Genomic DNA, 57671 nt, shown 5'->3' with positions numbered 1-57671 from the left:
GAGGTCTTCTCGGCGCTCCTGGGCGCCGGTCGAGAGCGCAGTCTTGTCGTGGTCTGAGGCGATCATCACGACAAGCATGGCCACGTGTGGGACGTCGTTGACGACGTCGAGGATCGCACGGAGGAAGGCGATGTCCTGGGCAGTCAGATCGGGCTTGGCAGCGCCGTCGAGGCCGTTGCCGACGTAGTCCATGATTTCGTCGACGATGATCAGAACTGGCCGATTGACGGCGCGGATGGCCTCGCCGATCTTGTGCTTGTCGCTCCAGTAGGGCTGATAGCGCTCGTAGAGCGAGTAGTCCTTGCTGAAGAGGCGCCAGAGAAATCGTTCATAGAGGCTGACGGCAGGGCCGTCAAATTCTTGGACACCCGCCCCTGGCGTCATGTTGTCGCAGGGCATCACGACGACATGTGGTCGGCCGAGCTCGACTGGCAGGTTTCGCCCGATCTTCGCCTTTGCTCGGGCGGCAACTCCTCTGCCGAGCTCGGTGTTGAGCAGGGCTTCAGGGTTGGCGGCGAGATGGTAAGCGCCAATGCATGCGTGTGACTTACCGCCACCCATACCTTGGTCGAGGCGAGTGACAGCACGCGCCTTGAGGTAGTCGCTCCCGCTGCCGATTCGGACGGCAATCTCGGCGAGCAGGTCAGTAAGTCGCTCGGTCGGGTGCGTAATCTCGCCGTAGTAGGTCGCATCGGCGTACGGCGGTTTGTCGCTACCGACTCCATGAACGGCCCGGAACAGTGACATTTGCACATCGTCGATCTGACCTGAGGCGTTGAGGATCTCTTGGCGGACCTTCAGTGCCTTCCACCACGGCGTGACGGACGTCGTCATGGCATTCTCCTCCAGTTGTCTCGGCCTCTGACAGACCATCCGCGGCCGGTGCTCTGGCGATTCATCACAAGAGCCTCAGCTGGTTATCGTCGTTCTTCTGTCGTTCGCGCTGCTGGGCGCCTGCTGTTGTAGCTGTCTCGGCCGCGGCCGAGATGCCACTACGTGTACGCAGCACTCGGGTGAAGGCGATCGAATCGGGATCGTTGTCGGGAAGCCGGTCGGCGAGGAACTGCACCGCGGCCCATAGGTAGGTATCCTCCGCCGACCGCTCCGAGGAAGCGAGGACTCCGCCCATGGCGTTGAGCCCGTCCTCGGATGCCGCGGCAAGCGCGAGCGCCACATCGATCACCGCGGAATCGCCAGTGATCTTGCCGTCGAACTGCTGCGAGGTTGTAAACCGAACTCCCTTATCCGCATCACGCACGAGGTCACGGACGGCTGCCAGGTCGAGGGACGAGGCCAGGGCCTGCCACCTCAGTTCCGACTTTGCCTGAGGCTGCCGACCATAAAGGCGGACCCACCACAGACCGAATCGGGTACGGGCGTCGAAGGTCTCGAGAGGCTGGTGGCTGATTTCGACGGCCATCGCTTCCTGCACCGCGGCGCGGGCAAGCGGCAGGAAGGTATGAATGTCAACGATCTCGCCCTTGGCATCCAGGACCTCGCTGTAGCGGCCGACGACCTCCATCGCTGGTCCTGCCGCGGCCATTAGCATGTCAGCGGGGGCCAGGCCCCACCGCTCCCAGTCGGGGTAGCGCTCCTTGACGACATCCTTGATTTCGACTTCGACTGCGCCCTTTCGGCCCGGAGGCCGACCTTCGGGCGCCGGCCGGCAGGCCATGGTCAGAGTCGTCACAATGTTGGTAAACCCGACCTTGCCTCCCGGCTCGGTTTTGGCCGGCCAGGCGCCGGTTAGAACGAGGCCGGCGTCGCGGATCGCGGTGAGTAGACGCTGCCAGACCTCTGGTTCACCGTGGCCGAAGACGATGGTCACTACCCCGTCAGCCTTTACGACGCGCTGTGCCTCGCGGAACGCCTGAGTGATCAGCTTGTCGTAGTGCTGGCGGTTGCGGTGATCGTTGTTGCTAGTGCCGCCCTTCTTGACGATGATCTCGTCCTGCTTTTCCTGCACCCCGAACTCATGGGCCGTCATGCCGAGCTCTGGCCAGGACTCAGACAGCGCGCGCTTTATCCAGACATAGAACAAGTCGCTGGCGTCGCTGTAGTCGATCATGGCGTCGTACGGTGGATCGGTGACAACGGCGGAGATGCTTCGATCCCGGAACGGAAGGCTCGTCGCGGAGCCCCGTACAACCTCGGCGTGCTGCGCGGTAGGCGGAGGCATGGTCGATTGCAACGAGCTGAAGGTGCCTGCGGCGACTGAGCGCCAGCTGCCTGGTCCATCAGCTAGGCCGACCTCGAAATAGTCGAAAGAGAAGTTGAGGCTCGACTCCGTCGCGAAGACATCGTTGACCTTATTTAGCTTCGGGTCGAGGGTGCAGCCGCGAGTGGCACGTCGGATCTTGCGGGCCAACGCCGCTGCCGCGTAGCCAGTTAGCGCTCTTACGTAGTCGTCGCTGTTGCCTCGCTTGGCCAGCTCGGAGCCGATGTCTCGGATCGCTCGGGCGAGCGCGACGAAAGAGAGGGACTGCCGAGCGTTCATCATGTCGCCGTACGTGCGGGCACCGTAAACAGTCGCCTGAATGGTCCAGGTGTTCCCGGTGGGGATCCGCTCGTCAGGCACGGCCGGCAGGAACGGGCCGAACCCCGGCTGCTCTCGGACAGCTGCACTTGCGGCTTCGATCGCGGTCACTTCCTCCGGCTCCAGCGCCCGGTAAGACTTGCCTACGTCAGGGTCGATGTCAGCGGCAAGGAGCGGGGCGTCGCCTCCCAGGCCCTCCTCAAGGATCCTCATCTGGGTTTGTCGGTCATGGGCGTGGCCGCAGAATGAACACACGGCAAGTCGCCCGTTGCTGTCGTACTTGCTTCGCCCTGGTGGCACCTGTCGCGTGGGAGCTCGCCGGGGCGCTCCGTCGTGAACTACGACATCCCAAGTTCCCGTCGCCACGTCGGCGTCGATGTAGTACGACTGCCCCGGGTCGTGGAAAGTGACCTTGGTTGTCCGATTCTTGCGGGTGCTCGGCTTGCGGAGATCCAGCTGACCGATGAGTGGGAAGTGACGGGAGCACTCCTGACAGGGGATCGTCACTGCCCACAAAGTGCCCCACGCATCGCGGCCGTTGATCGCCGGATAGTAGGAGCTCATCGCGTGCCGGTGGCGTACCTCGACCTCGTCGATGATCCGCTCGACGTCTCTCACCAGCCGTGGCGCGGTGTCGACGAGTGCTTCACTGGCCTCCCCGTACGGCAGCTCAGGCTCGTCGTCCCAGCCACGGGACGGGTAGTCAGCAAGTAGTCGTGAGGCCAAAACCGCGACAGGGCTGTAGTCGATCGCCTGTGCGGGAAGGCCGAGGCGCGCCGTCTCCAGCGGGATCATCCCACGTCCGGAAAAAGGGTCAAGGGTGCTGACACCTTCCGGTGAGCTCCTCAGGATCTCAGCACGGAGCGCGGCAGCCTTCTCGTACCGACCGGTCATCGCTTCCCGGACCAGCTGCTGCAGCCGAGCTTGCTCGGAGACATCGTCAGGCCACGGGAGGAGCGAACAGATCGTCGCCGCCTTCGCCTGGGCAGTCGGCCGCTTGGCGAACCAGGTCATGATTCCAACCTCGGCGTTGCCGCTGCCCCATCCGGACTTGCTGTTCGCCGAAACCTCGGCACAAGGGAACCATCGTTCGATCATGCGGGTCATACGTTGCTCCCGGGTGCATTCTTGAGGCTGCTACCAGGGACGCGGAAGATCGCGTCGCCGGTCATGTCGGCGGCGAACAAAGTCGCAGGATCTTCGTAGGCGCCGAACAGTCGGCCCTTACCGTCGGCGCATGCGTCGACAACGTAGAGCCAGTAGTCCTTGCGGTGTTGGGTTGCGATAAGGACTTCGTTGCCTGTCATCCGGATGCCATCACTTGCTGCGCTGCCGAGCACCCCCTTCACCTCGACGTGGCGAGCCTGGCTATTGCGACGAGCGTCGAGGTCGTAGCCGCGCCCCTCGGTGTGAACATCTTCCACGGTCCAGCCGTCGTCCTGCAGTAACTGTTGGACGTGCTTCATCGAGACCATCTCGGCGTCAATCTCAGCCTGAACGCTGGGGTCAGCGGCGGCAAGGACACGCAGTCGACCGACGAGCTTCGGTTCGGTGAGCTGGACATCAACGAGCCGCTCAAGTTCTCCCAGCCGCTCGGTGGTCTGTTTCTGAAGCCGTTTCCGGAGAGCGAGCCGCGTCTCGCGGTCTTTGATGCTGTCCGTAAGGCTGAGCGGCAGGTTGGTGAGATCCTTGCGGGCTTGGGCGAACCAGTCGGTCCGAACACTGCGGTGCTGTTCAACTGTCTCCTGGGCAACCGTGACGGCAGCTTGGCCGGCTTTGTCCTGTCGGGCGGGGTGGGGCGAGGTGCCGGGCAGGGTGGTCGGCACGAGGTTGGCGAGAGTTTCCCAGCGCACGGCGCGGGCGTTGCCGCTGTCGTCGACCTTGATCAGGGTGGCCCAAATGCTTGCGCGCTTCCCGTCGCTCTCAGTCAAGGTGGCCTCGAAGGCGTACAGGTCGTACGGGGTGAGGCTGGTTGGGTCCTCGGCAGCGCCGGATTGGTAGACATCTTCGGCAAGAGCGTGGTCGGCGAGGTTGATGAGGTCGGTAAAGCCAGGCTCGCCAGGGCCGAGGGTGATGGTGTCACCTACGTCGATGCTCTCGGCCGCCTCACGCAGAGCGTCGCCGCTCGTCGCAATGTGGACCTCGTGACCGCCACCCAAGCTAGCTGGGAGGCTGCCGCTGCTAAGGGCGAGCCGCCGGAACCCTGGGCCTGCGGCGGTGGGTTCGGCGCGCAGAAGGTTGGCGGCAGCAAGCCGGTCAAGATACGCCTCGACAATAGCTGGGTTAATACGTGCGAATAGGTCGCGCTGCAACAAGGTGAGCGCGGCAACCGCGTCGACCTGGCTCGCTAATCTGCGTTCAGTGTCGCGGACCTGGCGAGCGACCCGGGTGATCTCATTAGATTGGATTGCCTTCGCCGCATCAATTGCGGCTTGCTTCTTGGTCTCATCGTTACCGTAGAGGTCCGACAGCCATTTATCGTAATCAACGCCGGTAATTTCGGCGACTGCCGACAAGCTGTCGAACATCTGCCCACGCAGTTCGTTTGCGGCGGTGACGAAATTGTCAAGTAAGCGCAGCAGAGTTTCGCCTTCGCGGGTATCCGTGGCAACGAGATTGAACAGGAAGACATCGCGATCCTGGCCGACACGGTGAATGCGGCCCATGCGCTGCTCAAGCCGGACGAGCGACCATGGAATGTCGTAGTTGACCAAGACGTGCGCGGCCTGCAGGTCGATCCCTTCATTGCCGGCGTCGGTCGTGACAATAACCTGGAATTCACCACGCATGAAGGCTCTGCGAACCTCGTCCCGGTCAGCTTTGCTCTGGCGACCGGAGTAGAGCCGAGCGGTGTAACCCTGCGCCTGCAGTCGCCGGGCAATCCATTCTGCCGAGTCGGCATATTCGGTAAAGATGACGCCTTGCTCAGTGTTACCGGGAAGGATGCCGTGCTTGCCGAGACAGTCTTCGGTGAGTCGCTTCCACTTCGATGGCTGTCCGCTCGGGTCGTTCACCGAGGCGTCGATCTGGTCGACGAGCGCCTTGATGCCAGCCCGCTCGGCTCGACTCGCCGTGGACGCGGCATTGACGACCTTAGCCTCCTCAATCTCGCTTTCGTCTCCCTGGTCTTCTCGGTCGGCCACCAGGGCAGCCTCGGCCTCACTCATCTGTCCCATGTGGGCATACCTGCGTCGCAGCGTCTCCGCGAGAGCGTGAAGGCTCGACGCCGCACGTTTGCCGTAGACCATGCGAGCGAGAGGCTGTGCAGTGACCGGAAAGTACTGGTCGACCATGTCGAGTGCGGCCTGGTAATAGCCGTACTCGACCTGAGACAGCGGAACACTGTGATTGTGGGCTGTGCGACCTTTGAACAGGCGCGTCTGCCCGTCATAGTCGACTAGGTCCTCCTTCATGCGCCGAAGGAAGTGGATTGGCCCCGGGCGTAGTGCGCTCAGCTCAATATTTGGGTCTGTGCCGGGATCGGGGTAGATGGCAGGGTCGACCAGATGCAGCAGGTGCCGGAACAGCCATTCCTTGCCGCGGTGCGGTGTCGCGGTCATCAGCAGCGCGCGCGGGGTGTTCTTTGCCAGCAGACGACCGACCTGATGAAAGCCTGCTGCGGTCGGAGTCAGCCGGTGCGCCTCGTCAAAGACCACCAGGTCCCACCCAGCCCTGTCCGGACGGATGGCCTCTTGGACCGCGGGATTGACCGCGGCCAACTCAAGGCTGACGACCCAGAGATCGTTACTGTTGAGGGCGTTCTCTCGCACGGTGGCCGATGTGAGCTGGCGGAGCCCGCCTCCCAGGAGTCGCTGGAAGTCGTCGACCCACTTGGTCGCCAGGTTTGCCGGGCAGACGATGATCGCCCGCTTGATCAAACCAAGCCTTTGCATCTCGCGCAGGTAGAGACCAGCCATGATGGTCTTGCCTGTCCCTGGCTCGTCTGCCAGTAGGAATCGGAGCAGCGGCTGCGGCAGCATCGCGCCGTACACGGCCGTGGTCTGGTGCGCATATGGTTTGAGCGGAGTCGACGCCATCGCGCTGGACTCCGCGTTGGTTGCCGCAGCATCCATCCATCGCGTCCACATGCCCGCCAGAACCCGGGCAGAATCAGCTCTGCCATCGCTGACAAGCGCGCGCACTGTGGTCGTGTCCCCAGCAGCCAGGTTAACCTCGTGGCGCTTCTCTTCGTCGTCAACAAGGATCAGATCGAAAGACCCCAGCCGTTCACCAGGTATCACGAACCGAACTGTGGCGAAATCGGGAACGCCGGTCGCTGATACGCGGACCCGTTGCCCCTTCTCAAACATCGCTCGCCCCCCTTTCATGACGCGGGCGTCAATCTACTCCCGAGCCGTGCTGAGTGATGACCTGCCAATCTGACACCTCGCCCGGTACCCGAGCCTGAGAGTCTCCTAGCCCCCCAGGCTGGTGCCATTACAGTGCGTAGCAGTACACCTTACTAAGACCGTCCGGTAGCTTGAACCAACCCGGGCAAAGTTGCAGCGTCAAGCTTCATACTGCCCATCGCCTGGTGCCTGAGCCGCATCAGCCCGCTCAACCGGCAGCAAGGCAGGCCCGACGACCACCCTGTGGGAGGTCAGTGGCGACAACGGGCTGTCTGTCACAAAGTTTCATGCCGAGACCTCAGGTAGATGCCAACGCTCCAGTCTGTCGGCCTAGATCAGCCAACGGGGATCCAGCAAGAGCTTGCGCTGGGCGACCTTCGATAGAGGTGGCTTCGCGCCGGGTGTCTTCAGATTCTCCGCGCCGCTGGAGACTGTGATGATCGTGCGTGGCAGGATCAGCCGCATCTCCCGCAGGTTGTCGAAGTCGATGGTCTGGACCATAGCCGTCGGGGAGATCCGCTCTAGGGAGCAGAGATCTGAGCCTTCAATGAATGACGGGGCTCGGGTCCAGTCAGCATCGCAGTAGTCGAGTTTCGCCGGTAGCGGCTGCTCGAGCCTTTCGATCGAGACAGTGACGATACCGATGCCGTAGGACGTCTGCATCCTTGCCTTGGCGCCTGACTGCTGGGCAGCAATACCCTTGGCAGGGAAGTTCGGATGGCGGATCTTCTTGCCGCTCGGGTAAGCCACGCCGATGCCGATCGTCTCGACAGACTGCGGGAGGGGCGTCGCGCTGCCTTTCGGAGGTAGACCGAGCTCTCGCAGAACAGTCGTCAGCTGTTGCTGCACTGGCAGACGGGTCGGGGCGGTGGGCTGGGTCGGAGCGGGAGCCGGAGTCGCGATGATCGGGGTGCTGCTCGTCGGTGCGGGCGAGGAGTTCGACGAGCCATTACAGGCGCTCATCCCGAGGATGGTAGATGCGGCGAGAAGAGCCCCAAGGTACCGATGCTGGCCATCGAACATAGCCACCTGTAGTCGCATAGGGCCATTCTGTCGCAAGCTCGCTCCACCTTGGACGATCGTTGCGACATGTCCGAAGCAACGCGACCTGGACGACGTCACTCGCTGGAAGCGCTCGGTTTGAGCATTGCGACACAGGACGAGATTGTGTGGGCTAGAAGTCCTCCGAGGTGAAGTCGCCGTGCAGCGTATCCCAGATCGCGCCATGCAGGTTGGGGTCGTCATTCAGCGTCTGCTCAGCCGGCAACTCGGTGCTTTCGGGATCCTCTGCAGGTTGGCTCATGGTCCATTGCAGCATTCACCCGATGGGCAGACGATCCCGGTACACCCAGCGATCGTGTCAGTAGGTTGAAGACGCTGCCATCAGCCCGTCCGCTTCGTCGAGCGGCTGCGTGACAACGCCCGCAGGTGCTGCCCCCTCTGTTCGGGACGTATTTAGCTAGAGAGAACCCGTCCCTGCGGTGTAGCAAAGCTCAACCACATGTGCCGTGTCAGATTTGTGACGAGTCACCGTTGGAAGCGACGACGACCCTGTTACGGCCTGCGGCCTTGGCTGTGTACTGTGCCTCGTCGGCGGCCTTCACCAGCAACTGCAGGGTATCCGCGGCATCGGGGAACGTCGCGACGCCGACCGAGCAGGTGAGATTGTCAATCACCCTGTTATGGCCGCCTTTGCTGTGCACCGTGACGCGCAGGCCAGCGATACGGCGCCGGATGCGTTCGGCGATTTCTGCGGCGTCGGCAGGTTTGGTGCTGGGCAGTAGGACGGCGAACTCCTCGCCACCAAGGCGGCCGACAAGGTCGTCGGAACGTGTGTCTTGCTGGAGTTCCGCGGCGACAGCCTTCAGGACCTGGTCGCCAGCGTCGTGGCCGTGAGAGTCGTTGATGGGCTTGAAGTAGTCCAGGTCGACGTACAGAACGCTGAGCATGGAGTTGGTGCTGGTGGCTCGCTCGAGCTCCTTGCCCGCCATCTCGTGCCAGAAGGTCGCGTTAGCAAGACCCGTCTTGGGGTCGGTGCGGGCCGCGGTTTGAAACTGGCCCGCCAACAGGCCGTAATGGAGCCCGAGGACGGGGACGAGCAGAAGCGGACTCATCCAAGGCTGAGCCACCAGCAAGACCGCGGTTGCTGCGCCCAGGCCTAGTGAACCCAGGCCGATGAAGTGGTCGGTGAGCCGGCCGACCATCTCGCGGGCCGTCGTTTCCGGGCTGGACAGCAGCACGGCTCCGATGACGAGTCCATAGTTGACGAACCAGTACGCCAGCCCGGCGAGCACGAGCACGGCCAGCCCGGCAGGGCCGTAGGGCACGCCTGGGTAACCCCCGGGAGACAGTGCCTGCAGCACGAGGGCCGCGGCCCCCGAACCAAGAACGACGGTCGCCGTGGTGAACACGAGTCGGTAAGCCCGAACCCGGTTCAGGCGCAGCCAGGAGTGCAGATAGGTCGTCACGATCAGCCCGAACGCCAGCGGAGGCGGTAAGAGCAGCACCGCGGCGAAAGTCCACGCACCTTTCAAATTCACGTAGGGCAGGCCTTCGGCAGCGAGCTCGCGCAGCCGCTCGATCCCCCGGGCCGCCTCGATGTGAACCGCGGAGCCCACAACCAGGATCGCGAATCGGATCAGATCCGTCGAATCGATTGGGTCGACGGAGGCCGCGATCGCCGGAGCGACCAAGGCGAGGAAGTCGACTGCCAGGACGTAGCCGAGCAGGACGGGCGGGATCGTCCACAGTTCCCAGTTGCGCAGCGCGCGCGACCGGTCCGGGCGGCGACGGCCGGGCCGCCGATGCCGGATACTGATCATGGAGTAACCCCCGCCTCACGTAGGTCCCACTGCCAGGGTAAGCGTCACGTCACCGAATGTCACCGTCACCTGGCGATGCGGAGAGCCCCCTTGGGAGGAGGTGTCTGCTATGCGCAACGGCGAGTGGCACTGACATCCCCCATTTCCGATCCCGTGAACTGCCCATCAGGCCGGCGTGTGCGCACGCTGTGCCCGGGTGAACCCTGTGGCTGCACCGGCCGCGGCGATCACTCCGAGCACGCCGGCCGCCGCAACCACATGGGTGGGCCGCCACCGGTCCGCTGCCATCCCTGCCAGCAGGATCCCGACACCCTGCGCCACGATCATCACGGTGCGGGCCAGGCCGAACGCCTGGCCCCGCTGCCCGTCAGGGATGACCTGCACGAACATCACGTTCGCTTGCAGCTGATAGGCCGAAGACATTCCAGACACGAACCACAACAGCACCGTCACCACGAGATCTGGCTGAAAGGCACAGCCGATCAGGGGAGCGCAGGCTCCGATGGCCATCGGCCGGATCAGCCGGACCCGCAGCTCCGGATCCTGCCGGGTCAGCAGCAGCATCCCTGTCACCGTGCCGGCAGGGTTGGCCGCCAACAGGACCCCGACTGCCACCGCACCGGTGACCGGACCGTCGGGCAGGGCAGCGGCGTACGGCGCGGCGAGGCCCTCGACGGTGATGTAGAAACCCATCAGCGAGGCCAGCGCCACCAGGTATCGCAGACGCCGGTCTACCCACACCAGCCGGGCGCCGGCCGCGATCTGGGTCAGCCAGGAAGGGCGCTGCGCCGGGTCGCCGTCGATGGGGTGGTCACGGATCCCGAACCCGACCAGTGCTGCCGAGACCGCGAAGGTGGCCGCGTCGACCAGCAACGTCCGATGCGCCCCGAGTGCGGCGACGAGGGCGCCACCGGCAACGAAGCCGGCGACCTGAGCGAACTGCGAAGTCATGTTCGACACCGCGCTCGACTTCACGTACTGCTCGCCGGTCAGGATCGACGGCAGCAATGCGGCCCGCGCTGCCTGGAACGGCGCGGCGAACAACTGGACCACGACCAGCAGTACGCACAGCAGCCACAATGGCAGGCCGGGAATCGCCATCACCGCGACCAGCGCCATCCGGGCCAGGTCGCACACCACCATCACCCGGCGCCGCGAGAACCGGTCCGCCAGCCCCGACAGCAAAGGCCCTGCCAGCAGGTCTGGCAAGAAGGTCAGGGCGTAGGTCAGCGCCGACAGGCCGGCCGACCCGGTCCGATCAAACACGAGCACCGCGAGCGCCACCCGGGCGAGCTGATCGCCGGCCACGGAGGCCAGCTGCGCGAACCACAACGCACGGAACTCCGCGACCGCGAACACGTCGCGGTAGGTCGCCTTCGGCTGAGCTGGATCCTGACCGGGCTGCGGGGCGGGCCGGCGAGTCACCGTTTCAAACTACCCACAAATCAGGGCAGGCGCGATCGAGGGCCCGTCAGCGACCGACAGGAGTGCCGTTGACTGAGCAGGTTCAAGGCGCGCGCCAACGATCGGTAGCAATCCGGCATTCTTCGAGACCGCGTGTGTCCGCGCCGTCCCAGCCCGGTGAGCGCCTCCTCGTCAGTGTCTTCCGTCGCCCCTGCCGTCGTCGTGACAATCACCCACAAAGCGCGGAGTCGCGCGACTTCCGGTGCGACCTCGCGCCGTGAGCATCGAGTACCGCCAGCTTCAACCATCAATCCAACCCCTCCCCTGCCTCGTCTATCGTTACGGGTGCGGAGATGTTTCACCATCAGCACTGCACGAACCGGCAATGACTCACCGGTCGCGGACAGACGGCTCACAGCCTTGATGCTCCGGCGGCGGTACGGGCCTAGCAGAGAGACCGATCGGCGGATCAAGAACCTGTCCCTACACTGCGTCAGTCAACAGAGAACAGCGGGTGAGCAACTGCTGATATGTTGTTTGGCTCAGCGCCACTGGAGGGCAGCACGGGTGGACTCTAGCGATCTCCTTGCCGGACTCGATGCCATCGACTGGCCGACCCTCAGCCCGTCGCCGTATATGGGCGATGCGATCGCCCACGAGTTGCGTGCGGCGTGTGGCCCGGACTCCTACGGGCGCGAGGACGCCATGAGCCAGCTACTGCAGTTGCTCTGCGGCCGCTGCCTCCGTGATCCAGCCGTTTGGACAGCGGTGCCGTTTCTCGTCCGGCTCGCCCTGGCCGGACAGCACAATGTCCGCGCCGATGCGCTGGGAATCTTGTCGGACCTGGCCTACGGTTGCGAGCGCGGATCCAACGTGCCTACGGGGATCAACCCGGACACGCGATTCGACGAGCTCATCCAAGGTGATGATTGGTCGCTCTGCCGTGACGCCGTTCTCAAATCAGCGACAGAACTCAGTCAGCTGCTACAAGACCCAGATCCTGGCATCCGCGAGAAAACTGTCGTTCTACTGTGCCGACTACCCGAGATCGGCCAATCCAGCACGGCTCGACTCGTCACGCTGCTCACGACCGAACACGACAGAAAAGTCGTCGCTACGGCGCTCGAAGCGCTCAGCTTGCTCGCCCCCGCACGATCTGTCGAATTGCTGACCCGCTACCTCGGCACAGAAGACTGGCTCGTGCGCTGGGCCGCCGCGACTGCCCTGGCACGCATCGGCACGGCGGGCGACAACAAGACCGCTGTCCCACCACAGTTCGACGATGTGCTGATGGATCAGTTGTTTGCTGAGCTTGTGGCCTTCGCTGCGACGGACCACGTCACGGTATTCATGGACCACCATCGTGACGGTCGCTTGTACACCGACACCGCGCGGCTGCTGCTCCGTTTCGCCGACCGCCAATCCGTCGACACCATCGTGACGGCTATTGCTGACTGTCTGCAGAACTACTATCTCCCCGCACTCGACGACCTCGCGGGCGACGCGGTCATGTTCGCCTTCCAGGTCGCTCCTGAGTCAGGATCCGGACCTGCTTTTGCAGATCTCTCGCCCGCACAGCAGCGCCTGATCACCGCGCTGGCTGACCATCACCTTGCCGCGACGGTCCGGCAGTACCCGCAGCAATGGTTGACGCAAGCCCTCGCTCTGGCCCAGCTCCCGCCGCCTGGCAACGCTCTTCGCCGGTATGCGGGTCTTCCGCCCCTAGAGGTTCCACCAATCCGACCGCCGGATCGGCCGACTGGCCCGACCCTCTAACCTCCGGGCCAGGGCTCCTCACTGAGCTGGCCGGGCCCAAACGCTCAGGAATCTCGGCGCCCCGCTCCATTCCCAAGCAACATGGGGCAAGCGGTGTGGTGATATCTCCAGGCGCGCCCTCGCTACGCAAGGTGAGCTCTCACGATGATCAGCCCGGCCAACAATCCGGTCCAGCAGTTTCGACGCTATGCCTCGCTGGCCGGCCACCACGTCGGATCGTCGAGCAGACTCTCACTCTTCTGTAAACGGTGCAGCGCATCCAGCGCCGTTCCCATGCGACTCGAGTGGGCGCCGGCCGGGTCAGACGCAATCTGCGACAGAGTGTCGAGCGCTTCGCTCAGCAGGATCTGCATTAACGCGATGCTCGCGCAACTCTCCGCCTTGTCCTTCAACCGCAGAAGCCAGTCATAGTCGTAGTCCCAGATCAGCGAGCCTCCCGCGCCATGTCCACGCGCCAGATCGTCGACGTCGCGGTACGTGCGACGAGGTGTCCGTACCCGTGCCACCTCGTGGCGCGCAAGCTCGAGACACTCCAGGACTGCGGCCGCCGGCGCCAATGATCTGGGCTGGTGAGCGCACTTCACGATCCCGGACGCGTAGTGGTCCAGTAGCGCCCTTTCCCAGGGGCCTGCCGCCCACCTGTGCCGTAGCTTGTCCGCCCATGTCGACACCGCGGCCAGGTCGACGAGCTCGTGCTGTACGACGTACTGAACAGCCACCAGCTCGGCGTCAACCTCGTCAAGGCTGAGCAGCGGCGCCGTGGCGGTTGGCATGCTCGGTTGGCTCATTCAGTCAGCTCCCGATCGCAGTTCTCGCCAGCCGTTTGGCCGGCGAATGTGCTCAGTGGTCATACTCGCCGAGTGGGCGGCCCACGGCCTGCCGAACCGTGTCGTCCTCACTGCTGGGCGGCGGAGGCCTACGACGGCGATTGATCTCTCCAGATTCCATGCATCGTCACCTCGTACTCCTCGAACGGCTCCATCCCTGCCGCTGCACGCCGAGCTGCCAAACCGTCACGGTCCTCGATCGGCCGCGGCCCCAAGCCCTGGCCATTGTCGACAAACTGGGTCCCGTACAGCTGCGGCCGGCCGCTGTTGACCCTTACCCGGTCCTCGAGATAGGCGAGGTACTTCGCCTCGGCTTCGCCCACCTCGACGGCGGCTGCCATTAGTCGATGAAACATGCGCTGCTGCTCCGGCTGCATGTCCGCATGCTGCGCCAGCAACCAAGCATTCGTGGCGGCTTCCTCGCCAACTTCCGACAGCCGCGGCCAGCCCTGGGTCGTCACGAGCTCGACGAGCCAGCCAGTGTTGTCGGCATCCACCTTGCCAACAACCTCCCACAGCTCCGTGCGCGGGTTGTCTGACCAGCCCGCTACCGCGGTGCGGGCTTCTTGGTCCAACGCGGCTCGCCGCTTCAGCTCCGCCTCGAGCTCGCTACTCTCCATCATTGCGGGGCCCCTTCGCGTTCCATTCAACGAACCCGTCGCCTCGCGCACTGACCCGCACCGTCCCACCGGTCCGCAGGATCGCCGGCTGCTCCAGCTGCACCGCGCCGCCCTTCGCCGCAGCCACACTCCGAACCACCTCAGCCACGAGCTCCGGAGAATCCTTGTGCACGAGGTGTCCTGCGAAGTGCGGTACGACGAGATGACCAGACCAGCGCCGTGCCAGCTGGAGCTGGTGGCGGTGCCACCAATGGTCCAGCTCGATCAGTGACAGTGGCCGGTACTTCTCCGGCTCCTTCACGGGCAGCCAGCGCCAGATCGCCGAACCGATCACCACTGTCTCGACCTGGTGCTGTGGGCCTGGTTCGAAGTTGGCCAGCGTTGCCGGATAGGAGATACGCCATGCCTCGCCGTCCCTGCCGTCGACCAGAACCGGCTTGTCGTCGTCCAGTGCGGTGTGCAGCAGCGGGTCGCTGGCATCGACCAGCACTTGACCACTGACCTGGTCCGGCCATAACCGGGAGAACGCGTCCACGATCAGCCCGCCGATTGAATGCCCTACCAGCACCCACGGTCCCGGAACGCTCACGGCTGTTAGCAAGGCAAGCAGTTGCTCGGCGCCCCATTGAATCGGCAACGCCTCCCCTGCCGCGGTCACCTCATCGACGGGCCCGCTGCTACCGCAGCCGGCCCGGTCATACACGAACGTCGACAGTCCGTCCGGAAGGCGGTCGATCACCTCATCCCATTCCTCACCCGACCCGCCCAGACCCGATACGAACACGATGCACGGTGCATCGCCCGGCACGTACCGGTACGCCAGCTGAATGCCGTTGACGAGGTAGCTTTCGTGCAGCTCGGTCATGCAGATCCTTCAGGTAAACGGGTTCGGACGCTCGCCACGTGTCAGCCTGGCACGCGCGGCGCCGACTCGCCTGTCAACAGCGGTGTGTCAACGAACGCGGGCACGCGAAGGAGCCAGCTCGATTTCGTTCAGCTTCGACCAGGTGTAGACGCCGGCCGTTGCGTCCTGGTCGACCGCCAGTAGTTCGACCTGGTCGACTGTGAACCGCACCGGATCGCGGTCAAAGTTCAGCGCGTTGAGCTCGCCGATCAACGGGTCTGAATCGCCGTCCGCGAGCCCGTAGCCAAGACTCGCATGCGGCCGCTGCAGTGCGCCGCCGTCATGCAACGCCTGCGGACCGAGAATCTTCTCGGCAGCGGCTCGGGTGTGCCGAACCAGCTCGGTGAAGGCGGGCACTATGCCGGAGCTACGCAGGCCGAGACTGTGTACGCCGATGACCGGAGGCCCCAGGGTGAGCTCGAACGTCGGCAGATTCTCGAGCTCGGCTCGCAGTGCCGCGCCAAGGGCCGCAATGTCGGCCGCAGAAACGTCGTCTGCGTGGGCCTCCAGCAACTGGACCGTCACGTGCAGGAATTCGCGGGGTTGCACCGAGATCAGCCCGGTGTGACGGCGCATCATCGCGTGATAGTCGTCGACGTACTGCCTGACCTGCTCCGGCGCGACGACGTATACGTGAAGCTTGCCACGTTTTGACATCCACTTGGCTGGCTTCGTATCGAAAAACCGCTTCATTCAACCACTCCGTTCGTCATGGCCCAGAGGCACTGAGCCCGGCCACAAGCCTTGTGTGCTGGTCTACGGTCGGCAGGTCCAGGGTTGCCGCCAACGCCAAGGCAGTTTGGTGGGTCGTTGCTCTGTCACCCTAGTGAGCGAACTTCGCGTGAATGAATTGGTTGCCGACCTACTGCCAGATCCCCATGAAGGTCGCTCAGGTCTGTGGTCCCGCGGGTCGAGGAGCTGACGGAGGCATAAGGCCGCTTGTAAGCTGCAGCGGCCGCTGACGGCCGAGGCTTCATGGTTTAAGCAAGCCGTCGAGAAGCTCCAGTGAGACCTCCAGCGCATCTGCGATCCGTGGCTTGGCCCACAACGAGGGAGTCGTATCACCGGACTCCCATCGGGCAACAGTTGACCGTTGGACGCCGACATCTCTGGCCAGGCCCTCTTGGGTTTTGCAGATCTCCCGACGCCGGCGTACGAGCGCATACCGCCGCGACGGAGCGACCGGGTTCTGGGCGTTCTCAACGAAAGCAGCGGCTGGAATTCGTTGCGCCATGGAATCCTGCTTAACGCCTGCCAGAACGACGACTATCGGAGCGGCGCGGTCATCTTCTTCCCCGTTCTGTAGTACGGCCCTGACGGGATCGCCGCCTTGGAGTAGACGCTCGAGGTCGCGCCTTTGAACGGTGATGGCTCGGATTGCCACAGGTCCTCCTCGAAGAGCGGGTGCCTATGTCACCAGGATCCGGCAACGGCCTTCAGGGAAGTACCCCACGATGGGGTACTTCCGGCTCGTTCGGCCCTTGACAGGCCTCATTTCTCCGTCAAGTCCGATCCGAACCATGCCGACAGCGCCCGCACTTCTTCGCCAGCCCTGCGGTGGTGACCGACCAGGACACGCACTGCCTCGCGTGCCATCGGGTGGTAGCGGGTCTGCTGCGGAGCGACTGCGCGAGCTTGTTGCAGAGAGAGTAAGGCGGCGTCGCGATCGTCTATGGCAATGAAGGCCCTGGCCGCGTCAATAAGGTGGTGGCCTCGGCGGGTACGAGGCATCGACGCCGGGAGATGGAGTGCTCGAGCGCGTGCTGCCGCAACGTCGACGTGCCTCAGCTCAATCTGTGCAGCAATGTCGTGCACGGCCGTGTTCACCACTCCGAAGGTCAGGTGATAGTGAACATGATCAACACCGTTCGGCACGCGCTCTGCCATCCGGCGAGCTTCTTCGAGGTAGTAGGTCGTGGCGTTTTCATCGCGGGCACGAGAGGCCTGTGTGACCTGCCTCAGCCGGATGCTGCCTAGCAGGGTGACCGCAGCGGTCGACGGGTTGGCGCCGACGGACTCCCACAGCTGGCCGTAGGACTGCTCCAAGAGGCGTATCCCAGTGCTGTAGTCCTTGGCAATCTGGAACCCGTTGGCGCGCGTCCATTGCGCTAGGCCGATCGAAAGTGGATCCTCGGCCAGCGAGGCTGCCCAGTGAAGTCGCTCCTCCAGAATCGAGGCGAGATCCAGGTAGCCAAGGCGTGAGGCAAGGGTGTAGGCCATGTAGTAGCAGGAGGCAAGGAGACGGGCCGCATGACCTTTTGATTTGCCATCTAGCTGGTGCACGCAGGCCGTGAGCTCCTCGAGGAGCGTGGGAAGCAGTTCTCCCAATGCGGTGTACCGGGCAGCAGCTCGGTACACCGTGGCCTGGTCGACGTCGCGCGCGATGGTTTCGAGGGGCCTAGGCGCTGGCCGCCACTCGGGTGGGAGGTCGTAGGCTCGGGCGATTCCGCGGATGGCAGCGATCGGTGCGTGGACACGGGCGTCAGCTCGTTCACTGCCTCGGTAGGGCTGGCCTGTCAATTCCTCAACGGTGAGGGACAGGGTCCGCGCCGCAGTGTTCAAGAAGCCGTAGGTCGGTAGGCGTTCGCCTTGCTCGACCTTGCGGATCGCGCCGAGTGAAAGATGTGCATGGTCGGCAAACTCGCGCTGGGTGTACCCCGCGAGCTTGCGGTACGCCGCGATGCGTGACCCGACAGTCTCGTCGCTGCTGCTGGTCATCGGGCTTCTCCTCCCCTCGCGCCGAAGGATCGGCGGTCCGTCCTGTGTATCAGTGTCCTGCGCCAACCCAGTCGTTGATTCGCTGGATCACATCGGCCTGCCATGCCAGGGTCTGCGGCTGCCGGTAAGCCTTGTCGCCCGCGACAGAGAAGCCGTGACCGGCGCCTTTCACCACCATGAGCTCCGACCGCGCATTGAGTTCCTTGATCGCGTCGTAAGACGGGCCGATCGGCACCTGCTTATCGGCATCGCCATGGATCAGCAGCGTCGGAGCAATGACGTCCCCAAGCGCAGTGTGCGGTTGAAGCCAGAACACCTCGTTGAGGAAAGCACGCCCATGACGAAACGATGTCGAGTACTGCAAGAAACCAGTACTGGACAGCAAGTCGGTGTGCTCGTCGTCGAGGTGATCGTCGACCCAGTACGGGCGTCCGTCGATGGTGCGCGACTTGTAGTCGATGCGAGGGCACAACATCACCAGGCGCTCCACCTCTGCCTGGCGCTTGGCCGCGTAGTACGCACAGATGCCGCCGGCGAACGACTGCCCGACCAGCGATGTTCTCGCGGCGCCCGTCTCGGCGCGCAATACCTCGAAGCCCGCCCGGATGTCGTTCAGCAGGCCGGCGAGCGTCACGTCCTCCTGAGTACCGTCCGACTCTCCGTGCCCACGCAGGTCGAATCGAAGTGACGCGAACCCAGCGGTAGCCAGCCCATCGGCGATCCGATCAAAGAAGCCGGACTCGTGCCGAGTTACCCCACGACCATGAACCAGAAGAACGCCGACCTGCGGACCCACGTCAGGGACGACGACGTCGCCGACCAGCCGCAAGCCATCGAGCGAGCGGAACTCCACACGAGATTGCGTGGACATGGCGATCTCCTCATCGACCTGAACTTCGACGAGGCCAGTCTGCCCCACAGCCGCCGATCGTGGGGCAGAGTCCACGTTCGGCTCGGTCGTGCTCCGCGGATGCGACAGGGATGCGGCCACGGTGCGCTGTTGCATCGAGTGATCCCTGGCTTCGATGAGAGATGACAATTGTTCCCCTCATCGAGAGGCACAGCTATGACGGAACCGATCGCAGTCCTGGACAACACTGAGAGCGATCTGGACCGGCTGACAGCCGACCTGTTCGACCTCGACGTCCGCACGCTGAAAGTCCCCATGGCCTGCAGTAACAACACCGATGACGGTTGCTCGGCAAGCTGCCCGAGTGTGGGCTGCACGGGCACCTGCAAGAACTGCAAGATCTAGGGCCCTGGCGATGAAGCGCGAGCGCACATTCGCCCTGCACGCCGATTTCCCGGTCTTGGCGCGCACACCACTGCTTCCGAGCGCCCCAGACCCTCTTGCCTTGGGGCTGTCTGGCTCGCTGTTGGAGGCGATGCGATTTGCCTCGCGCTCCCTCGCCGCGGTCACCGACGACGACCTGAACACCGACAAGCGGCTTGCCACCACAGTGCATGCCTACGAGCGTCGTGCTCGAACGCGAGCGACACCGCGGGGCGCGTTTGCCGGCGTCCAGGTCGCCCAGGTGACCGACGGAGATGCCCGATTCAGTGTCGGGAGGAGCCATCGTGCCCGCAGCAACCCGGCAGCTGCCTGGCTGCAGGACATCGCCAACCAGCTCCTTGATGTCCCCGAAGTGCTCGACGTCGCGCAGTTCGCGTACAACGACCTCGCCGCGCGCCGCGGCGACCGGTACGAGCACGAATGGGTGGTCGGGTCGCTGAAACCCGAGCGAATCACGCTCCGCGCAACCCCGGCCGTCGAGCTGATCTTGGAGACGTGCCGCACGCCTGCCAGCCTGGCGCAGGTCAGCGCCGCCATCAGTGCCCGCTGGTCAGCCGTTCCGGATGAAACCGTACGAGGCACCGTGCAGAAGCTCGTCCGGACCGGGCTGCTGCTAACAGACCTGTTGCCGGATGACGTTGCGCACGATCCACTCGTACACCTCCTGGAGCGGACTCCCGCATCACACAAGCTGGTCGGGCCGCTGGTCGAGCTGCGGGATCTTCTCGGCGAGGCGGACAAATACCCGCCGGGCACGCACGAGCGCCTCGCGGCACTGGCCGAAGCCCGCGTGATCTGCGACGATCTCGCACCCTGCGAGAGCCCGATCACGGTCGATGTCGCCATCGATGCAGAAATCCAGGTCCCACGCTCGCTCCTGGCTGAGGCCGCCGCCACGGCCAGCCTGCTGTGGAGCATCACCCCCGCATCCGCGGTTCTGGCCGGCTATCACTCCCGGTTCGTCGAGCGGTACGGGGTCCAGCGGCGGATCGCCCTCCAGGAAGTCATCGACCCCGTGACCGGCCTGGGCAACCCAGACGACGACCGCGCTCCCGACCAAGCCGCAGATCCGACCCGCGCACGAATTCTCGCCGATCTGATCGCCGATGCGGCCTCCCGGAACAGCACGGAGGTCAATCTCAACGACGAGGCCGTCGCTGCACTGCGGGTCACTGGTGAGCGTGTGCCACCGAGCAGCGCCGAGATCTACGTTCAGGTCCTCTCCGAGTCGACGAGCCACCTGGCCGACGGCCACTTCATGCTGGCTGCCTACCTGGGCAGCACCGTCGACGCGGGCTCGACTCTTGGCCGGTTCTCATCGCTCCTGCAACTGTCGACTCCTCCAGTAGACCCCAACGTGCCGCTGCATGCCGAGGTTGTGGTCCGGCCCCGTCTGGCGACTCTAGCCACCGTGGCATTGCCATCCAGGTTCGCGGCACAGCGGATCTGCGTGGGCACGGTTCCCGGTGCGGGTGATCTGACTCTGTTCGACCTGGAGCTAGCTTCCGACGGGCACCGCCTCACGCTGTGGTCGCGGAGCCTCGAGCAGGAGATCAGGCCCGCTCTGTTCTCCCGCATCGGCACTGCCTACATCAGTCCGGCCGTCCGTCTGCTCCAGGATCTCGCAAACAGTGGTGCCCACCCTTGGCACACCTGGACTTGGGGACCACTCGGTGAGGCACCCTTCGTGCCTCAAGTTCGGTGGCGGAATACGATCCTGGCGCCGGCGCGGTGGCGCCTACCCCACCGGCTCATCGCGGCAATGAGCCACAAGGACGTCTGGGAATCGGAGCTCGCCCATTGGCGTACGACGGCCGTTCCGGCGCCGCCGCGCTTCGTGGTGACGCAGAACGCCGACCAGCGTCTCTTGCTCGACTTGGACGATGCCCGCGACAGCGAGCTCTTGCGCCGCTACGTCCGTCGCGGCGAGGACAGAGTCACCGCCCTGCCCGGCGGGACGGACGCAGTCCAAGCTGTCGCAGAAGGTCCAGACGGGCACCACATGCTCGAGCTCGTCGTCCCGCTCCAAGGGGCCAATAGCCATCCGGTCGGGCGTGAGAAGCTGCCCGCGCGCGGCACGCCACCGACCCTGCATCTACCGGGAGGCAGATGGCTGTCCCTCACGATCCCGTCGCCGACAATCCATCACGACGATCTACTCGAACACATCGGCCACCTGGCTGACAGGTTAGGCGGCGAAATCGACCACTGGTTCTGGCTGCGCTACGACAATCCCTCTCACGGACCGCACCTTCGTGTCCGATTCACCGGCGAACCCTCAGTGCTGAGCACAGCGGTACTACCTGCCATCTCGGGGCGCTACGCCCTGTGGATGTCACGAGGTTTGGTCGGACGCCTGATCATCGAGCCCTACGAGCCGGAGGCCGACCGCTACGGCGGGGCGGCGGCGATCGAGGTTGCCGAGAAGGTCTTTGCGGCCGACAGCGAACTCGCACTACGTCTCCTCGCCGACAGGCCGGACGACGACGGCCGGCTCGTGTTCGCTGCGCTCTCGGCCGTCGGAATCGCCCGCAACTTGACCGATCAGCCCACCACCGCCGTCGGTCGACCTCGACTGGACCGTGGCCAGCGACGACGGGTCAACAATCTCTATGCAGCCGCGTTGTCCGGGCCAGTCGCCCTGCTACCCGCACCTGTCGTGGAGCTATGGGACCGGCGCGAGGCCATGCTGGAGGTCTATCGCAGTACGGTGCCGCGCGGACGACGTGTTGACTGTGCTTCGTCGATGATTCATATGCACGCCAACCGGCTGGGCCTCGGCCGGGACCAGGAGCACGTTGCTCGTGCGCTAGCGGCCGAGCTTCTCGCCCGCGAGAGCCGATGAACACCGCACAGGCTGCTTTGGCCATCGCCGAACGACTCCTGGACCCGCAACGAGTCGCGGCGGCCGCTCCAACGCACGCAATCGCAACGCTCGCCGACGGGCTACCAGGGACCGCGCTGCTCCATGCACGCCTGTCCACAATCGATCCGGTCTTCGCCGACGCAGCCCGAGCCCACTGGACCGCGGCCGCTCAGCAAGCCCGCCCCGGCGCCTTCCAAGGCGCCGGGGTCTACGGGGCGACAGGAGGGCTCACCGCATCGCTGGTCCTCGGCTCCGCCTACCTGCCCGACCCTAAGATCATCGCGAAAACCACCGACCGATCCATCAGCTGGCTGTCGGCCCGGGCAATCGAGGTCGCTACCCAGTACGTGAACCTCGTTCAGACAGGCAACTCGGAGACGTCGTGGTACACCTACGACGCGATCTCAGGCCTGGCCGGCATCGGCCGGATCCTCCTAGCCGCCTCGGTCGACGGCAGCCCGTCAGCCGAACCAGGGCTCGTTGCCGCACTGACGGCCATGACCACCATGCTGACCGATCGAGGACGGCCCCAGCCCGGATGGTGGGTGCCGACCGAAAAGCACCCCTCGATCGCCGCCGCTCGCCTGGACCACACCGGGGCCGCAGACACAGGCCTAGCCCACGGTGTCGCCGGTCCCCTGGCGTTCCTGTCACTGGCTCACTCCGCCGGCCGCACCATCACAGGACAGCTGACAGCGATCCGAGACGCAGCCAACTGGCTCGAGCGATGGCGAACAGACGATGGTGGCTGGCCAGGCCACGTCTCGGGCAGCGAACTCACCGATGGTGCCAACGTCACCAGCCAGCACGGCCGACGTACGGCATGGTGTTACGGCACACCCGGAATCGTCCGCAGCCTGATCCACGCAGCAAGCGCGCTCAGCGATCCCGTACTGGCCGAAACGGCCCTTGCCGACCTCGGACGCCTAGACCAGGCGTACACGGGCTGGGATGCCGAAGGGCCGACACTGTGCCACGGACACGCCGGGGTCCTGCGCTGTGCGACTGGCATAGACAATGTCGTGGCTGAGCATGCAGCGGCCAAAGTCGAAAAATCGATCGAATGTGACCGGCCGTTCCTCGTGGCCCATGTCCAGCACGGCACCAGGCGTGACAACCCAGGCTTCCTGACCGGCGCAGCCGGAGTCGCCTTGGCTCTCAGTGAGCTGGCCGAGATCCCTTCGCCACCGGTCAGAACAACCTGGGATGCGCTGTTGCTCGTCGCCTGAGTTCTGCGTGCTACACCTCGACGGATACCGGGGCCGGGCTCGCAGTCACGACAAATACATGGGCCAACTTGTCTACGACCAACAGGGCGGCGTCCTCGGCCGGAAGCGGCATCGAGGACAGCGGCCGGGCCTCGACCATCACCTCTACCCCACCTGCGGTCTGCTCCTGCCACGCCCGCACCCTGCCCACGAGAAGCTGCGCCAAGTCGGCACCGTCAGGCCCAAAACCGCACGCACCAACCTGCAGCATCGGCATCTGATCAGTCCCGCCGACCTGCCGTGAACACAAGTACGCCAGCGAAGCACCCGAGTAGACACCCCACGCACCCCACGGATCCTTGGCCCGAGGAATCCGTTCCGCCTTCACAGCCTCTGCATTGACGAATACCCTGCAGAATCCCGGCAACGTCGCCAGCCAGAAATCCTGCTCCGGCGTCCACGCCCACGGCTCCACGACATCCGACCAGACCAGCGCCAGCTCACCATCCAGCGCCTGCAGCAACGACGGATTCACAGGCTGCCCATCATCAATCCGCAGCGTCAGATCCGGCCCGGGGCCCAGTGGGACATTCTTCTCCGGGATCGCGCCGATGCCCTTCATCGGGATGAACCCATCCTCAACGACCGACACACTCCGCAGCCCCACCACAGCCCGCTCAAACGCCACCACCCGCGTCAGGCCACGCAGACGCAACGGCAGCACCAACCGTCCATCGGGCGCGAGCTGCTCGACCCATGGCCCGGCTACATCCCAGGCTCCGGCCGTCACCAAGATCCGATCGAACGGAGCGTCCTCGGCGGCACCCAGCGTCCCGTCGCCAGTCAAGACTCGTACGTTGTTTGCTCCGTACGCGTCCAGGTGCGACCGCGCGGCATCCGCGACCTCAGCGTCGTACTCGATCGTCGTGACCGACCCGGACTGCCCCACCAGATGTGCCAGGAGGGCAGCGTTGTACCCCGTCCCCGCACCGATCTCGAGAACCCGTTGCCCCTGACACACCTCGGCCTGCTCCAGCATGCCCGCAACGGTGCCCGGCGCGGACGCCGAACTCGTCGCCACACCCTGCCGGTCCCGGTGCGTAACGACGGCGCCCAGCCCGTACGCATCCGACAGAGGCGCGTTCGGCACAAACACATGCCGCGGTACCGCCAACATCGCATCCGCAACGGAGTCGACCAATGGTCGACCCCGCATCGTCGCTAGACGGTCAAGCATCCCAGCCCGCAGTGCCAATTCCTCGTCACGTGTGTCGTCCACCCGCCGAGGTTATGGCCGGGGTCGCTCAACATTCCAGCGAGACGCGCCTCAGCGCGCGGGTGCTACGAAGATGCGACCTTGGACCTGAACGGCCCAGCTGATCCGCCACGACAGCACGGACGCTCTATCTGATCCGGGCCATGGTCAGGGAAGGGGACAGGCGAATTTCGGTCGCCGGTGATGAAGCGATTTCTTTGCACGAGGTGATCTGCGAAATGCAGCACCCTGAGGTGACCGGACCACAGCGTGCTCATCGTACGAAGACGATCTCTCGGAATTGGTCGCGAATCCTCATGAGGGGCTCGCGGTCGCGGGTGTAGTACAGCTTGTTGGTCAGCAGTGTTGCCCACCGGCCGAGCGAGGGCGAGATCCACATTGCTGTACCGGTGAAGCCGTAGTGCACCCACAAATCGTGTTCCGGGGCGCTGCCGGGTGCCGGCTGCCAGAAGAGACCACGCGGCGGAGTGAGGTCGCGGGTCTGGATCGACAGGGACGCGGTCACCCACCCGGCGCCGAAGCCGCCGATCGGGGTACTGGTTGCCTGCAACATGTATTGCAGGAATCGTCCCAGGTCCGCGGCGGTCGAGAAAGTACCTGCGATGCCGCAGACGCTGAGCAACCGTGCGGAGTAGTCGTGGGGCGTTCCCTTGATCCGGACGTCGGCATCTGCGTCGAACTCGGTCGGTGCACAACGTGCCGCGATGTCGGGCGGAAGTGGCCCGAACCGTGTGGAGTTCATACCGAGCGGACCCCAGACCCGGTCCGTTACGAGACGATCGAGTGGTTGCCCCGACAGGTATTCGGCGAGGTAACCGAGGATCAACGCGGCGCGGTCGGTGTACTCGACCGCTTCGGCCGGCGGCCTCTGCAGTGCCTCGGCCAAGACGCCGGCCCTGATTCCCGCAGGATCGGTGCCGTACAGGTTTTTCAGGTTTGCCCGCAGCGGAAGCCCGGCTGTGTGGGTCAGGAGCTGGTGGGCGGTCACCTGCCCCAGCGGGTGCCCTGCGACCTCGGGCCAGAACCCGTCAAGCCGCTGGTCGAGCCGCAGCTCTCCTGCCGTGACCTGCGCACCGATAGACGCCCACACCGCGAGAACTTTCGTCAGGCTGGCTACGTCGAAGACCGTGTCAGGCAGCATCGGGTCGTCCGGTTGCGCGGGATCCAGTACGCCGACCACTCCTGCGCCCTGGACGCCGTCCAGGTCACCTACGCTCCAGACCGCACCCGGGTAGGCCTGGTCGCGGTAGCCGGCCTCGAGAAGCTCCTCGACGCGGTCAGTGCTGAACATGCAGGTGTCCTATCCGCAGTGGGTGGTCGCACGCAATCACCCTAATGATTGACACAGCTTCACTTGCTATGGCCTCACCGGCCGAGAAGACCCTGTTCCTAGCTGGGCCCGGAGGCGCGCGTGATCCGTTGAACAAGCCGCCACAACGCGCGAAGACCCAGCAAACGGAGAACAACAGCTCGCTGCTGTCGCGCCCACCTGCGGTCCATTGCACGTACCTCTGCCAAGGCCGCGGCCCGGCTCTCGGCCTGGCACATGGCCCAGTAGCCGTCGGGGTCTTCGGCAGCTGCAATGGCGCGCTCCGCACCGGTCATTTGCTTCCGGTTCACCTTGCCCTCTGATCCCTGATCTGGCCTGGTCATGTGCCGCCGGAACTGGTGAGCTGGCGACCGAGCTCAGCGAGTGCTGCAGCTGTGCGAGACAACGGATACTTGGCGGCATTCGCCCGGCCGCGCTCGCGTAGCTCGGCGCGCAACGCCGCCGACGCCTTGAAGCGGTCGATCGCTTTGGTCACCGCGGCCGCGTCGGTGAAGTCCGTGGCGAGCGCGGAATCACCGAGCGCATCGATCAGCCCAGCGACGGGCTGGTAGATGACTGGCAGCCCGCACGCCTGTGCCTCGAGCGCGACCAGACCCATCGCCTCCAAGGTGGTCGACGGCATCAGCAGTACGTCGTAGTCGGCGAAGATCTCCCACAGCCGGCGGCGGTCGAGCCAGCCGAGATAGCCGAACGGGACCCCGGCTCTGTCCAGTGCCGGCGCGAGCGCGTCGAACTCACCTTCTGGTGCGGCGATGCTGAGGTGAATGCCACGGGCCCCTGCCAGGACGCGAATGAGGTTGTCCCCGCCTTTCTCGCTCGTGAGCCGCCCGGCGTACAGGAGCCGCAGTTCGTCGACGGGTCGCTGCGTGGGCGGTGGGGTCTGGGTGTGGAGGTGGTCAGGGATGCCCCAGGGAATCTGGTGGATCTTCGCCGAGTCGGTGCCGGGCGCCAGGCCCACGAGCCGGTCAGCCATCGCCGCGGTCGGTACGACGATCGCGCTCGCGTGCTGCGCCGTGTCGCGGAGCACCTGCAGCTGGTCGGGATGGGTCTGGGCGAACAACAGATCGGTGCCGTGCACCAAGGCGATCTGGGGATGGTCAGGCAGCACCGCGCGGAGTGCCGGCGTGGCGCCGAAGGCCAGGTGCTGCAGGTGGAGGATGTCGATCTTGCCCGGGTCGATCCGCTCGGCCAGACCCTGTCGCAGCCGGTCGACGTACTGCCGAAACTCAGGCCCTTCGAGGCACTTGCCTGCCACGGTCAGCAGCCCCAGGCCGGGTACCCGCGGGCTGTCTGTGCCGGGGTCGAGCATGAAGGCCTCGGCGCGGATCAGCGGTGAGGGGCCGGTGTAGAGATCGAGGAACAGCTCGACGCTGCCACCTGGGCTACCGGCGGGCAGATCGAGGCAGGTCGCGACGTACGGTGCCGGATCGGTCATGGCAGATGTCATCGGCTGGTACCGATCTCTTCGTAGAGGCGGGAGATGTCGATGCCGCTGGTGGCGGCATACTTCAGCCCGTGGCGCTGGTAGCTGGCGACCGGCCCGAAGGTCCGCAGAAAGACGAGCTTTCCGAACGTCATGCCTGCATAGACCTTGACGGGTTTGGCGACCCGAATCTCCAGCGTCCACTGGATGCCGTGGCCGAGATGGCCCAGTGGCGCTGAGACGTGCACCCAGATGCCGAGGGCACCAATCGTGCGGTCGCCGTTGAGGAACTGGGCGTAGTGCTCGGAACTCGTCTTCTCGAGAGTGTGGCCGAGGTAGAGGACGCCAGGCTCCAGGACGTAGCCGTCGCCGGGGATGGCGATCTCCTCGTCGACGGCGGTCGGTGCGGCCGCGTCGAGATCGCCGCTGCAGATCCACAAGGTGTCGCCGAGGCGCCAGTCGTATGCGTTCGGCGATAACCTGGCCGGGTCGAACGGATCGATGAAGATTTCGCCTGCGGCGGCAGCTTCGGCGATGGCCTGACCGGTGAGGATCATGAGACCACCACCGGGCGGTTTTCCCACCATGACCGCGAGGCCTGCGGCCCTGTGGCGGTTTGGTACTTGCCGCTGTAGAGGTCGACCGCGCCGGCGGCGACGAAGAACATGATCTGGGCGATCTTCATCCCGGGGTAGACGCGCAGTGGCCGGATTGGGCTCAGCATCAAGGTCCACTGGCCGTGGAATCCCAGGTCGCCGATCGGCGCGGTGATCTCGACGAACAACCCGAGCCGTCCGACCGAGGAGCGGCCGAACAGCAGCGGGACGAACTGGTCCGATCCGACCTGTTCGAGAGTGTGTCCCAGGTACAGCTCGCCGGGCTGCAGGACGAACCCGGACTCGTCGATCTCGATCGAGGTCGTCGCGTTGCGATCGCACGCGTCCAGGACCGGGCTGGTGTAGGTCATCAGCGTGGGGCCGAGGCGCACGTTGTAGCTGTTCGGATTCACCTGGTCGAGGTCGAATGGCGTGATCCGCAGCCGGTGGTCGGCGACCGCGGCGGTGATCTCAGGGCCGGTGAGGATCACAGCGTGCATCCTTTCGGGATGGCTGGGCCAGCCCCGGTCAAGACGTGGCACACCGCCCCGCCCAGCGTCAGTCCGGCAGGCGCGTTGCAGTGGAGCTGGAACGTCTCGGCCAGGTAGCCGGTCATCAGAGCGGTATGGACAGGTGCCGCCAGCGCGGCGGGCGCGGTCAGGAGAGGGCCGGCGCGGTCAGTGAGTTGTTGCAAGACCGTCTGGACGCCGCCGTTGCGGTACGGCAGCGGGGCGTAGACGAGTTCGTTCGCGAACGGCTCCGCGGCCAGCAGATCGGCCAGCGTCAGGGTCTCGCCGAACTCGACCGTGCGCAGCGCAGGCTCGTTCAGGATCACCGGCAGATCATTGCGACGGGCATGCAGCCAGGCGACCACCGCGGTCAGGAGTTCGCGTGGCTCGACCGCCCGGTCGCGCCAGGGCTCGAGGATGGTGCCCATGGGGGCAGTCAACCGGCCGTGCAGACCGGTGATCTGGTCGGCGATCGGCGCGAACTGCCGCGGGACCGGTGCCGGAGAGTTGGCCAGCAGGGTGCGGGCGGTCCAGCCTTCCGGGGTGGGTTCGGCGATGGCGCAGCCGCGTCCGAGCTCCGGGCCTTTGACGACCAAGGTGTCCCCGACCCGCAGTGGGCCGTACTTCGGGCTGTGGCAATGGCCGGCGAACACGACCGAGACGAATGGGCACTTGGCGGCCAGCAACTGGTCTTCAGTGAAGCCGCTGTGCGACAGCACGATCCAGTCCTCGACGTCGAGGTTGCGGCCTCGCAGCTCCCACAGTGCCGCGGCCGGATCGAGAACCCGGTGCGTGGCTCTTTCGGCCATCGGGATCGCGCTGAACGCCTGCGGGCTGATGACCGCGGTGACGCCCACATTGCGGTTCCCGATCCGGGCCTTGTGGACCTGGCGGAACAGCCATCTCCCGTCGGTGTCCATCGCGTTCGCGCACACCGTCAGCTGGTGCAGCTTCGGCTCGAAATGGTGGCTCCAGCCGTGGTTGCCAGGTGCGATCACGTCGTAGGCCGACAGCAGGAGCTGGCGCTCGACGTCGCCGCGGCCGAGCAGGTAGTACCCGGTGCCTTCGAAGAAGTCGCCGCAGTCGACCACGAGTGAGCGCGGCCGATGGGTGTGCAGATGACCCACTAAGGACTGCGCGTAATCCAAGCTGGAATGGAAGTCGGTGGTTGCGACGATCTGGTCCAGAACCCGGGGCTTCATTGCTCGTCCCCGGTGATCTCGGCGCCGAGCCAGCGGAGCTTTCCGGGCAGATTCGGGTGCCCACGGCGCAGCTGATCCAGCCCCTTGATGGTCGTCGTACCGGCAGCGGTCAGCCCCGCCACGATCAACGCCGACCCAGTACGGATGTCGGTAGCCTCGACCACCGCGCTGCTCAGCTGCTGGGGCCCGGAGACTCGGCACCGCGTCGGTGACAGCTCCTCGATGGCTGCCCCCAGCTGGGCCAGCTGCGGCAGCAGGTTGCCGTGCCGGCCCGGATTGATGTCGTCAGCAAACACATGCGACCCGGCGAAACCGAGAGCCAGTGCCATCAAGGCGGGTTCGAAGTCGGCGTCCAGACCATCCGGATCCAGTGAGGCCACCGCCTCGAGTGAGCCCTGGGCTGGTCCCGCCGGTCCGGAGATCAGCAGCCCATCCGGTTCGATCGTCGCCGGTACGCCAAGACAGCTCAGTGCCTCCGCGAAGCGGGTCAAGCCGGCGCCGGCGACGCCTTCGATCCGGCCGGTGCCGCCCGTCGCGGCGATCGCGGCGGCGATCGTTCCAGCCTCGATCTTGTCGCCCGGGACCGTCCACGCCAGTTCCGAGTCCGTCGAGGAGAGCGGCGGTTCCACGGTTACGGCATTCTGGTCGACGGTGATGTCGTAGTCGGCGGTGCGCAGCGCGGCCAGCATGCCGGTGAACTCCGGTGACAGATTCGGATTCTCCAGACGCAGCCGCTGCCGCCCTGCCACCGCCCGCAGGACAGCGCAGACACTCGCGCCCCGGGAGCGGAACGGCAACTGCACAGTCACCGACTCCGCAGCGGTGGCCACCCGGACCCGATAGCCCTTGGCATCGGTTTGCACGGTGTCTCCGAACGCCTCGTACACGGCGAAGTGCAGCTCCATACCGCGGTCACCGATACGGCACCCACCCGGCCACGGAAGACGCGCCGTGCCGTACCAGGCCAGCAACACCGGGGCCAGGTAGTACGACGCGCGGATCCGCGCCGCCTCCGGCAGCTCCGGCAGCAGCACCGCGCCGAGGTTCGGCGCGACCTCGAGGCCACCTTGCCGCCGTGTCACCTCGAAACCGCTTGCCTTCAGCAACGTAACCATCAGCTGCACGTCCGTGCTGCGCGGCACATTGACCAACTGGACCGGACGTCCTACGGCCGCGGCAGCGGCCAGCAGTGGCAGCGCGGCGTTCTTGGAACCGTCCACGCGCACGGTGCCCGCCAGCGGCCGGCCGGATCGCACGGTCACGGTCGTGCAAGGTTGAGTCTGCAAGTCGAGTGTCACAAAGCCTCCACGGGGCCTGGGTGTCGAAGTTCATTGCCATGCAGGGGCTAGCCCCGTCCGGTTGTTGGCCCGAACGCCGTCCCCCTGGGGCCCTGACTCCACGCAGGGGGACGGCTGGGCCACGCTGGGGCCCGCCGCCCCAGGGTTGGAGCGGCTGGTGCCCGCGCTCGAGCGGCAACGGGTGCACCAGCCGGCTTGTGGGGAGTCCCCAGCCCCAAGTGCCAGGGGATCGAGGGGCAGGACTGGGGACTCCGGTAGGTGACGGGACCGAGGGGTCTCCCTGCGCAGATTGAGGAAGCCGCGCGGTAAGGGAGTGACAGGCGACTCGGTCCCGTCGGATCACGGTGGCGGCGGTGCTACCAAGACCTGGGCTCTCGCCTCGGTGTCCAGCCGGCGACCTTGTGATTCGATGAGGTCGGCGCGGTTCGAGACGACGACCGCCGCGGCCGCACGAATTTTGACCAGGTCGACCAGGTGCTCGAACTTCGACTTCTGGTCGAGTTCCTGGCAAACGATCGGGCCTAGGACATAACCCTCGCGTTCTGCGAACCCGAGGAACCGCTGGCGGATCCTTTCCTTCTCGGCGGCCGACATAAGGAAGGTCTCCGCGTAGTAGCCGATCAGCAACGGGCGGGTGCGATCGGTCACTTCAGCTGCCTCCTGCTGCCGAGGGATCCGCAGTGGCACCAAGGCGATCGTTGGTGACCTTCAGCCCAGCGAAGCGCCGACGCATAGCCTGCTCGTACCGGGCGGCCAGCGCCGGCTCGGCGATGTACTGGGCGATGACGTGCTCCCCGAACCAGACCCTGACCCTGCGCCGCTCCTGCCGGCCTCCGTCGACCATTGCCGGGATCACAGGTCCTTCACGTCCTCAGCTACGTCGCGCAAGAAGCCGCGCATACCCACAATGCCGAGCACGTACATCACGCTGCATACGGCTTCGTACAAGTGCATTTCTTCTCCCCTGCCGTCCAGTGCGGCCAGCGCGCCCGATGGCTGCGCGGTGACCGTTCAGCGCGATCCGTGGCCGGTCGTGAGAGCAACCGGCGTCGAAACTGATCACGCAACTCGTGTTCTTGCAGTAACTACGAGTAAACAGAGCTCTGTAGGCAATTACCTGGGGTCAGGAAACCTATTTGTTGGGTACGGCAACGGGCCCCGTTCAGGCGTGAATCCGGCGGCGTGCGACAGAAGATGTGCCGCCTGCACCTAGAAACCTGGTGAGAGTCACCTTGCTTTTGCCGCTGGCGCACCCCAATCTGGTCAGATTGACGGAGAGTAGGCGGGGATGAGCACAACGCAGGGGCGAGGCAGCGACAAAGCCGCGAGGACGGCTCTGCGCCACCAGCTCATGAACCAGGGCATGACGGTCGATGAGATCGCGGCTGAGTTTCGTAGCCGGTGGGGATTCGGGACCCTTGCGTCGTACCGGCACGCCTGTGGCCTGTCTCAGGGTGAAGTCGCGGCGCAATACAGCGCGGCCGACGAGTCGCTGCCAGCCGCTGACTACACCGCGATCTCCAAGCTTGAGCGGTGGCCTATGCCGGGGCCGGGAGTCAAACCGCCGACGATCTACAACCTCGTGCTTCTGGCTCAGGTCTACGACGTCGAGCCGCACCGACTGCTGACAGCGACCGAACTGGACCAGCTACCGGCGCGGGACCGGATCGTTCTGACCGCGATGCGCGCGCAAACCGCCCTGCCGGTTGCGGCCTCGGCGCCGACCAGGCACGAGCTCGCCTCCTCGGGCGCTGACACCGATGTACCTGGGCCGCTCGAGCACGACATTCGACACCTCCTGCGCCAGCTGCCCTGCCACGACCTCGGTCCGCTACCGCCGCATCTGTTGGAGTCGATCGACCGGGTACGGCGTAGCACCGACGACCTTCTGGCAGCCGGCACGGTCAACGGCTCCCGGATGGAGCTCATCGAAGACGCCGTCGAACAGTTGCGCCGCGACCACATTCACCATGCCCCGAACAAGATGCTTGCCGCGCTGCTGACCGAGTTTCTGGGGGTCGTCGACCTCACCAGGCAGAACCAGACCGCTCACATCCGGCTGCGCCTTGCAGGTGCCGCCGCACAACTGGCCACGCTGACCGCCGACAGCCTCATGAAGCTCGGCGAGACCAACGACAGCCACCGCTGGTACCGCACCGCCCGCCTCGCCGGCGACGACACCCACGACAACGCTCTGCGAGCACAGATCCGGGCCCAAGAAGCAATGCTCCCGTACTACTACGGTGATCTTCCGCGCACGATCCGCCTGGCCCAGGAAGCCCAGAAGATCGCGGGCGATCTTGCCTGCGCCGCGGCCTGCCTCGCAGCCGCCGCCGAAGGCCGCGCCTGGGCACGGCTCGGCAGCCACGCCCAGGCCGAACAAGCCATGGGCCGAGCCCAAGAGATCTTCAACCAGATACCCGACCCCGACAGCACCGATGCCTTCACCTTCCCGGAACGACGCCTGCTGCTCTACCTGTCGGGAGCCCTCACCTACCTCGGCGAGCCGGAACGGGCCGAACCAATCCAAGACCGCGCACTGCAGCTCTATTCGCAGCAAGGTGCCGGATTCACGCTCGACCCCACCCTCATACAGCTCGACCGGGCGGCCGGACTGGCGAACAGCGACGCGGTCGCCGCGTGCGAACTGACACAGGAGACACTGGAGGCGGTGCCCGCCGGGCACCGGACCCAGATCGTTCTCACCCGAGGAACCGACGTGCTCTCAGCTCTCCCCCGCACCGCGCGGGCCCTGCCAGCAGCCGCCGATCTGCGTGAAATGCTCGCGCTCACCACGGCCCCCTAAATGACCTCGCTGATCACCGAGACCACCTTTACCCCCGAGACCACACAGCGAGTCCTCGCTGACGTCTGCCACCAAGCCGGCATCGACGCGGCCGGCGCGGTCCTTCTCCGTCACCAAACCAACGCGGTCTACCTGCTCCCCCGCAGCGAGATCGTCGTCAAAATCGCTCGCCCCGGCGAACAGCCCGACGATCTGAACCGGACACTGGCCCTCGTCCGCTGGATTGTGGGCCAAGACATTCTCGCCGTCCCACCATCGCCTCACCTGCAGCCGTTGGAAAGTGCGGGATGCCTGGCGACTTTCTGGCCCTACATCGACCAGAAGGACCAACCCCGGGTGACCGCCGCAGACCTCGGTCGTCCATTGAAGGTCCTGCACACTCTCGCCCCACCACTCGATCTGCCGTATCTCGACCTCATTGACGGCATCCGGAACTCAATCGCGTCCAGCCGCATCCTCAGCGCCTCAGAGCAGCAGTTCCTCACCACGTACAGCGACGAAACAGCAGCCGCCGCTGCCTCCGTCCACTACGAACTGCCGCCAGGTCTGATCCACGAAGACCCCCAGCACCACAACGCACTCCAGATGAAACAAGGCACCGCGCTCATCGACTGGGACGGCGCCTGCATCGGCCCCCGGGAATGGGACCTGGTCACTATCGAGATCCACTGCCGAAGATTCTTTCCCGACCCCGACGAGTACACGCAATTCGTCGATGCCTACGGCATCGACATCCGTGACTGGTCCGGATACAAGGCCATGCGCGATCTGCGCGAACTGCGCATGATCACCACGAATGCCCGCAAATCTGCACCCGGCAGCCCTCCAGCCGCCGAAGTACATACCCGCATCGCCCAATTGCAACGCGGCGAAGACAACCTCATCTGGAACCGGCTCTAACCGTCACCGGTAGGCCCCACCTGCTCTGCGAAGACGGGTTGCTGCTCAGGAACCGCCGTAACCGACACGTCAACCCGCCTTCGCGTGGCAGGGGCGGGTCGTGAAGCGGGAGCAGTTGGTTAGCCCGTGCCCGCCACGAGTTCGGTTGCAGCGCGCGCCGAGCGGTATGGCCCAAGGGTTGAGTGAAGTCGGCAAGTGCTGCGGTGGGCGTGTCGAGTCGGCAGCGTTGATATGGTCCAGCGCCTGGCCGGCGGCAGCACAGGCCGCGTCGACGTCACCGAACCGCCGATACGCGTCGGCCGAGCCGACGAGGTAAGGAGCGTTGTCGCGGACATGGCCGTACGCGGCGTACGCAAGCTATGGGATGTCCATAGGCTTCGTTTGTGGACATCCCATCGTTGTGGCAAGAGCTGGAGGGCGTCCTGACGCCCATGCTCGCAGAGTTTCGCTCCAAGCGATCTTTTTGGGTCGAGCAGAAGCCCGATAGCACCTTGCTTTCAGAGGCAGACGGGGCCGTGCAGGAGCAGATCATCAAGGGCGTGCGAGCGGTTGACCCCGACGGGTTGATCATCGGGGAGGAGGGCGTACACGGCGCGGAAGTACTTCACGGGAGTGGACCGAGTGATCGGCTCTGGATCATCGATCCCATCGACGGAACAGCTCAATTTGTTGATCAGAACGGCCGAGAATTTTGCAGTGTCGTCTGTCTCGTTGAGAACAAGATGCCAGTGGCCGCGTTCGTTCTGGCACCTGAAATCGGACCCGATCGTAGCCCTGTTTGCATCAGCCTGAGTGGCAGGAATGAACCGATTCTGGTCAATGGGAGGCGAGCATCTGGTCCGTCCCTTTCCGGCCAGCGTCAGCTGGCTTCCGTTACGAGGAGTTCCGGCACGAACGCGCGGCCGTATGAGAGCAAACTGTCGGCTCACGGGTACCAGCTCAAGGTTCGTGCGACATCGCAGACTCTGGACATGGTGAGGACGTGCATCGACATCGCACCAGTCACCGACCCAGCACTCGAATCATTCGGTCTGTTCTACCGTGAACGGCAGAAGGTCTGGGATGGTGCCGCAGGCATCTGCATGGCATACGCGGCTGGTCTCTATGTGGGCGACGGTACCGGCCGGGAGCGCACCGCGATTGACATCGCGTTGGATGCTGCCGAGCCCATCTTCGACAGCACGCTTGTCGCATCAGATGCGGCGGCCGCGCAGATCGTCGTGGAAGGGACCAAGCGCTAGTTGTTACAACAAAGGCGTTCTAGCGTTATCGAGCCGGGCCCAAGCACCAGTCGGCCGGTGCAGGCGCTGGATCTAGGATGGTGCTCCGTGCCTGCTGCCCTAGCCGATGCCCTCGCGACCGCATGTTGCCACGAAGGCGTGGACGCTACCGGCGCCGAAATGATCCACTACTACAGCAATGCGGTGTACCTACTGCCTGCCGTACCGGCGATCGCTCGCATCGCGACCGGCAACGATCCCGCACGGCTACGACTCACGCAGACCGTGACTGCCTGGCTCGACGGCGAAGGCTTCGCCGCCACCACGCCCCTGCCGGGCGCCGATCTGGTCGAGGTCGACGACACCACGTCCGTCACCTTCTGGACCTATTACCCACAGCCCGATCCCAGTGTCGGCGATCAGAAAATTCTCATCAAAGTTGGTCTGACGCTCAGTTAATTCCCGGGGGCGCGCTCAGTTAATTCCCATGGGGACGACGAGCGTGTCGTGGGTGGTGGGTTCCTCGCAGATCACAGGCTGCTTCCGTTCGCGAGTGGACGGGAGCCCGAAGTTGGCGAGGAGAAGTTTCGACGTGGTTGATGTGACGGAGATTCTGGTTCACTGGCATGCGGGCCGGTCGCTGAGCGAGATCGCGACCAGTCTGGGTGTGGACCGCAAGACGGTGAAGAAGTATGTCGCCCCGGCGGTGGAGGCCGGGATGGTGCCGGGCGGTCCGCCCAGGCCGGCGAGTGAGTGGGGCGAGCTGGTGCGGGCGTGGTTCCCGCAGCTGGTCGATACGAGGTTGCGCAGGGTCAGCTGGCCGGAGATCGGGCAGCATCGCGACTTCATCGTGGAGATGCTGGGCGCGGGTGTCACCCAGCACACGATCTGGCAGCGGTTGCGCGACGAGCACGGCCTGGCTGCATCCGTGGCGTCGTTTCGCCGGTATGTCGCGGCCAATCTGCCCGAACAGGTGCAGCGGGATCGGGTGACGGTGCTGCGTGATGATCCACCGCCGGGCGAGGAAGCTCAGATCGACTACGGGCATCTGGGGTCGTGGACCGATCCGGCTGGTGGACGTAAGTATCGGGTGTGGGCGTTCGTGATGGTGCTGGCGTGTTCGCGGCACATGTTCGTCAAGCCGGTGCTGCGGATGGATCAGCAGGCCTGGACACAGGCCCATGTCGAAGCGTTCGCGTTCTTCGAGGGATCGCCGCGGCGGCTGGTGCCGGACAACCTGCGCACCGGCGTCGACCGGACCGATCTGTATGACCCGAAGATCAACCGGTCCTATGCCGAGCTCGCCACTCATTACGGCTGTCTGGTGGACCCTGCCCGGCGCGGGAAGCCGAAGGACAAGCCGCGGGTCGAGCGTCCGATGCCTTATATCCGGGACTCGTTTTGGCGCGGCCGCGAGTTCACCTCGCTTGAGCAGATGCAGGCTGCCGCGATCAGCTGGTGCCGAGATGTCGCCGGGAAACGCTCGTCGCGGCCGCTGCAAGGCGCCTCACCGGCCGCGGTGTTCGCCGCGGTCGAGGCCGACACGTTGCAGCCGCTGCCCAAGCGGGCCTTCACGTTGGCGACGTGGTCGACCGGGCTGGTCGGACCCGACATTCACGTCAAGGCCGGCAAGACGCTCTACTCAGTCCCGTGGCGCCACCTCGGCCGCCGCGTCGACATCCGCTCGACCGAAACGATGGTGCAGATCTTCGACGACGGCCAGCTGATCGCGACCCACGCCCGGCTGACGGTCGGCAAACAGACCGAGCCGGGCCACTATCCGCCGGAGAAGATCGCGTTCCAGCAGCGGACCCCGGACTGGTGCCGCGCCCGCGCGGCCGAGATCGGTGAGCACTGCGTCGCGGTTGTCAACGACCTCCTCGAAGTCCCCGCACTGTTTCGGCTCCGCGCCGCCCAGGGAGTCATCGGCCTGGCCGATCGCCATGGCCCGCTCCGCCTCGAGCAAGCCTGCGCGAAGGCCATGACGGTCGGCGATCCGTCACTGCGCACCGTGAAAGGCATCCTCGCCGCGGGACTGGAAACCGACCCGCCCCCAACAGCGTCCGGTGACGGAGGCGCCGCGGCGTTCCTGCATGGTCCTTCACGGCTGTTCCGCAACGTCGTGGCCCTGCCCAACCCGAACGACACGACCGTCGTGGGCACCTCCACCACGACCACCACCGGCACGGACGAAGGAGTTGGCGCGTGATCATCGACATCGCTCTCGAGCAGGCCCTGCGGCAACTGAAACTGTCCGGAATGCTCCACACCCTCGAAGCCCGGCTCGCTCAAGCACGCGCCGGCGAGCTCGGACACATCGAGTTCCTGCAGGTGCTGTGTCACGACGAGATCGCCCGGCGCGAGTCCGAAGCGATCACCCGCCGCGTCAAACGCGCCGCTTTCGAAGCCCAAGTCACCCTGGAAGAGTTCGACTTCGCCGCCTCACCCAAGCTGCCCGCGGCCCAGATCCGCGACCTGGCCGCGCTGCGCTGGCTCACCGCCGGCGAATCGGTCATCCTCTACGGCCCGGTCGGCGTCGGCAAGACCCACATCGCCCAAGCCCTCGGCCACCTCGCCATCCGCCAAGGCGCCGACGTGAAGTTCCTCAAAACCAGCCGGCTCCTGGCCACCCTGGCCGGCGGCCACGCCGACCGCACCTGGGACAAACGCCTGCGCGAACTCGCCCGCCCCGCCGTGCTCATCCTGGACGACTTCGGCATGCGCGAACTCACCGCCACCCAAGCCGACGACCTCTACGAACTCGTGACCGAACGCGCAGCCGCCGGACGCTCATTCGTGCTCACCTCAAACCGGTCACCCGTCGACTGGTATCCGCTCTTCCCCAACCCCGTCGTCGCCGAATCACTACTCGACCGGCTCATCAACACCAGCCACCAAGCCTTCATGAACGGACCCAGCTACCGCCCCAACAAGCGCCCCCGACGCGCCGACGTGACACCCAAGGAGGCCACCGGATAGAACATCCCTAGGAACCCACCACCTGGGAATTAACTGAGCGCAGCCCCCGGGAATTATCTGATCGTCCACACCAGCCGGGCCGAGCCCTTCACCTCCGCACATCTCGGCGCTCTGATCAAGGCCCTGCACACCGCCGGCGAGCCGTCGGCCGAGCTCGTCGACTGGATCCCGCTGGAGACACTCGGCCGGGCGCTGAAGTCCGACGCGGCCGCATCAGCCCTGAGCCCCGAGGAACTCGACTGGGTGACCCGCCGCGTCGACGACGTACGCAGCGAGATCGCCGAGCTGAGCTGGCCACTCGGCGACGGCCTCATCCACGGCGATGCCTGGGCCGGCAACCTCCTGTGGGACACCGTCGACGAACCCTCCAGGCCGATCCTGGGTGACTGGGACAGCGTCAGCCGCGGCCCCCGCGAGGTCGACCTCATCCCGACCTGGCACGCTGCCACCCGCTACGGCCGCGACGAGACCTGGATCCAGGCCTTCGTTGATCAATACGGTCACGATCTGCGTGACTGGTCCGGCTATGACGTACTGCTGCAGATGCGAGATCTCGCCCAGCTACCCGGGCCAATCCGGCGATCGAGCAACCCACCACATACGGCAGCGCTTCGCCAACGGCTCAGCGCGATCCGGGCGGGCGATCGCACAAGCCCCTGGGTTGCTCTCTAACCGTGAGTCGGGCAATCCCCGCATTGAACCCGAGGGGCAGGATGGACCCATGCCGACACGTCCGTACGTCCTGTTGTCTGTCGCTGCGTCGATCGACGGCTACATCGACGACAACAATTCCGAACGTCTGTACCTGTCGAACGAGGCTGACTTCGATCGCGTCGACGAGGTCCGCGCAGGCGTCGACGCCGTCTTGATCGGTGCGAACACGGTCCGGAGAGACAACCCCAAGCTGCGGATCAGATCGCAGGAACGCCGCGATCGCCGGCTGGCCGCCGGTCAGGCGGAGCTGCCGCTCAAGGTGACGATCAGCAGTAAGGGCGACCTCGATCCCGAATCCAAGTTTTTCGCGACCGAAGATGTCGAGAAGCTGGTGTACGTGCCGACATCTGCCGAATCGACAGCGGCAGTCAGACTTGGCGAGGTAGCCACGGTCATCGGCGCTGGCGACCCACTGGACCTACCGACCGTGCTCGCAGACCTCTCGAAACGCGGCGTGAACCGCCTAATGGTCGAGGGCGGCGGCCACATCCACACTTTGTTCCTGACGGCCGAACTGGTCGATGAAATTCATCTTGCCGTCGCGCCCTTCTTCGTCGGCGACTCCACAGCTCCGCGGCTGGTCGTCGACGGGGAGTTCCCGCAAGACTTCCGCAATCGGATGCACCTGGCCGACGTACAGCAGATCGGAGACATCGCGCTGCTGCGCTACCTCCTCAAGGAGCCGGTCGATGCCTGACCGCGCTGCCGCTGACCGTCGTTGGCTCGAGGAGGCGATCGAGCTCTCAAAGCTGTGCCCGCCATCGCCGACCGCCTTCTCCGTGGGGTCGATCATCGTTTCTGCCGACGGGGAAGTCATCGCAACCGGCTACTCGCGCGAAGGTGATCCCCACGACCACGCCGAGGAGACCGCGCTTGCCAAGGTCAAAGGCGATCACCGACTTGCCTCCAGCACCATCTACAGCAGTCTGGAACCGTGCAGCAAGCGGTCATCCCACCCGCAGACCTGCACCCAACTGATCCTCGCCGCAGGTATACCCCGCGTCGTGTTCGCCTGGCGCGAGCCGAACATCTTCGTCGACTGCGAGGGCGCCGAACTCCTCAGTGCGGCCGGCAGGGAAGTTGTCGAGATACCAGAACTCGCACCGGCCGTCCGAGCGATCAACGCACCCCTTCTGGAGAGCTCGGCCGACTAGTGGTCGAGCACCTTCAAGTGATCGGCAAACGATGCGGTTAGGCTTTCAAGGACCGACCTGCCTTTGGCTGCGGTCGCCAGTGACGGGCTGCCGATGATGCCGGTATCGGTATAGCCGCGGAGGCCGGTCACCAGCAGCTCCGGTCGATCGCGCGCCTCGTGATCAGCGGTCCGGTACGAGTCACGCACCAGATCCGGGTAGGCATGCAGCATGATCGAAGTCTCGATCTCACCGCCGTGCATGTCACCGCCCCAGGTGCTCTCCAGGCCAGCGCTGGTGCGGGCCGCCACCCAGTCGTGGCCCTGCGGATAGAGCAGGACCCGGGGTCCGGAGACATTGGCTTCCTGGGTTACGTTCGCGAGGACGTGGTTGCCCCCGTGGCCGTTGACGATGACCAGTCGGTCGACGCCGCTGCGAGCCAGGGAAGTCCGGATGTCCTCGATCATCGTGATGACGGTCGAGGCACTGATGCTGACGGTTCCGGCGAATCCCTCGTGCTCGTGGGAGCAGGAGATCGTGATCGGCGGCAGGAGACGGAGGTTGTAGGTCTCGGCGATGCCCTCTGCGATCAGACAGGCGACGATCGTGTCTGTGATCAGCGGCAGGTGATCGCCGTGCTGCTCGAAGCTGCCGACGGGTAAGACCGCGATCGTCGCCTTGCGGGAAGCCTCATCGGTTGAGGTCGCGGTAGTCAGCAGGTACACGAACGGTCTCCTCTGTCGTGCGCACAATCAGCGGTGCTTATCGCAGCGTTGCAAGCTGTCGCTGGAGCTGCTTGGCCTGGTCAGCGGCCCCGATCGTAGTGAGCAGACCCGGGACTCGGGCAAGCTGACCGGCAATGCGCCGAGACTTGGTATTGGCAGCGATAGACAGCGATTGCTGAGCAACCTCAATAGCGTTGTCAGGCTCCTCACTGACAGCGTATGCGACAGCAAGTCTGGACAAACAAAGACCAAGGTCACGACGGAACTCAGGCTGCCACACACTCAGCCCCTGATGCAGCGTCTTTATCGCCTCGCTGGGGCGCTCGAGCTCGACCCAACAGTTAGCTGCCTCCATCTCGATGTAGCTCGGCGTGCAGTACCGAGCGATGTCGTTCTCGTCCTCTGATGGCTGATTGGCGAGCTCGTAGGCTTGTTGCAGGGCTCGCGCACATCCGGTGGCGTCACCACTGATGGCGTAGGCCTGGGCCGCCTGGCGGTAGGCCACTGCCCGGACTTGCGGGGAGAGAGCCGATCCGTTCTGGAGCGCCTCCTTGGCGAATCCGAGCGCGAGCTTGGGCTTGTTGGCATCGCTGGCGATGCTGCTCTTCCGCATCTGGATGTACGACGTCAGATGTGAATCTTCCGCCTCCTGAGCATAGTCGAGGGCAGCGTTCGACCAGCGCATCGCCTCACGGAGGTCGCCTGCGTCCTGGTTGACCCAGCCGGCGAATTCAGCGAAGCGTGCTGCCACGTAGAGGAGCTGTGTATGTCCCTGACCGCGGCTGCTTCCCACCAACTCGTCGATGAACTTGACCTGGTGCGGCACCACCGGGACGAGTGAGCGTGAACCGGCCAGATTGTCCGTCGCGGCGTACTGCTGCAAGGTCAGCAGCAAGGAGTCGGCCACGCTCGGGCCTGACGAGACAAGGTGAGCAGGCAACCGCAGCTCGGAAGTGACCTGTTTGCCGGCGTCGGCTCGGACCTGTCGCTCCGGAGTCTCGCTCGGCATCGCGAACCAGAGCACATCGGCCGGAATACCGAGAACACGTGCGTAGTGCTCTAGCTTGTCCAACTCCCGCACACGGTTGCGACCGGATTCAAGGCGACTCAGCTGGCTCTGGGTAATGCCGAGCCAGTTACTGACCACTGCTTGCGGCAACGGCCGGTGGCCATGAGTCGGATGAGATCGGTAGGCATACAGCAGCGCCCCCATGTCCCGCCGGGAGGCCGCGTCGTGGATCTCGGGCGACTGCCAAAACTCAGCGGGCATCTGCGGCGGCTGAGGCGCGGCCGCCTGGCGGCCCCGGCGACAGGGCGAACATAGAGACGCAGCGTTGTCGCGTGCCAGGAGTGCGCCACAGCTGGCACATCGTCGTGAGGCCATTTTGGCGGCCATCCGGTCTCCCCTGATCCCCCGGTACTCAAGTACCTCCACCCCAAGATATCGGGTAGACACGAAGAGTATGCGCGCTGCGCATAAAAGTCATGCGCGAAGAGGTTATACGGAGCGTTACCACCTCCCTACGGTGATAACTCATCAACCGGTTCGGGCAGGAACGAAGCGAGGTGGCTCGAAGTGATCACCAGCATGTGGCTCCTGATCATCGGCACGGCAGTTGTTGCCACTCTGATGGTTCGGGACATCCTGCGGGGAGTCCGAGGCGAATGAAGGCCGACTTCGCGTTCGTACCTCCGAACCACCGGGTTCAGGTCTGGTTCGGCGAACACCCGATCGCCACGTACATCGGGCCAGCAGAGAGCGCTGCCTCCTACGAGGCTGGGATGCAGCAGCGCTTCGCGAGTCTCCGGATTACCAATGAGCCTGCGCCCGTGTTGGCGGATTCAAATGCTGTCGACTCGTGAGCGCCCAGCACCGACGGGGCTGGTGGTCCCGGTTGTGGCAGGGCCTTCTCACCAGGTTTCGCCGGTGGATGGACGAAGAGCGGTGACCGACTACACCAGGCCACTTCTTCTCGGATACGCGCGACGAGACCTGTACCCGTCAGATGAGCACGTTGAGCGGTTGAAGGACGAGCTGCAAAAGTTCGCCGCGGTCGAAGGGTTCGCGATGGGCTCGATCTATGTCGAGAGGCGGGCAACCGCCCCGGCGGCCTTCAACGCACTCGTTGAGTCGCTTAACCGCTACGAGCTGACCGCAGTGGTCATCCCTGGGTGGCAGCACCTGGAGTTGATCGGCGACCCCGGGACTGTCAAGCAAGAGTTCGAGCAAGTCACGGGGGCTCGCTTGATGCTCTACGACCCAGGCCCCTGAATGGGCGGGGACGGTGGTGAGTGTGGACTTCAGCCCCCACGCGCAATGGATTTGCACACCCACCGGTCTCGTCGCTACTGGTCAGCGTCCGAGCCTTCCCCTCCCCCGGTGGAGGGCTCGGACACCGATCCCACAGCCCGGCTGGCGCGGGGTGAGAGAGCGAGTCCGTCCTGCGCCAGCCGTTCCATCACGAACTGAGAGGGATCGAAATCGATCCGCAGCAGTCGCTCAACGTCGGGTCCGAGGGGTGCCCCCGCATGAAGGCACACCAGATCCTGCAGGCCGGACGTGCAACCGGCCACCCATGGCAGCGGCACGGCTCCTCTCCCGCGCAGTGCAAATCCTCCGAGGCCTGCGCCAGCCGTCCCCGCTGTGGAGCCCCTGTCGCCCGGCGACGCCGTCGCGTCGAAACCTCCCGCCCGGCAGGGGCTCCCATCTCCAAGCCGGCGTGTGGCGCGTACTGCAGTACTGCGGTCGTTCGCCGTTCCACCTCCGGGATTGGGCGGATCCCGTGGAGGGCCGGCCGTTCCCATCCGAGATGCCTCTCGGGTGGGGACGGCGTACGGCCCCTAACCCACCACCACCCGTGCTCAAGCTCGAAGATCGAAAGGCGCCCTGGATGACTCGGGCCTCGACATTTGGTCAGCGTGGCACGGCCACGCTTCCTGGATTGCTGACGGCCGGGTATCGCGAATCCTCTAGTGCTACGGGTACCGATGCAGCGCGGCCCTACGTTCTTGGCTACATCGACGGCGAGCAACTGCGAGACGACCAAGAGATCGCTGATTCCCGGGCACAAATCGGTGAGTATGCGATCTCACAGCGTCTTCAGCTGGGAAGCATCTACGTCGACCGGCCTGGCGGGGACGGAGCGATGTTCCGTGCGCTGCTGGCGTCCATCGAACGATTCAACCCTGCCCATGTGCTGGTGCCGGACCTTGCCCATGTCGCCGTTCCCCTTGGTCCCGGCGCCGAGACTCGACGGCAGCGAATCACTGACCGCACGGCCGCAGCGCTGCTGCCCATCGACGCACGCGAACCAGACCCTGCACCGAGCCTTTGACGTCGGCTCTGCAGCGCCTCCGCCACACGGGATGTGAGCCGGCTACCCGGACTGCCAGTGCCACGGACGATCTCCATGCTGGCCTCGAAGGCACGCGATCCGCCGCAAGACCTCGGCACGAACCTCTGAATCGTGATCTGCCTTGTTCGCCAGCCAGCTGGTCATCCGCAGCTCCCGCACATCCCGAAACAGCGCGTACGACTCATCACGGGTCACATCGTGGCCGTAAACCTCCACGAACTCGGCGTACTCCTGATCGCTGAGCCAGCGGCAGGTGTCGTAGCTGACCGCCTGCAGGGTCAGATCCCACTCGCGGGGCCCGATCGAGAACCGTTCGAGATCCCAGACCAGAACCTGCCCGTCCGGGGTTGCGACCACGTTGCCGGTGTTCGGGTCACCGTGCAGGATCGCCCTACCGAGCCCGTCAGCCGCCGGCCACTTCTCTTGCAGCTCGTCCAGGCGCTCCAGCAGGAACCGCTTGTCCTCGGCATCGAGCGGTGAGGCCCCGACCCGGTCCGCGATCCGCACGAACGGCTGGACCTCCTCCAAATCGGGTGCCGAGCCCACCGGTATGGCGTGCAACCTGGCTAGGACCGCGGCGACCTCGGCCGCCGTCCCGGATCGGTGCACAGGAACCCGCTGCCAGAACGTAACGGCGTACTGGCCTTCGTCGACAGCGTCGGCGAAGGCTGTCACCGCCGGTACTCCCGAGTCCGCCAGCCACCTCGAGACCGCGACCTCCCGGTGCGCCACCGGCTGCTGCTTTGGGAACCGGGTCACTTTCGCGATCACTTCATGGTTGGCCTGGATCGTGGCGCTGTCGCCGAGGCTCAGCAGCCGCGGATGCCGTAGCTCGACCCCTGCGCGTTGGGCAGCCGATCTGAGCCGTTTGAGCTCAGCCGGAGGAATCTCGTCGGTCACGCCGGCACTTGTGTTAGCCGGGCGATGTCTCGCCTCAGCTCGGCTACGTCGCTGCGCTTGCTGTACGGCTTGGCCGCGGCATGGAGGTCGCGCATGTAGCCGCGGACCCGGCCCGACCGCAGCGAACTCGCCGCACTGACCGCCTCGACACCCTGCTGTACGCCGATCGCCGGGTCGACCTGCATCCACAGCTCGGCGCTCTTGAGATGGCAGAACGCCCGGGCGCGGTTGTAGCCGGCCGAGTGGCTGGCTACGGCGTACCCGAGCTGATCCAATGCCGGCTCCGGTGCCGCGCCGACCAGGGCAAGGTCTGCGAGGCTGTGGCCAGCGTCGCCGGCAAGCTCCGCTTGGTCGAAGAATTCCATCCATGCGACCGGCTGATGCTGGTGCGGATCATAGGCAGCAAACAAGTCCTCGGCGCTGCCGATCGCGGCGAGCGTGTCCGATCGTCGGCCGAGCTTTGCCAAAGGGCGGGAACGTACGACGCTCAGCATCGATTGCTCGGCTGCAGGCAGTCGATCGGCTCGGACCTGAGCCAGCTCGATCGTGCTCAGCGCATCGTCGTAGTGGCCCAGCAGGAACTGGTGGCGCGACATGGTCGACAACACGACCGCGCGCAGGCTGTGGTTCTGCGCCTGCTCGGCGCAGTGGACCGCGAATTGGAAGTACCGCTGGGCCACGTCGTGGGCACCGCAGTCGACGACCATCCACGCGAGCACCTGCGCCAGGTGGCCAATGGCGCTATGAAGATCGTCGCGGACGCCCGGCTGGGTAGCGCGCGCATCCAGGAGCCGCGCGGCCCACTGCAGCTGTCCGGCGACCGCGTGGATAGACAGCTCGCCGCCGACGCTGCGATCCCAGGCCTTGAACGCGCGGATGCTCTGGGCAATGTGGTCGACGTCCGAGCGGCCGACCAGCGCCGGTGCTTGATCCGGAAGGTCGATGCTTGCGAGGAAGTCTGCGGCTGAAGAGCCACCGATCAGGCCTCCGGCGACGGCTGGGCCAAGTGCGAAGAAGCTACGGCGATCCACTGGGGCGGTGTCCTGTTCCGGGGCAGAGCGACTGCTGTAGAAGCCGAGTTCGGCATCGGAGCTGGCCCCCAGTTCTGCCCTCATCGCCTGGCGGGTCGCTTCCGTAGGCCAGGTGTAGGTCCCGCGCTCGAGCTTCGACAGGTAATTCCCGGTGAGCGGCGGATCCAACCTGAGACGCTGCGACACTCGCTCCGCGAGTTCCTGCTGCGTCAGGCCCAGTGCGCGGCGGGCATCCCTCAGTCTGAGGTTGCGTTCGCTGTTTGCGGCCACTTCTTGACCTTCCCCGTACGCCACGCGCTTCCACCATAGGCAGATGCCAGCACAGCATCCAATGCGTGGCTGCGCCAGATCTCCCAGTAATCCTCCCAGCAGATCTCCCAGTAAATCGCTCTCCCATGCCGGAGATCGACCAGCAAAGCTGGTCACGCTGTGAAGTCGTCTAGCTACGTCCGGGTGGTCTCGCCGCCCTCCGGCCATGCAGATTCCGATTCGAGGGAGGCCAAATGAAGGACCCGTGCGGTCTATCTCCACCCAGCCAACGCAACCAACCAGCGCCGCGGCGCTGGTGCAACAACAGCCTCTGAGAAGACAAACACCTGAAGAGTCGCGACCTGTTCGGCATCCCTGACGGGGCCGAATGTGTTGCCCTCCCGACTGGGAGATCCAGCCTCCGGTGTGCCACTCCCCCGTCGTCATACCGGAACGACTCCCACGATGGGTGGCCGCAGAACACCGCGGCCACCCATCACCCAATCAACCCGCTCGATCGTGGAAGGAACGACGATGCCCAACGACACGCCCCGTTCGGCACAGCGCTCGTCCCCCGCGCCGATCGAGCTTTTTAAAGACGGCCGCAGCTTGCCGAACGCCGCGCGATTCTGGAACGCGGCCGGCGGTGGCCGCGACGCTTTTCACATCGATAGAAGGCTCTTCTACGACCTCGATGCCAAGGTGCAAGACCTCATCTCACGGGAACGCAAAGCCCGCACTCTGTCCGACGCGTCCTTTGCAGCACTGGTCGATGCGAACCGGCAGTTTGTCCATCGGGCCAGCGCCTACCTTGCAGGCCAACTAGGAATCGACCAGTACATCGACCTCGGTGTAGGTCTGCCCGTCGACGACCACATCCACCGCATCGTGCAGTCGATCAACCCGGATGCCAAGGTCCTCTACGTTGACAACGACCCGATGGCCGTCCGCAAGGCACAAGGCCTGTTCGAGAGCTCGAACAGTCACATCCGCGTCGTCGATGCAGACATCTTCGCGCCCAAGGAACTCCTCCACCACGAGGAAGTGGCCAGCTTCCTGGACTGGTCCAGGCCCGTTGCGATCTTCGCGACCGCCACGCTGCACGAGCACCCCGACGGCACCACCGAACAGCTGGCCGAGATCATGCGGACCTACATCGATCACGCCAGCCCCGACTCGTGCACCGTGATCTCCCACTTCTTCGATCCCGAACTCCCTGACTGGAACGACGCCATCCAGACCATCCAGAACGAACTCCACAGCGGCCTCGGCCGAGGGACATTTCGAACCCGCGCCGAGATCGAAGCTTTGTTCCCCAACCAGAGGCTCTTGGCGCCTGGTGTTGTGCCGTGCCTGCACTGGCCGACCTCGGCCGACGACCAGACGATCTGGATCCAGACCTGCATCGCGGGCGGAGTTGGCCAGAAGTGCCCTCCGCCCATTTAGGAAACCCAGCGGCAACTTCGTCCGGCAGCCATCGCCGAGTCGGTACCCGCCTATCCAGAACAGGGCCCCGGAACGACAGCAGCAATCCCGCGGTTTGCCTCGACACCTCGGCCGCCCGCAGCTACACCAGCCGCGTTGTGTAACCGCGGGCTACCAATTCGTCGAACGCGTCCTTAACAGCCTCGGGCATCGGTTGCGGAACGGCGAACCCAAGTTGGGCATACAGCTCAATACGTTGCGTGTCGCCGACCAGCATGTTCAGGACCCGATCGGCATCGCCTATCGACTCGATGTACTCGGCCAAGGCCAGGGGCAGCGAGGTGCACACAACCTCGACTTCAGGCCAGACCTTACGACATGTCGCGTACGCACGACGCTGTTGGTACGGCCGCGAAATCAGCATCACTGTCTCTGGACTGATCCGTCGAGCTGCGAGAGCTGCTCTGGTGAGGACGATGTTCTCGCCGGTGTTCGTCGCTGCAGGCTCAGTGATGATCGCTTCGGCGGGCACGCCCATCTGCAGAGCATGCTCGGTGTAGTGCACTGCTTCCCCACGGGGAAAGCGTTCGACGGTCGTCGGAGCGTTTGCTCCAGTGAAGACGATCAGAGGGAACACATGCTGGTGGTAAAGCTGTGCAGCGCAATCGGCAACACCGAGATCGTGACTTCCGAGCCCGATGCCGACATCGGTCGGCCGCAGCTCGTGGTGCATGTCGTGGTAGTCCCACAAAACCTCGGTCGCCTCGAGCAGGTCGGCCGGTATCGCCACAGTCGCACTCACTCCGGAATCTTAAAGCTGTATGTCCAGGAGAAGCGGCTCGCGGCATGAACGCCCCGGGCAAACTCGACCACGCGACCCTCCGCAGTCACCGTCCGACGGTGCAGTTGGACGATGCACTCTCCTGGCGGCAGCTCCAGCAGGTCGATCTCGTCAGGCGTCGGCTGCCGGGCATTGAACGTCTCGGTCATGCCGTCCGGCTCCAGCCCCTGCGTGGTCAAGACCGCGAAGCCTCCCCCACGACCAGCGGGTCCCGGCGTCGGATCAACCAGCGATGTGCCTGCGAGTCCGCGGTAAGACTTCATCCGCCGGGGTCGAATGGACTCATGACGAGTCCCGCCGACGAACCCACCGATAGCCCGTCCCAGGCCGAGCAGGACGCCGACTTGGACGAGGAAATCGCCGAGACGATGGGGCGAGCGACTGGACCACAGACGACGGGTAGGACCGCGCCAGCCATCGGATCCAGGCGGGAGGCACGGAGTTGGAAATGGGCAGGCACCGCGGACCAGGTGGTGCGGCTGCCGCGGGCGCGCCAAGCTGGAGCGCCGGCGAGGATGCCGCCGACCTCAGGGGAGGTCGTTGCCGAGGTCGAAGCTCTGGACCGGGAGACCTCGGGCTGGACGAGCTATGCCAAGGTCTGCGACGACGTCAGCGTTTGTTTGATGAGCGTTTCACTGATGTCCAGGGCGTCCTCGAGTTGTGCCTGTAGTTCGGCGGACAGTTCTCTGGATCCGAGCGCGCAGGCCTTGACTGTCTGTTCAAGCTGACTGATCCGCTCCTCATCCAGGAGAGCAGTGATTCCCGGGTGGTCAAGGACCTCGCGGGATGCATAGCCGTCGGCGATGGTAAGGATCTGGTCGGCTAGCTGGATGGCGTCGAGTCTCAGGCCGGCATGCGAGGCGCCGCGCGCGGCGTCGACAATTGAGAGCATCAACCGGGTCTGGAAGACAATCAGGTTGGCTTGGTAATCCACCACCTGAGCTCGGGCAGCCAGCAATGTGTCGATCTCGTGTGTGGTGGCCTGGTGGTTTGGCAACCTGCACAGGATTTCGAGGCAAGCGGTAACGGCGTTTTCCCAGGCCTCGCCCGCGGTGGTCGCAGCGATCAGTTCCATGGCGCCGCCGTGATCGCCGACGGTGACGCGGGACAGGATGGCGACCTGGCGTCCGTCCAGCATGCGTTCGCCGACTCCGTGGTGCCGCTGGACATGTGCCAGCGCTTCTGCCCACCGGCCGATGCTAATCAGGGCGCGGGTGCCGTCGGCCAGGATGACCCGCCACAGCCATTGACGCACCTCGTCGCGATCGGCCGTGGACGCCACGAGATCTGCCGGTACGTTGATGCTGTCGACGGTGGCTGGAGTCGCAGTGGAGATGGCGTCGTAGAGGCCGTTCAGGATTTCGTGTCCCTGGTCTCCGCGGTTGGCGCGGATGTGCAACCTGGCAAGGTTCACGAGTGGTTCCAGGCCCCGGATCGCGTCCATGCCGGATCGTGGCTCGCCGGGCTGCAGGTAGATGTTCGCGTGGCGATGGCACCATTCGCGGGCCAGTTCAGGCAGGTCGAGGTCGGAGGCCAGGAGGGCTGCCTGGTTGAAGACGCTTGATGCCGATCCCGGGGAGGCGTCACCGCGCTGGGCTGATACCGCTAGCTCGGTGAGGTTCGCAACACGGCGTTGGAGTGGAAGGCATCCTGGCCGTGGCCGTGGAATGAGTGGGAAGCGCTGCGCTGTGGGACTGAGGGGATCCATGTTTCTCCTCGCAGTGAGACGATGCGGGCCACGCGGCCTAGGGCATCGCTGGTTCCCGTTGCCGTGCGTCGGCGGCCTTGCGGGAACCAGCGATGTGACATCGGCTAGGGGCGGTTTACCGCCAGTCGATGACCAGCTGGTTCAGCGGAGTGGTGAAGGAGAACCGTCCGGTGGCCGGCTCGGTGGGCGCGGCATCGAGCGGCTTGAGCTCGAAGCGGGCCTCGCGGCCGCGGTATTCGCGGTCCCAGGTCCGCATTGATTCCCTGACTCGCTCGGCCAAGTCGTCACTGCCAGGGCCGTGACCGACGACTCCGAACTCCCACAGTTTTGCGCCTTCGGGAGTACGTCGGTCCGACAACCGCCGGGCAAGGTAGGTGAGAGCGCCCTTGTCGACTACTGCGGCGGAACTGGGATAGGGGTCGTCGAGGAGCAAGGTTCCGGCGGCGTCGGCGCTGAAAGGCATCCGGTTGAGGCCACCCGGCATGGTGCTGGTCAGCCACAGCTCCATCCACTCCGGCGATTCCATGCCTTGGTAGTAGACGTTGGACCAGATCACGGTGCGGGGCTGTTCGATGACTCCGGCCAGGGCAGCGCTGTCGACCGCCTGCTCGGTGAAGGTCTGCAGACGCACCGAGCCGTTGGCCGTGAGCGGGACGAGGCGGCGGTCGTCGTCGGCGATGCCTTTGCGCAGGGGCATGAAGGTGTTCATTTCACTGCTGACCGAGACCCACCTGCCGTCGTGGTGCTCGTAGCTGATCGAGCGGGACACGCTGCCGCGAAGGCGCTGCGGCACCACTAGCCGGCCGCCCGGGGCGAGTTGATCGAGCCAGGCATGCGGGACGCCGTGGGCGCCGACTGCGGCGATGATCCGGTCGTAGGGGGCCGCGTCGGGATGCCCGAGTGCACCGTCGCTTCGTACGACGGTGACGTTGCCGATGCCGGCGGCGGCTAGGTGCGACCGGGCGTTGATGACGAGGTCGTCATCGACGTCGATCGTGGTGACCCGACCGGCGGGTCCGGCCAGGTGGCCGAGCAGGCCTGCGTTGTAGCCGGTTCCTGCGCCCAGCTCGAGGACGTTGTGTCCAGGCTCGACCTGGGCCTGCTCGAGCATCAGCCCGACGACGCCCGGCTGCGAGGCGCAGCTGATGGAGGTTCCGTCCTCGGCGTGCTTGATGTCGACCGTTGAGTTGGCGTAGGCCTGTTCGAGGGTCGCGCCTGGGACGAACAGGTGGCGGGGCACGGTCTGCATAGCTTCTTTGATGGAAGGCGTGCGTACGCGGCCCTCGGCTACCACCTTGTCGACGAGCGCGTGGCGCAGGTGGTCGGCGGTGGGATTCTGATTGGTCGGGTCGCTGTTCACCTGGCCGAGGCTAGTGGGCTCGTTGCCTGCTCCGGGCGAGGACACAGCGTTGTCGTTTGTTCCCATGGTTACTTCTCTCGCTAGTGCTGACATGGTGCTTTGGTCGTCCAGGGACAGTCCCGCGCGGTTGGCGTGGAAGATCAGGTGATGCGCCATGACGGCCCGAAGACCTCTGGTGAGCCGGCCACTACGGGCCAGCTCACCCAGGGATCGTCCGGCATCCTCGAACGCGGTCACCCAGGTCTGTTTTCCGGCGAGTGGGCTGCCTGGCCGGCACAGTCCGCGGGGGTTGGTGGTCATCAGCCGGCACATCGCTGCGTTCAGGCCTGCGGTGCGGTGCGCGGGCACAGCGGTTGGTGGAGGCCGTAGCTCGGCGACCTTGTGCCAGACATCGCCTTGTTCGTAGAAGTCCAGTCCGGCGGCGCGCATCATCGCGCTGCACAGCACGACGGTCGTCTCTTTTGCTCCGAGCGCGTGGTCGTAGGTGAGCAGGTGGTAGCTGTCGTGGTGGAACAGGACGTGGGCGGCGTCCATGGCCGCTTCGCCGCCGAAAGCGAACGTCTCGGGCTCGTAGATGCTGCGGGACCAGCCGGTGATCTGCCCGGTGGCCGCCAACTCGTCGAGGAGTTCGTCGATACCGGCGGTATTGGGGGTCGCCTGGTACCGCAGCGGCCATGGTTGCTTGTTCAGGTACCACCAGCCCTGCAGGTGTCCCTCGGTGGCGGCAGTGATCAGGGCAGGGCCGATGATGTTGGTGACGATGCGCTGGGCGGTCGGGCGGTCGGGGAAGTGGATGGTGCGCTGGTTCCAGTGGCTGGTTGGCATCGGGTCCTCGTGGGTGGTCAGGAGATCAGTAGGCAGGTGTCCCAGCCGGATCTGGGGGTGGTGCCGCAACTGGCGGCCAACACAGACAGCGCGATACCGGCTGCGCCGTCCAGGAGTCCGGGGCCTGCCTGTGCGTCGGCAATGAGCGACGAGGCGATGGTCTGCTGGTCGCTGCCGGGCGGCGCGACGGCGTCGAGCAGTGCGGGAACCAGGTGCCGCAGTCGATCGGTGGTGGCGGGTAGGGCATCGCCAGCCATGCGGGTGGCGAGGTAGGCAAGTCCTGCGAATCCGTGGCACAAGGAGCGGTCGGTCGTCGCCGCGAGCTGGGCGGGGTCGGTCAGTGCGTCGATCACTGCAGTCTCGGCGGCGGACTGGCGTCCGGCGTCGCCGAGGGCGAGGCCTGCGAGTTGCTGGGCTCGGCCCACGCCGGCAGTGCCGTAGCACCAGGACGGGCGCAACGGCTGGGAAGGGCTCCGTCGGCCGGTGCGAAGTTCGGCGCGAGTGACCAGGTACGGCCACGTCGGGTCGTCGGTGGTGCTGGCTCGCCAGCGGTCCAGCCACGCGCAGATCGTCTTGATGGCCTCGAGCTGCCCATCGACCACGCTGGCGCGCAGGGTGGCTGATGACAGCAGGCTCAGGACGCCGGTGATGCCGTGGGCCATGCTCGTGTTGGCGTGGCCGCCACGGAACCGGTCGTCGAGGCGACCGGACGGCCCGGAGGCTGTCCACCAGCCGGGGAGCACGTCAGGACCATCCATGATCGGCGCGGTCAGCCGGACCAGATACTCCAGAACCGCGCGAAAGTCATCACTGCCCGGAGACCGGCGCAGCAGGTGAGCGCCGTACCCAGTGAGCCCTTGCAGGGCGTCGAACTCGGCCAGGGGAGCCAGCTGCCCCTGGTCTATACGGTAGTGCGCGGCCGATAGCCGGCTCCTGGCATCGTGCGCGAGCTGACGATCGACCGTCTCCACGGCACGCCGATAGGAGCCTGGGAGCTGATCGGCGACGCTTGCCGCGACGTGCGCGAAGGCCGGTACACCGTAGAAGGGATGGCTGTCGGCTCCACTGGTGAGCGGGCCGCTTGCCGACGCGGCGATCCAGTCATGGGCGCGTTGCCACGGCCGGAGGCCGGTTGCGGCGAGTTCGACGTGCAGCAAGGCGATCCCGGGCATGCCGTGGGCCAATGACTGGCGCCACCACGGCGCGTGCCGGTACTCGGCGGCGACGGTGTCGGGCTGAGCTAGCTGGTCGGCTATCGCTTCGGCCAGGTGGCCGGTGGGATGCTGCATCACTCGGGCCTCCTGGTGGTGCGGGCCGTCCAGGCGAGAGCAGCGGCGCGGGCCAGGTACAGGCAGATCGCTTCTTCGGCGAAGTCGACGGCGACGGCCCGCACGAAGTGAACGTGCAGCAGCGATCCCAGGACGTCGTCGGCATCGATCCCCTCGTCTGGGCCCGGCAGCAGATCGCGGTAGAGGACGAGTGCGGTTTCGCGGTCGGCCCACGCCTGCACGATGGCGGCACCGCCGGGCAGTGCACGTAGAGCTGCCCAGTCTGAGTGGGGGTTGGCAGCGTGAACGGCCTGGCTGAACTGGTCACGGGGAATGGGCTCGGGTGCTGTGGCTGGAATGTGGTCGACCAGCCATTGCATCCCGGCCTTGGTGCTGCCTCTGAATGCGCAGGCGATCGCGACGCTGTGCGCGGCGACCAACGCACGCCGGTGCGGGGTTGACGGCTGCAGCAGTTGGGTGAGTAGCGCGCGTGAATCTGCACGGAACACCTCCTCGGCCGCGTTCCACGCCCGGCCTGCACCCCATCTGCCCGTCTCGGGATAGGAGGTGGAGTAGCGGACTTCGCGCAGCAGCCCGCTGTGGTGCAGCTGTTCTGACCAGCTGCTGACCGTAGCGGCCACCTGGCCGAACGCTCCTGGGTCGGGCAGCGCAAACCGCAGCCGCAAGTGCTGGTCAGGGTCGCGGAACCGCACGTACCACCACAGTGGCTGTCCCAGCTGTTCGAGGAGGTCTGGCAGATGTCGGGCCAGGATGGTGTCTTGACGGCGGATGTCGCCGTACAGGCTTGCCAGCAGCACCGGCGACTTCGCTGGCACCTGGCCCTGATCGCGGCCGATGATCCTGGTTCTGGTTGGTCGTGGAAGCCGCGGCCACGACGGCGGTTTGGTCGCTCGCAACGCGACCACCACCTCATGCGCCCGGCCCTCGCACCAGCCTGTTATCGCCGTCGCCTCGGTGAGCACAGCCGTCGCGCGGTTGAGGTGCTCCCGGAGCAGCACCCGGTGCCCGGTCTGGTCCAGGTCCAGGGCCAGTAACCGATCCCCTTCGGTCAGGTACACGTGCTGAGGCAGCCGCCGCCGGGCCTGCCACTGGCTGAGTGCGCAGTCCCACTCAATCCACGATTTCGAACGTCCGGGAAGTTCCGTTGGTTCTAGCCGCCAGCGGGCAGGTGACAGCACCGTTCGCCCATACCGCACGCGCGGCAGGAATGGCATCGCGGCAGCCGCTCCCCAGTCGAATGTCGTCACGGCCGTGCATTGGGCACGGCTCAGTTCCGTGAGGAAGCGCGCGAGCGGCGGCGTGTGGGTGTTGAGGTTCAGGGCATGCATTCCGATGGCCTCGACCCGGTGGCCGCGCCGGGGCGCGGCCAGGTACATCCGCCGGCCGTCGCAGCCGACCGCCAGGTCGTCAATTGTCAGCGTCTGGTCGTCGGCGCCGCGGTGCTCTTCCAGACTGATGACCAGGGGCAGCATCTGCGGAGCGCGGGCGACGTGCGCGGTGTCGGCCAGCAGCGGCGGGAACGACAGTTGCGCGGCCACGGTGTTGTCGTCGGCCCCCGGCAGATCAGCCAGCTCGGCAGTCATGGCGGCGCGGTCGGCCGGGGTCAGGACTCGCTGAAACCGGCCGCTGCCGACTCCGGCTCCGCGCGATACACTCACGACCTCCAGCCCGAAGTCACCCCGTTGCAGGGCCTCCATGCCGGCCGCGCTCACCCGGACGCCGATCTCAAGGTGCGGCGGCAGCCGGACCGGGTCAGGTCCTGTCTTCAGTGACTCGATGAGGCTTTCGTCCAGAATTACTTCTTGTTGACCGTCAAGGACGGACGTTTGCGCGATCCGCACCAGTGTCTCGTCGCGGCTCGACACCGGCGCGCGGCGCTGTGCAGCGATCGAGCCCGGATAGCCGTCCGGGTAGCCGATCCCGCTGTCGGCGACGACGTCCAGTACTGGGACCATCGATCCGATGCCGAAGCGTTCGTAGAACCGCTGGTGGTACGACTTCCAGGCCGGTGCACCGTAGGTTGCCGCGCTCACACGAGCCAATGCCAGGGCAGCGCGCTCAACCTCCCGTGCAACCTCTTCGGGAAGGACGGCGTCCACATCGAGGCGCAGGTCGACCGCGAGCGGATGCCTGTCGATAGCGATCACGGCGTTCATCCGCGAGGCCACCGCTTGTCGAGCCGCCCGCGCTGCATCGCCCTCGCCTGTGTTGCACTCCCCCAGTGCCGCGTGAATCGACTGCAGCTCGCCCATCAGTTCTGGCAGAGCGCTCACGGCGCTGGTGGCCGGTAGCTGTCCGATCAGATGCGCCAGCGGATCGGTTTCGGTACCTGGCGCATGTAGTGCAGTGATCAGGACTCGTCGAGCGACCAGTTCTGCGAGCAGCCCGCTGACTTTCGCCACGGATGCGTCGGGAAAGTCTGCGTGGATCTTGTCGCTCAGATCTCCCACGCGAATCGGCGTCTTCGCCCCGGCCACAGCCACCTGGAGTGGAGCGGTGTAGGCCATCGACACCTCGACCGCAGCGGGTCCCTTGCCCTGCGGCTGAGGCCGGGACTGGTAGGCAACGATCAGCCGGTCTCCACGCACCACCAGGCAACTGTTAGTCATCACCAAAAGATCTGCGAACGCCTCAGGGCATCCCTCGATCTTCGCGATCACGGCCGCGAGCCATTCCGCGGACGCGGCCACAACAGGCTGATGGCCGGTACCCCACTCCGCCGAGGCGTGCGGACCGAACCCTGCCGCAGTTACCCCGGCGAATAACCCGAACGGTGTAGCGCGGTGCTGCGCGCGCAGCAGATACCGGCATACCGACAAGACCGCGCGGCGGACATCGCGCGGAGGAGGGGCCGTTGCCGCAGTCAGGTCTTGGATCTGCCGCGCGAGACCGGGGCTGGCCAGGCTCAGCTCTTCGACAATGTCAGCACGCTGCCACACCTTGCGCAGCCAGGTGAGCTGTGCAGACGCGCTGACAAGATCGGAGACGTCGCTGGTCAGGTCAGGCCACGCCGGCAGGTCTAACTCGGGGCGGGCAACCGCCCGCAACAGCGCGGTCTTGCCGGATCGGAACGCAGCGACGTTGGCTGGCATGCGTTGTCTCCCTCGGAATAGCACATGGGAATAAGGGCAGCCGATGCCGCTGCAGTTCGTTGCAGCCCTGCGTGTCAGGGTGAGTTGAGGCCAGCGGCTCGTAGCAAGTCCGCTTCTGCAGGGCGAGATTCAGGATGATTGAAATATGGCTGGTTCTGTT

At 65.3% G+C, this 57671-nt stretch carries 49 protein-coding genes and 1 pseudogene (1 of these 50 running past the window's edge); 17 read left to right on the top strand and 33 right to left on the bottom strand.

Translation table 11 applies throughout. The features are described from left to right. The 7 genes from ACFCV3_RS32085 to ACFCV3_RS32055 form a co-directional block, all read right to left on the bottom strand. Window positions 1–834 carry the start of a DUF499 domain-containing protein gene (locus tag ACFCV3_RS32085; RefSeq protein ID WP_376036308.1) on the bottom strand. Its footprint begins 2160 nt before the window's first position, so the window shows 834 of its 2994 coding nt (coding positions 1–834); the start codon lies at window positions 832–834; its stop codon lies off the left edge, out of view. A gap of 64 nt (window positions 835–898) precedes the next feature. Further along, window positions 899–3643, bottom strand: coding sequence for a hypothetical protein (locus ACFCV3_RS32080; RefSeq protein ID WP_376036306.1), 2745 nt, complete (start codon window positions 3641–3643; stop codon window positions 899–901). Beyond that, window positions 3640–6846, bottom strand: a complete 3207-nt coding sequence (locus tag ACFCV3_RS32075; RefSeq protein ID WP_376036303.1) for a helicase-related protein — start codon at window positions 6844–6846, stop codon at window positions 3640–3642. Before ACFCV3_RS32075 ends, ACFCV3_RS32080 begins: the two co-directional genes overlap by 4 nt. 369 nt (window positions 6847–7215) lie before the next feature. Next, window positions 7216–7926 carry a hypothetical protein gene (locus ACFCV3_RS32070; RefSeq protein WP_376036300.1) on the bottom strand — a complete coding sequence of 237 codons (711 nt, stop codon included), beginning with the start codon at window positions 7924–7926 and terminating at the stop codon, window positions 7216–7218. A gap of 133 nt (window positions 7927–8059) precedes the next feature. Further along, on the bottom strand, window positions 8060–8188 hold the full coding sequence (locus ACFCV3_RS32065) for a hypothetical protein (RefSeq protein ID WP_376036297.1): 129 nt from the start codon (window positions 8186–8188) through the stop codon (window positions 8060–8062). A 208-nt stretch (window positions 8189–8396) separates the two neighbouring features. Then, the gene (locus ACFCV3_RS32060; RefSeq protein WP_376036294.1) at window positions 8397–9707 is read right to left on the bottom strand and encodes a diguanylate cyclase; all 1311 of its coding nucleotides are present in this window, start codon (window positions 9705–9707) and stop codon (window positions 8397–8399) included. A gap of 165 nt (window positions 9708–9872) precedes the next feature. Next, entirely contained in the window at window positions 9873–11132 is a 1260-nt protein-coding gene (locus ACFCV3_RS32055; protein WP_376036291.1) for an MFS transporter, read from the bottom strand. A 546-nt stretch (window positions 11133–11678) separates the two neighbouring features. Between ACFCV3_RS32055 and ACFCV3_RS32050 the strand changes: the two genes are divergently transcribed. After that, window positions 11679–12887: a HEAT repeat domain-containing protein gene (locus ACFCV3_RS32050; RefSeq protein ID WP_376036288.1), complete on the top strand. Its 1209-nt coding sequence runs from the start codon at window positions 11679–11681 to the stop codon at window positions 12885–12887. A gap of 185 nt (window positions 12888–13072) precedes the next feature. Here the strand turns inward: ACFCV3_RS32050 and ACFCV3_RS32045 are convergent, their stop codons facing one another. The 5 genes from ACFCV3_RS32045 to ACFCV3_RS32025 all read right to left on the bottom strand — a co-directional run bounded on the left by ACFCV3_RS32045 (window position 13073) and on the right by ACFCV3_RS32025 (window position 16355). Beyond that, window positions 13073–13660, bottom strand: coding sequence for a hypothetical protein (locus tag ACFCV3_RS32045; RefSeq protein WP_376036285.1), 588 nt, complete (start codon window positions 13658–13660; stop codon window positions 13073–13075). Between the two features lie 143 nt (window positions 13661–13803). Then, the gene (locus tag ACFCV3_RS32040; protein ID WP_376036282.1) at window positions 13804–14337 is read right to left on the bottom strand and encodes a DUF6624 domain-containing protein; all 534 of its coding nucleotides are present in this window, start codon (window positions 14335–14337) and stop codon (window positions 13804–13806) included. Further along, the gene (locus ACFCV3_RS32035) at window positions 14324–15199 is read right to left on the bottom strand and encodes an alpha/beta fold hydrolase (RefSeq protein WP_376036280.1); all 876 of its coding nucleotides are present in this window, start codon (window positions 15197–15199) and stop codon (window positions 14324–14326) included. Before ACFCV3_RS32035 ends, ACFCV3_RS32040 begins: the two co-directional genes overlap by 14 nt. A gap of 87 nt (window positions 15200–15286) precedes the next feature. Beyond that, window positions 15287–15895, bottom strand: a complete 609-nt coding sequence (locus tag ACFCV3_RS32030; RefSeq protein ID WP_376036277.1) for a 2'-5' RNA ligase family protein — start codon at window positions 15893–15895, stop codon at window positions 15287–15289. A gap of 316 nt (window positions 15896–16211) precedes the next feature. After that, on the bottom strand, window positions 16212–16355 hold the full coding sequence (locus tag ACFCV3_RS32025) for a helix-turn-helix transcriptional regulator (RefSeq protein ID WP_376036691.1): 144 nt from the start codon (window positions 16353–16355) through the stop codon (window positions 16212–16214). Here ACFCV3_RS32025 and ACFCV3_RS32020 point away from each other — a divergent pair. Next, window positions 16332–16544 carry a hypothetical protein gene (locus tag ACFCV3_RS32020; protein ID WP_376036706.1) on the top strand — a complete coding sequence of 71 codons (213 nt, stop codon included), beginning with the start codon at window positions 16332–16334 and terminating at the stop codon, window positions 16542–16544. The genes ACFCV3_RS32025 and ACFCV3_RS32020 overlap by 24 nt on opposite strands. 185 nt (window positions 16545–16729) lie before the next feature. Here the strand turns inward: ACFCV3_RS32020 and ACFCV3_RS32015 are convergent, their stop codons facing one another. Further along, window positions 16730–17956 carry a helix-turn-helix domain-containing protein gene (locus ACFCV3_RS32015; RefSeq protein WP_376036275.1) on the bottom strand — a complete coding sequence of 409 codons (1227 nt, stop codon included), beginning with the start codon at window positions 17954–17956 and terminating at the stop codon, window positions 16730–16732. Between the two features lie 49 nt (window positions 17957–18005). Continuing rightward, window positions 18006–18962: an alpha/beta hydrolase gene (locus ACFCV3_RS32010; protein ID WP_376036272.1), complete on the bottom strand. Its 957-nt coding sequence runs from the start codon at window positions 18960–18962 to the stop codon at window positions 18006–18008. 60 nt (window positions 18963–19022) lie between these two features. Here ACFCV3_RS32010 and ACFCV3_RS32005 point away from each other — a divergent pair, with 60 nt between their 5' ends. The 3 genes from ACFCV3_RS32005 to ACFCV3_RS31995 all read left to right on the top strand — a co-directional run bounded on the left by ACFCV3_RS32005 (window position 19023) and on the right by ACFCV3_RS31995 (window position 23345). Then, window positions 19023–19211, top strand: coding sequence for a hypothetical protein (locus ACFCV3_RS32005; RefSeq protein WP_376036270.1), 189 nt, complete (start codon window positions 19023–19025; stop codon window positions 19209–19211). Window positions 19212–19341: 130 nt separating this feature from the next. Continuing rightward, on the top strand, window positions 19342–22095 hold the full coding sequence (locus tag ACFCV3_RS32000; RefSeq protein WP_376036269.1) for a lantibiotic dehydratase: 2754 nt from the start codon (window positions 19342–19344) through the stop codon (window positions 22093–22095). After that, window positions 22092–23345, top strand: a complete 1254-nt coding sequence (locus ACFCV3_RS31995) for a lanthionine synthetase C family protein (RefSeq protein ID WP_376036267.1) — start codon at window positions 22092–22094, stop codon at window positions 23343–23345. The genes ACFCV3_RS32000 and ACFCV3_RS31995 overlap by 4 nt, the downstream gene beginning before the upstream one ends. A gap of 10 nt (window positions 23346–23355) precedes the next feature. Here the strand turns inward: ACFCV3_RS31995 and fxlM (ACFCV3_RS31990) are convergent, their stop codons facing one another. From fxlM (ACFCV3_RS31990) to ACFCV3_RS31950, 9 genes are all read right to left on the bottom strand, one after another. After that, window positions 23356–24603 carry a methyltransferase, FxLD system gene (gene fxlM / locus ACFCV3_RS31990; protein WP_376036264.1) on the bottom strand — a complete coding sequence of 416 codons (1248 nt, stop codon included), beginning with the start codon at window positions 24601–24603 and terminating at the stop codon, window positions 23356–23358. A gap of 250 nt (window positions 24604–24853) precedes the next feature. Then, window positions 24854–25891 carry a serine hydrolase domain-containing protein gene (locus ACFCV3_RS31985; protein ID WP_376036261.1) on the bottom strand — a complete coding sequence of 346 codons (1038 nt, stop codon included), beginning with the start codon at window positions 25889–25891 and terminating at the stop codon, window positions 24854–24856. 358 nt (window positions 25892–26249) lie between these two features. After that, complete coding sequence (locus ACFCV3_RS31980) at window positions 26250–27365, bottom strand: glycosyltransferase family 4 protein (RefSeq protein ID WP_376036259.1); 1116 nt, start codon at window positions 27363–27365, stop codon at window positions 26250–26252. Window positions 27366–27373: 8 nt separating this feature from the next. Beyond that, on the bottom strand, window positions 27374–27910 hold the full coding sequence (locus ACFCV3_RS31975) for a deoxycytidine triphosphate deaminase (protein ID WP_376036257.1): 537 nt from the start codon (window positions 27908–27910) through the stop codon (window positions 27374–27376). Continuing rightward, the gene (gene dcd, locus ACFCV3_RS31970; RefSeq protein ID WP_376036255.1) at window positions 27907–28449 is read right to left on the bottom strand and encodes a dCTP deaminase; all 543 of its coding nucleotides are present in this window, start codon (window positions 28447–28449) and stop codon (window positions 27907–27909) included. The genes ACFCV3_RS31975 and dcd overlap by 4 nt, the downstream gene beginning before the upstream one ends. Beyond that, on the bottom strand, window positions 28437–29660 hold the full coding sequence (locus tag ACFCV3_RS31965; protein ID WP_376036253.1) for a metallophosphoesterase: 1224 nt from the start codon (window positions 29658–29660) through the stop codon (window positions 28437–28439). The genes dcd and ACFCV3_RS31965 overlap by 13 nt, the downstream gene beginning before the upstream one ends. After that, window positions 29657–30922 carry a UDP-N-acetylglucosamine 1-carboxyvinyltransferase gene (locus ACFCV3_RS31960; RefSeq protein ID WP_376036250.1) on the bottom strand — a complete coding sequence of 422 codons (1266 nt, stop codon included), beginning with the start codon at window positions 30920–30922 and terminating at the stop codon, window positions 29657–29659. Before ACFCV3_RS31960 ends, ACFCV3_RS31965 begins: the two co-directional genes overlap by 4 nt. Window positions 30923–31297: 375 nt before the next feature. Continuing rightward, window positions 31298–31606: a hypothetical protein gene (locus ACFCV3_RS31955; RefSeq protein ID WP_376036247.1), complete on the bottom strand. Its 309-nt coding sequence runs from the start codon at window positions 31604–31606 to the stop codon at window positions 31298–31300. Between the two features lies 1 nt (window position 31607). Then, entirely contained in the window at window positions 31608–31802 is a 195-nt protein-coding gene (locus tag ACFCV3_RS31950; protein WP_376036245.1) for a hypothetical protein, read from the bottom strand. 444 nt (window positions 31803–32246) lie between these two features. Here ACFCV3_RS31950 and ACFCV3_RS31945 point away from each other — a divergent pair, with 444 nt between their 5' ends. From ACFCV3_RS31945 to ACFCV3_RS31905, 9 genes and pseudogenes are all read left to right on the top strand, one after another. After that, a complete protein-coding gene (locus ACFCV3_RS31945) occupies window positions 32247–33764 on the top strand; it encodes a hypothetical protein (RefSeq protein ID WP_376036242.1) in 1518 nt (505 codons plus the stop codon). Further along, window positions 33765–34664, top strand: a complete 900-nt coding sequence (locus ACFCV3_RS31940; protein ID WP_376036240.1) for a phosphotransferase enzyme family protein — start codon at window positions 33765–33767, stop codon at window positions 34662–34664. It begins immediately after the preceding gene. A gap of 383 nt (window positions 34665–35047) precedes the next feature. Then, window positions 35048–35905 carry an inositol monophosphatase family protein gene (locus ACFCV3_RS31935; protein ID WP_376036237.1) on the top strand — a complete coding sequence of 286 codons (858 nt, stop codon included), beginning with the start codon at window positions 35048–35050 and terminating at the stop codon, window positions 35903–35905. Window positions 35906–35992: 87 nt separating this feature from the next. Further along, window positions 35993–36343 carry a hypothetical protein gene (locus ACFCV3_RS31930; protein WP_376036234.1) on the top strand — a complete coding sequence of 117 codons (351 nt, stop codon included), beginning with the start codon at window positions 35993–35995 and terminating at the stop codon, window positions 36341–36343. A gap of 133 nt (window positions 36344–36476) precedes the next feature. Further along, a pseudogene (gene istA, locus ACFCV3_RS31925) lies at window positions 36477–37991 on the top strand (IS21 family transposase); the annotation flags it as partial. 98 nt (window positions 37992–38089) lie between these two features. Next, window positions 38090–38863, top strand: a complete 774-nt coding sequence (gene istB, locus ACFCV3_RS31920) for an IS21-like element helper ATPase IstB (RefSeq protein ID WP_376036232.1) — start codon at window positions 38090–38092, stop codon at window positions 38861–38863. 33 nt (window positions 38864–38896) lie between these two features. Next, window positions 38897–39535: a phosphotransferase family protein gene (locus ACFCV3_RS31915; RefSeq protein ID WP_376036689.1), complete on the top strand. Its 639-nt coding sequence runs from the start codon at window positions 38897–38899 to the stop codon at window positions 39533–39535. A gap of 49 nt (window positions 39536–39584) precedes the next feature. Continuing rightward, window positions 39585–40274, top strand: a complete 690-nt coding sequence (locus ACFCV3_RS31910) for a RibD family protein (RefSeq protein WP_376036229.1) — start codon at window positions 39585–39587, stop codon at window positions 40272–40274. After that, a complete protein-coding gene (locus tag ACFCV3_RS31905) occupies window positions 40267–40731 on the top strand; it encodes a deaminase (protein ID WP_376036227.1) in 465 nt (154 codons plus the stop codon). Before ACFCV3_RS31910 ends, ACFCV3_RS31905 begins: the two co-directional genes overlap by 8 nt. Here ACFCV3_RS31905 and ACFCV3_RS31900 read toward each other — a convergent pair. Both ACFCV3_RS31900 and ACFCV3_RS31895 read right to left on the bottom strand, forming a co-directional pair. Then, a complete protein-coding gene (locus ACFCV3_RS31900) occupies window positions 40728–41435 on the bottom strand; it encodes a creatininase family protein (RefSeq protein ID WP_376036225.1) in 708 nt (235 codons plus the stop codon). The genes ACFCV3_RS31905 and ACFCV3_RS31900 overlap by 4 nt on opposite strands. A gap of 37 nt (window positions 41436–41472) precedes the next feature. Beyond that, window positions 41473–42705 (bottom strand): helix-turn-helix domain-containing protein, encoded by a 1233-nt coding sequence (locus ACFCV3_RS31895; RefSeq protein ID WP_376036224.1) that lies wholly within the window; start codon window positions 42703–42705, stop codon window positions 41473–41475. Window positions 42706–43380: 675 nt separating this feature from the next. Here ACFCV3_RS31895 and ACFCV3_RS31890 point away from each other — a divergent pair. Both ACFCV3_RS31890 and ACFCV3_RS31885 read left to right on the top strand, forming a co-directional pair. Beyond that, window positions 43381–43707 (top strand): hypothetical protein, encoded by a 327-nt coding sequence (locus ACFCV3_RS31890; RefSeq protein ID WP_376036223.1) that lies wholly within the window; start codon window positions 43381–43383, stop codon window positions 43705–43707. 586 nt (window positions 43708–44293) lie between these two features. After that, the gene (locus ACFCV3_RS31885; protein WP_376036222.1) at window positions 44294–44770 is read left to right on the top strand and encodes a hypothetical protein; all 477 of its coding nucleotides are present in this window, start codon (window positions 44294–44296) and stop codon (window positions 44768–44770) included. A gap of 42 nt (window positions 44771–44812) precedes the next feature. On the opposite strand, the gene ACFCV3_RS31880 is transcribed toward ACFCV3_RS31885, so the two are convergent. Then, entirely contained in the window at window positions 44813–45691 is an 879-nt protein-coding gene (locus ACFCV3_RS31880; RefSeq protein ID WP_376036220.1) for a phosphotransferase family protein, read from the bottom strand. After that, entirely contained in the window at window positions 45688–47016 is a 1329-nt protein-coding gene (locus ACFCV3_RS31875) for a multiprotein-bridging factor 1 family protein (protein WP_376036217.1), read from the bottom strand. The genes ACFCV3_RS31880 and ACFCV3_RS31875 overlap by 4 nt, the downstream gene beginning before the upstream one ends. A gap of 489 nt (window positions 47017–47505) precedes the next feature. Between ACFCV3_RS31875 and ACFCV3_RS31870 the strand changes: the two genes are divergently transcribed. Beyond that, window positions 47506–48417, top strand: a complete 912-nt coding sequence (locus ACFCV3_RS31870; RefSeq protein WP_376036215.1) for an SAM-dependent methyltransferase — start codon at window positions 47506–47508, stop codon at window positions 48415–48417. Between the two features lie 121 nt (window positions 48418–48538). Here ACFCV3_RS31870 and ACFCV3_RS31865 read toward each other — a convergent pair whose 3' ends face one another. The 6 genes from ACFCV3_RS31865 to ACFCV3_RS31840 all read right to left on the bottom strand — a co-directional run bounded on the left by ACFCV3_RS31865 (window position 48539) and on the right by ACFCV3_RS31840 (window position 57466). Beyond that, the gene (locus ACFCV3_RS31865; RefSeq protein ID WP_376036212.1) at window positions 48539–49198 is read right to left on the bottom strand and encodes a YdcF family protein; all 660 of its coding nucleotides are present in this window, start codon (window positions 49196–49198) and stop codon (window positions 48539–48541) included. Then, a complete protein-coding gene (locus tag ACFCV3_RS31860) occupies window positions 49195–49500 on the bottom strand; it encodes a UTRA domain-containing protein (RefSeq protein ID WP_376036211.1) in 306 nt (101 codons plus the stop codon). Before ACFCV3_RS31860 ends, ACFCV3_RS31865 begins: the two co-directional genes overlap by 4 nt. Window positions 49501–49823: 323 nt before the next feature. Then, window positions 49824–50945, bottom strand: a complete 1122-nt coding sequence (locus ACFCV3_RS31855; protein ID WP_376036209.1) for a hypothetical protein — start codon at window positions 50943–50945, stop codon at window positions 49824–49826. 115 nt (window positions 50946–51060) lie between these two features. Next, window positions 51061–53130, bottom strand: a complete 2070-nt coding sequence (fxlM, locus tag ACFCV3_RS31850; RefSeq protein WP_376036207.1) for a methyltransferase, FxLD system — start codon at window positions 53128–53130, stop codon at window positions 51061–51063. A 17-nt stretch (window positions 53131–53147) separates the two neighbouring features. Next, window positions 53148–54419 (bottom strand): lanthionine synthetase C family protein, encoded by a 1272-nt coding sequence (locus ACFCV3_RS31845; protein WP_376036687.1) that lies wholly within the window; start codon window positions 54417–54419, stop codon window positions 53148–53150. Then, complete coding sequence (locus ACFCV3_RS31840; protein ID WP_376036205.1) at window positions 54419–57466, bottom strand: lantibiotic dehydratase; 3048 nt, start codon at window positions 57464–57466, stop codon at window positions 54419–54421. Before ACFCV3_RS31840 ends, ACFCV3_RS31845 begins: the two co-directional genes overlap by 1 nt. Between the last annotated feature and the right edge of the window lie 205 nt (window positions 57467–57671).

Origin of the sequence: Kribbella sp. NPDC056345 (assembly GCF_042262745.1) — a bacterium.
Taxonomy (GTDB): domain Bacteria; phylum Actinomycetota; class Actinomycetes; order Propionibacteriales; family Kribbellaceae; genus Kribbella.
Note: the sequence above shows the minus strand (reverse complement) of the source record. Positions and strands in the feature narration are given on the sequence as shown.

Excerpts from the sequence above, each read along its gene's own strand:
- ACFCV3_RS32045 (WP_376036285.1), bottom strand. The coding sequence starts at position 13,660 with ATGCCAACCGCCACGGCGCCGCTGCTCAGCCTTGACGAGGTTGACGCC.
- ACFCV3_RS32065 (WP_376036297.1), bottom strand. The coding sequence starts at position 8,188 with ATGAGCCAACCTGCAGAGGATCCCGAAAGCACCGAGTTGCCGGCTGAG.
- ACFCV3_RS31995 (WP_376036267.1), top strand. The coding sequence starts at position 22,092 with ATGAACACCGCACAGGCTGCTTTGGCCATCGCCGAACGACTCCTGGAC.
- ACFCV3_RS31860 (WP_376036211.1), bottom strand. The coding sequence starts at position 49,500 with ATGAAGTCTTACCGCGGACTCGCAGGCACATCGCTGGTTGATCCGACG.
- ACFCV3_RS31965 (WP_376036253.1), bottom strand. The coding sequence starts at position 29,660 with ATGAAGCCCCGGGTTCTGGACCAGATCGTCGCAACCACCGACTTCCAT.
- ACFCV3_RS31945 (WP_376036242.1), top strand. The coding sequence starts at position 32,247 with ATGAGCACAACGCAGGGGCGAGGCAGCGACAAAGCCGCGAGGACGGCT.
- ACFCV3_RS32005 (WP_376036270.1), top strand. The coding sequence starts at position 19,023 with ATGACGGAACCGATCGCAGTCCTGGACAACACTGAGAGCGATCTGGAC.
- ACFCV3_RS32080 (WP_376036306.1), bottom strand. The coding sequence starts at position 3,643 with ATGACCCGCATGATCGAACGATGGTTCCCTTGTGCCGAGGTTTCGGCG.
- ACFCV3_RS31940 (WP_376036240.1), top strand. The coding sequence starts at position 33,765 with ATGACCTCGCTGATCACCGAGACCACCTTTACCCCCGAGACCACACAG.
- ACFCV3_RS31950 (WP_376036245.1), bottom strand. The coding sequence starts at position 31,802 with ATGGTCGACGGAGGCCGGCAGGAGCGGCGCAGGGTCAGGGTCTGGTTC.
- ACFCV3_RS32035 (WP_376036280.1), bottom strand. The coding sequence starts at position 15,199 with ATGACCGAGCTGCACGAAAGCTACCTCGTCAACGGCATTCAGCTGGCG.
- ACFCV3_RS31975 (WP_376036257.1), bottom strand. The coding sequence starts at position 27,910 with ATGATCCTCACCGGTCAGGCCATCGCCGAAGCTGCCGCCGCAGGCGAA.
- ACFCV3_RS31895 (WP_376036224.1), bottom strand. The coding sequence starts at position 42,705 with ATGCCCGCTGAGTTTTGGCAGTCGCCCGAGATCCACGACGCGGCCTCC.
- ACFCV3_RS31980 (WP_376036259.1), bottom strand. The coding sequence starts at position 27,365 with ATGACCGATCCGGCACCGTACGTCGCGACCTGCCTCGATCTGCCCGCC.
- ACFCV3_RS32010 (WP_376036272.1), bottom strand. The coding sequence starts at position 18,962 with ATGCAACAGCGCACCGTGGCCGCATCCCTGTCGCATCCGCGGAGCACG.
- fxlM (WP_376036207.1), bottom strand. The coding sequence starts at position 53,130 with ATGCCAACCAGCCACTGGAACCAGCGCACCATCCACTTCCCCGACCGC.
- ACFCV3_RS32060 (WP_376036294.1), bottom strand. The coding sequence starts at position 9,707 with ATGATCAGTATCCGGCATCGGCGGCCCGGCCGTCGCCGCCCGGACCGG.
- dcd (WP_376036255.1), bottom strand. The coding sequence starts at position 28,449 with ATGCACGCTGTGATCCTCACCGGCCCTGAGATCACCGCCGCGGTCGCC.
- ACFCV3_RS32015 (WP_376036275.1), bottom strand. The coding sequence starts at position 17,956 with ATGACCAGCAGCAGCGACGAGACTGTCGGGTCACGCATCGCGGCGTAC.
- ACFCV3_RS31855 (WP_376036209.1), bottom strand. The coding sequence starts at position 50,945 with ATGGATCCCCTCAGTCCCACAGCGCAGCGCTTCCCACTCATTCCACGG.
- ACFCV3_RS31910 (WP_376036229.1), top strand. The coding sequence starts at position 39,585 with ATGCCGACACGTCCGTACGTCCTGTTGTCTGTCGCTGCGTCGATCGAC.
- ACFCV3_RS32075 (WP_376036303.1), bottom strand. The coding sequence starts at position 6,846 with ATGTTTGAGAAGGGGCAACGGGTCCGCGTATCAGCGACCGGCGTTCCC.
- ACFCV3_RS32040 (WP_376036282.1), bottom strand. The coding sequence starts at position 14,337 with ATGATGGAGAGTAGCGAGCTCGAGGCGGAGCTGAAGCGGCGAGCCGCG.
- ACFCV3_RS31870 (WP_376036215.1), top strand. The coding sequence starts at position 47,506 with ATGCCCAACGACACGCCCCGTTCGGCACAGCGCTCGTCCCCCGCGCCG.
- ACFCV3_RS32000 (WP_376036269.1), top strand. The coding sequence starts at position 19,342 with ATGCGATTTGCCTCGCGCTCCCTCGCCGCGGTCACCGACGACGACCTG.
- ACFCV3_RS31845 (WP_376036687.1), bottom strand. The coding sequence starts at position 54,419 with ATGCAGCATCCCACCGGCCACCTGGCCGAAGCGATAGCCGACCAGCTA.
- ACFCV3_RS32030 (WP_376036277.1), bottom strand. The coding sequence starts at position 15,895 with ATGTCAAAACGTGGCAAGCTTCACGTATACGTCGTCGCGCCGGAGCAG.
- ACFCV3_RS32070 (WP_376036300.1), bottom strand. The coding sequence starts at position 7,926 with ATGCGACTACAGGTGGCTATGTTCGATGGCCAGCATCGGTACCTTGGG.
- ACFCV3_RS31985 (WP_376036261.1), bottom strand. The coding sequence starts at position 25,891 with ATGTTCAGCACTGACCGCGTCGAGGAGCTTCTCGAGGCCGGCTACCGC.
- ACFCV3_RS31905 (WP_376036227.1), top strand. The coding sequence starts at position 40,267 with ATGCCTGACCGCGCTGCCGCTGACCGTCGTTGGCTCGAGGAGGCGATC.